The sequence below is a fragment of the Flavobacterium sp. TSSA_36 genome (assembly GCF_051547165.1).
GTDB lineage: Bacteria > Bacteroidota > Bacteroidia > Flavobacteriales > Flavobacteriaceae > Flavobacterium.
In genome coordinates, this window is the sequence record NZ_JBPTTP010000002.1 from 346,029 (window position 1) to 403,699 (window position 57,671).

At 34.9% G+C, this 57,671-nt stretch carries 35 protein-coding genes and 1 tRNA gene (1 of these 36 only partly in view); 35 read left to right on the forward strand and 1 reads right to left on the reverse strand.

What is annotated here, in order from left to right; genetic code table 11:
• The 29 genes from ACSVH7_RS05615 to ACSVH7_RS05755 form a co-directional block, all read left to right on the forward strand.
• Nucleotides 1-49: the end of an MFS transporter gene (locus ACSVH7_RS05615; RefSeq protein WP_438065711.1), read on the forward strand. Its footprint begins 1,280 nt before the window's first position; 49 of the gene's 1,329 nt are visible here — the last part of the coding sequence; its start codon lies beyond the left edge, outside the window; the stop codon is at nt 47-49.
• A gap of 9 nt (nt 50-58) precedes the next feature.
• The gene (locus ACSVH7_RS05620) at nt 59-1,654 is read left to right on the forward strand and encodes a glycoside hydrolase family 3 protein (RefSeq protein WP_438065712.1); all 1,596 of its coding nucleotides are present in this window, start codon (nt 59-61) and stop codon (nt 1,652-1,654) included.
• Nucleotides 1,655-2,060: 406 nt separating this feature from the next.
• Nucleotides 2,061-2,558, forward strand: coding sequence for a thiol peroxidase (tpx, locus tag ACSVH7_RS05625; RefSeq protein WP_438065713.1), 498 nt, complete (start codon nt 2,061-2,063; stop codon nt 2,556-2,558).
• 7 nt (nt 2,559-2,565) lie between these two features.
• Complete coding sequence (locus ACSVH7_RS05630; RefSeq protein WP_438065714.1) at nt 2,566-2,940, forward strand: diacylglycerol kinase family protein; 375 nt, start codon at nt 2,566-2,568, stop codon at nt 2,938-2,940.
• A gap of 17 nt (nt 2,941-2,957) precedes the next feature.
• Nucleotides 2,958-5,402, forward strand: a complete 2,445-nt coding sequence (locus tag ACSVH7_RS05635; RefSeq protein WP_438065715.1) for a DNA translocase FtsK 4TM domain-containing protein — start codon at nt 2,958-2,960, stop codon at nt 5,400-5,402.
• A 4-nt stretch (nt 5,403-5,406) separates the two neighbouring features.
• Nucleotides 5,407-6,108 (forward strand): LolA family protein, encoded by a 702-nt coding sequence (locus ACSVH7_RS05640; protein WP_438065716.1) that lies wholly within the window; start codon nt 5,407-5,409, stop codon nt 6,106-6,108.
• A 6-nt stretch (nt 6,109-6,114) separates the two neighbouring features.
• Nucleotides 6,115-7,563: an LptF/LptG family permease gene (locus ACSVH7_RS05645; protein ID WP_438065717.1), complete on the forward strand. Its 1,449-nt coding sequence runs from the start codon at nt 6,115-6,117 to the stop codon at nt 7,561-7,563.
• Between the two features lie 8 nt (nt 7,564-7,571).
• A complete protein-coding gene (gene ribB / locus ACSVH7_RS05650) occupies nt 7,572-8,705 on the forward strand; it encodes a 3,4-dihydroxy-2-butanone-4-phosphate synthase (protein ID WP_438065718.1) in 1,134 nt (377 codons plus the stop codon).
• 165 nt (nt 8,706-8,870) lie between these two features.
• A tRNA-Ser gene (locus ACSVH7_RS05655) sits at nt 8,871-8,955 on the forward strand.
• A 286-nt stretch (nt 8,956-9,241) separates the two neighbouring features.
• Nucleotides 9,242-10,489 carry a site-specific integrase gene (locus ACSVH7_RS05660; protein WP_438065719.1) on the forward strand — a complete coding sequence of 416 codons (1,248 nt, stop codon included), beginning with the start codon at nt 9,242-9,244 and terminating at the stop codon, nt 10,487-10,489.
• 222 nt (nt 10,490-10,711) lie between these two features.
• Nucleotides 10,712-12,151, forward strand: a complete 1,440-nt coding sequence (locus tag ACSVH7_RS05665; protein WP_438065720.1) for a hypothetical protein — start codon at nt 10,712-10,714, stop codon at nt 12,149-12,151.
• A 549-nt stretch (nt 12,152-12,700) separates the two neighbouring features.
• Nucleotides 12,701-12,988 carry a helix-turn-helix domain-containing protein gene (locus ACSVH7_RS05670; RefSeq protein WP_438065721.1) on the forward strand — a complete coding sequence of 96 codons (288 nt, stop codon included), beginning with the start codon at nt 12,701-12,703 and terminating at the stop codon, nt 12,986-12,988.
• Between the two features lie 101 nt (nt 12,989-13,089).
• Nucleotides 13,090-13,974: a transcriptional regulator gene (locus tag ACSVH7_RS05675; protein ID WP_438065722.1), complete on the forward strand. Its 885-nt coding sequence runs from the start codon at nt 13,090-13,092 to the stop codon at nt 13,972-13,974.
• Nucleotides 13,961-14,617: an ATPase gene (locus ACSVH7_RS05680; RefSeq protein WP_438065723.1), complete on the forward strand. Its 657-nt coding sequence runs from the start codon at nt 13,961-13,963 to the stop codon at nt 14,615-14,617. The genes ACSVH7_RS05675 and ACSVH7_RS05680 overlap by 14 nt, the downstream gene beginning before the upstream one ends.
• A 60-nt stretch (nt 14,618-14,677) precedes the next feature.
• Nucleotides 14,678-15,319 carry a hypothetical protein gene (locus ACSVH7_RS05685; RefSeq protein WP_438065724.1) on the forward strand — a complete coding sequence of 214 codons (642 nt, stop codon included), beginning with the start codon at nt 14,678-14,680 and terminating at the stop codon, nt 15,317-15,319.
• A 330-nt stretch (nt 15,320-15,649) separates the two neighbouring features.
• Nucleotides 15,650-17,614, forward strand: a complete 1,965-nt coding sequence (locus tag ACSVH7_RS05690) for a tetratricopeptide repeat protein (RefSeq protein WP_438065725.1) — start codon at nt 15,650-15,652, stop codon at nt 17,612-17,614.
• A 38-nt stretch (nt 17,615-17,652) separates the two neighbouring features.
• On the forward strand, nt 17,653-20,532 hold the full coding sequence (locus tag ACSVH7_RS05695; RefSeq protein WP_438065726.1) for a helicase-related protein: 2,880 nt from the start codon (nt 17,653-17,655) through the stop codon (nt 20,530-20,532).
• 8 nt (nt 20,533-20,540) lie between these two features.
• Nucleotides 20,541-25,421, forward strand: a complete 4,881-nt coding sequence (locus ACSVH7_RS05700) for a hypothetical protein (RefSeq protein ID WP_438065727.1) — start codon at nt 20,541-20,543, stop codon at nt 25,419-25,421.
• Nucleotides 25,360-30,828, forward strand: a complete 5,469-nt coding sequence (locus ACSVH7_RS05705; RefSeq protein ID WP_438065933.1) for a sacsin N-terminal ATP-binding-like domain-containing protein — start codon at nt 25,360-25,362, stop codon at nt 30,826-30,828. Before ACSVH7_RS05700 ends, ACSVH7_RS05705 begins: the two co-directional genes overlap by 62 nt.
• Nucleotides 30,829-30,831: 3 nt before the next feature.
• Nucleotides 30,832-32,604, forward strand: coding sequence for an AAA domain-containing protein (locus ACSVH7_RS05710; RefSeq protein ID WP_438065728.1), 1,773 nt, complete (start codon nt 30,832-30,834; stop codon nt 32,602-32,604).
• Between the two features lie 60 nt (nt 32,605-32,664).
• Nucleotides 32,665-34,386 (forward strand): AAA family ATPase, encoded by a 1,722-nt coding sequence (locus tag ACSVH7_RS05715; protein ID WP_438065729.1) that lies wholly within the window; start codon nt 32,665-32,667, stop codon nt 34,384-34,386.
• Between the two features lie 3 nt (nt 34,387-34,389).
• Entirely contained in the window at nt 34,390-35,796 is a 1,407-nt protein-coding gene (locus ACSVH7_RS05720) for a 5-methylcytosine restriction system specificity protein McrC (protein ID WP_438065730.1), read from the forward strand.
• Between the two features lie 300 nt (nt 35,797-36,096).
• Nucleotides 36,097-36,711, forward strand: a complete 615-nt coding sequence (locus tag ACSVH7_RS05725) for a DUF6088 family protein (protein WP_438065731.1) — start codon at nt 36,097-36,099, stop codon at nt 36,709-36,711.
• Between the two features lie 84 nt (nt 36,712-36,795).
• Nucleotides 36,796-37,791 carry a nucleotidyl transferase AbiEii/AbiGii toxin family protein gene (locus ACSVH7_RS05730; RefSeq protein WP_438065732.1) on the forward strand — a complete coding sequence of 332 codons (996 nt, stop codon included), beginning with the start codon at nt 36,796-36,798 and terminating at the stop codon, nt 37,789-37,791.
• A gap of 6 nt (nt 37,792-37,797) precedes the next feature.
• Nucleotides 37,798-44,124 carry a DEAD/DEAH box helicase gene (locus ACSVH7_RS05735; protein ID WP_438065733.1) on the forward strand — a complete coding sequence of 2,109 codons (6,327 nt, stop codon included), beginning with the start codon at nt 37,798-37,800 and terminating at the stop codon, nt 44,122-44,124.
• Nucleotides 44,121-46,214 (forward strand): UvrD-helicase domain-containing protein, encoded by a 2,094-nt coding sequence (locus ACSVH7_RS05740; RefSeq protein ID WP_438065734.1) that lies wholly within the window; start codon nt 44,121-44,123, stop codon nt 46,212-46,214. Before ACSVH7_RS05735 ends, ACSVH7_RS05740 begins: the two co-directional genes overlap by 4 nt.
• A 92-nt stretch (nt 46,215-46,306) precedes the next feature.
• Nucleotides 46,307-47,140, forward strand: a complete 834-nt coding sequence (locus ACSVH7_RS05745) for a hypothetical protein (protein WP_438065735.1) — start codon at nt 46,307-46,309, stop codon at nt 47,138-47,140.
• A 91-nt stretch (nt 47,141-47,231) separates the two neighbouring features.
• Nucleotides 47,232-48,350 (forward strand): HNH endonuclease, encoded by a 1,119-nt coding sequence (locus ACSVH7_RS05750; protein WP_438065736.1) that lies wholly within the window; start codon nt 47,232-47,234, stop codon nt 48,348-48,350.
• A 101-nt stretch (nt 48,351-48,451) separates the two neighbouring features.
• Nucleotides 48,452-49,204 (forward strand): hypothetical protein, encoded by a 753-nt coding sequence (locus tag ACSVH7_RS05755; RefSeq protein WP_438065737.1) that lies wholly within the window; start codon nt 48,452-48,454, stop codon nt 49,202-49,204.
• 570 nt (nt 49,205-49,774) lie between these two features.
• Here ACSVH7_RS05755 and ACSVH7_RS05760 read toward each other — a convergent pair.
• Complete coding sequence (locus ACSVH7_RS05760; RefSeq protein WP_438065738.1) at nt 49,775-50,545, reverse strand: XRE family transcriptional regulator; 771 nt, start codon at nt 50,543-50,545, stop codon at nt 49,775-49,777.
• 85 nt (nt 50,546-50,630) lie between these two features.
• Here ACSVH7_RS05760 and dinB point away from each other — a divergent pair, with 85 nt between their 5' ends.
• The 6 genes from dinB to ACSVH7_RS05790 all read left to right on the forward strand — a co-directional run bounded on the left by dinB (nt 50,631) and on the right by ACSVH7_RS05790 (nt 57,514).
• The gene (dinB, locus tag ACSVH7_RS05765; protein ID WP_438065739.1) at nt 50,631-51,818 is read left to right on the forward strand and encodes a DNA polymerase IV; all 1,188 of its coding nucleotides are present in this window, start codon (nt 50,631-50,633) and stop codon (nt 51,816-51,818) included.
• Between the two features lie 128 nt (nt 51,819-51,946).
• Nucleotides 51,947-55,000, forward strand: a complete 3,054-nt coding sequence (locus tag ACSVH7_RS05770; RefSeq protein ID WP_438065740.1) for a DNA polymerase III subunit alpha — start codon at nt 51,947-51,949, stop codon at nt 54,998-55,000.
• 5 nt (nt 55,001-55,005) lie between these two features.
• The gene (locus ACSVH7_RS05775; RefSeq protein WP_438065741.1) at nt 55,006-55,164 is read left to right on the forward strand and encodes a DUF4113 domain-containing protein; all 159 of its coding nucleotides are present in this window, start codon (nt 55,006-55,008) and stop codon (nt 55,162-55,164) included.
• A 240-nt stretch (nt 55,165-55,404) separates the two neighbouring features.
• Nucleotides 55,405-56,151, forward strand: a complete 747-nt coding sequence (locus ACSVH7_RS05780; RefSeq protein WP_438065742.1) for an SDR family NAD(P)-dependent oxidoreductase — start codon at nt 55,405-55,407, stop codon at nt 56,149-56,151.
• Between the two features lie 54 nt (nt 56,152-56,205).
• Entirely contained in the window at nt 56,206-56,703 is a 498-nt protein-coding gene (locus ACSVH7_RS05785) for a hypothetical protein (protein ID WP_438065743.1), read from the forward strand.
• A gap of 1 nt (nt 56,704) precedes the next feature.
• Nucleotides 56,705-57,514 carry a helix-turn-helix domain-containing protein gene (locus tag ACSVH7_RS05790; protein ID WP_438065744.1) on the forward strand — a complete coding sequence of 270 codons (810 nt, stop codon included), beginning with the start codon at nt 56,705-56,707 and terminating at the stop codon, nt 57,512-57,514.
• Nucleotides 57,515-57,671: the final 157 nt, after the last annotated feature.

Below are 57,671 nucleotides of genomic sequence, written 5' to 3' on the forward strand. Positions count from 1 at the left end.
TTTAATTTTTCCCTATCATTTCGGAAAAAAAGAAATAGAAAAAAACTAATACAACACCATGACAACTGAACAAAAAATAGGACAATTCTTCTTTCCTGCTGTCTTCATCAACGACAGTGAAGAAAATATTCAAGCAACAGAACGACTGATTCGTGATTACAATATAGGCGGATTAACCTTTTTTCATAGTAGAGCTAGTGCCGCTACGAACTATGAAAATAATAAAAAAATTGAATCTAACGACGATAGCTTTGAACGTCTCAAATCTTTAATCATTCGTTACCAAAAAGCAGCTCCTACCCCATTATTAATGAGTATTGATGCCGAATGGGGATTAGCCATGCGAGTAGAAAAAACCCCGCAATATCCATACGCGATTACTTTAGGAGCAATTCCGTTAGAGGATAAGTCTTTGGTTTACGACATTGGAAAGCAAATTGGGAAAGACCTAAAATTCGCTGGAATTCATTACAATTTATCCCCTTTAGCGGATATCAACAACGATCCAAACAATCCAGTAATTGGATATCGTTCTTTCGGTGAAAACAAAAACAAAGTAGCGATTTTTGCTCAAGAATACCTAAACGGCATGAGTGATGCTGGTATTCTAGGATGCTTAAAACATTTTCCCGGACACGGAAACACTAACGTGGATTCTCATTTAGGATTACCCGTTTTAAAAGAAAACTTAGAGGATTTAATGTCGAATGAATTGATTCCTTTTATTAAAGGAATTGAAAATAAGGTTGATTCAATAATGATTGGTCATCTAGCAGTGCCAGCACTAAATGGGGGCGCTAATACCTCGGCTACACTATCCAAAGCTATAATTGAAGATTTATTGCGATCAAAATTGGGATTCCAAGGGCTAATAATTTCCGATGCCCTAAATATGCATAGTGTATCGAAGTTGTATCCAACGAAAGGAATTTTAGAATGGGAAGCATTCAATGCCGGTAATGACGTGTTGTGTTTTGCAGAAAATGTACCCGAAGGCATTCAAGAAATAGCTAAAAGAGCTGATTTAGAACGAATAGACGCTAGTTTTAATCGAATTTGGCAATGCAAAATCAAAGCAGGAATTATTGAAGAAAATAAAAACAATTGTACTAATTTCGATTGGAAAACTACTCATGATTTAAATACAAAGTGTGCTGTAAAAGCAATTACTTTGGTAAAAAAAGACACCCCTAGTTCTATTTCGGATTTTATCAATAACAGCAATAAAGTTGCAAAAATAAGCGTATACAAAGACAGCAACAATGCCTTTTTCAATCTAATAAGCAACGCTTTAAAAGGAGATTCTTTTTCTATTCGTGTAAAGGATGAAAATTTAAAGGAGAAACTCAATACTTTGAATGCATATGATACTTTAGTTATTGCTTTATTTGTTCCTAAAGCAAAACCTCTGGCTAATTTTGAAATTGAAGATTCCATTATTTCATGGCTATCCCAAGTAGTCACCACCAAAAAAGTTATAGTTCATTTGTTTGGAAACCCTTATGCGCTACAAGTCATTCCAAACGTCATGGCTGCCAATACAATCGTAGTGGCTTACCAAGATCTTATAGCGTTTCAAGAAGTGGCCGCAGAAAAAATAATAGGAAACCAACCCTACGAAGGAACGCTTCCTGTTACCCTACTTTTAAATTAGAATTCAAAAAAAAAAAAAAAACGGACGAAGTTCACGCTTTCGTCCGTTTTTAATAAAGGTATTAAAAAAGTACCCATTTTTTGATTATTTACTTCAAAAAAACGGCTCTAAAATGGCTTCTTTTACCCCAATACAGACTAGTTACTCTATCCCTGATGGCAAAAAAAGCTAAAAACCCAATCAAAAAGCCATCATCTGCCCACAAGAAGCAACAACCGTAAGAGGCCTACTTTGAGAACTTCAGCGCTAAAACGCTTGCTAAACAAAAGGGCTACCCTACTATTTTTGATTAAAACAAGCTGAAAAACCACAAAATGAACGAGTTTGAAAGCGCCTAAATTGTAAAAAAAGGAAACTTAATTCTTAAAATATTTTCATACTTTTGGAACTCAAAAAACATAACGATATGGCAACAATTACATTAGGGGGAAACCCAATTCATACTTCAGGAAACCTTCCTCAAGTGGGTAGTAAATTAATTGATTTCAAACTTCTTAAAAATGATTTATCCGTGGCGAGTTTAGCAGACTTCGCTGGAAAAAAATTAGTATTAAATATTTTTCCAAGTATTGATACCGGAACATGTGCCACATCGGTTCGAAAATTCAATGAAAGTGCCAGTACTTTAGAGAACACCCTAGTATTATGTATTTCTAGAGATCTTCCTTTTGCTCAAAAGCGTTTTTGTGGTGCGGAAGGTCTAGAAAATGTAGTGAATTTGTCTGATTTTCAAGAAGGAAGTTTTGGAAAAGCGAATGGATTAGAAATTACAGATGGCCCATTAGCAGGGTTGCATTCGAGAGTGATTATCGTAACTGACGAAAATGGTGTAATTACCCATACCGAACAAGTGAACGAAATTGCTAACGAACCTAATTATGAAGCAGCCTTAGCTGTACTATAAGAGGTCTATGGAATTTCAAAAAGACAATACCTTCGTCACAGGTAGACTAAAAAGTGTGACTTATGCCTTTAAAGGCGCTGTAAAATTAATCCGTACAGAACACAGTATCATGGTACAATTTTCTATCGGTATAGCAGTAACTATTCTTGGCTTTTGGATGCACATTTCAGCTTCCGAATGGATGTTTCAAACCTTTGCTATCGGATTAGTCATGAGCGTGGAAGGATTGAACACTGCGGTAGAAAAAATTGCTGATTTTATTCATCCTAATTACAGCAAAAGAATAGGTTTTATCAAAGATATTGCGGCAGGATCCGTTTTCTTTGCGGCACTTACGGCGATTACAATCGGCTTACTCATTTATATCCCAAAATTTATTTAGGCATACTAAAAACAAGAATGGCAAAATCAAATAAAAAAAGCACTGCCGAATCTCCTAAGGATTCGGCTTTATCAAAATCGTTTTCTTGGGAATTATCGAAACAAAATAAGCTCATTATAGGAAGCATTTTACTCCTGTTTTCCATAGGTTTATTAGCCTCCTTCGTGTCTTTTTTTATTCATGGACAAGAAGATCAAAGCGCAATTGTCTTGATGACAGATCGCACCGAGTTGGTTCAAAATTGGCTAGGTAAAACAGGCGCTTTCCTTGCGGATACACTAATCTACAAGGGGTTTGGTATCGCAGCTTTTTTGTTTGTACGTTTGTTTTTTCTTACAGGATTGTTTTTGTTTTTAAACCTTAAATTAACAAGGTTAAAGAATATTTGGTTTTGGGACCTATTCCTAATGCTCATCCTATCGGTTATTTTTGGATTTTTCTCCACCTCTTTGCCTGAGTTAGGCGGAGTTGTAGGATACGAAATCAATCTTTTATTACAGGATTATTTGGGTAAAACTGGCACTTTATTGCTGCTTGTATTCGGCGTTTTAATGTATTTGATTTTTAAATTAAAAATATCCCCAGAAAAAATTCAAAATGTCTTTCAGGCAACTAAAGAAGAAATAAAGCAAGAAATAGCCACAAACCCGCTAGCAAAAGAAAGCGCAAATTCCTATAATTTAGAAGAATTTGCCATCGAGGAAGAAGAAAGCGATGATGGTATTCACCTAAAAAATACTGGGTCGCAATTTGAAATTAACAAAGAAGCCTTAAAACCTACCATCAGTAGTGCCTCAGAAATTAATTTAGAACCGCAAGCCAAAACACTAACAGTTGCTCCTATATCAAATGAAATCATTCCCACAAATGATGACGCTTTCGTGATAGAAAAAGCGGCAGAAGAAACTATTATTGAAGAAAACTTAGCGTCACGATTGGTGTCTGATTTTGGGTTATTTGATCCTACTTTAGACTTATCACATTATAAATACCCTACCATTGATTTATTAAAAGAGTATTCTACGGGCGGCATTACCATTAATCAAGAAGAATTAGAAGAAAACAAAAACAGAATTGTAGATACCTTACGCAATTACAAAATCGAAATTGCTCAAATTAAGGCTACCGTAGGACCGTCGGTGACCTTATATGAAATTGTACCTGAAGCAGGAATACGAATTTCTAAAATTAAGAGTTTGGAAGACGACATCGCCTTATCACTATCGGCATTAGGCATTCGAATCATTGCCCCAATTCCTGGCAAAGGAACCATTGGTATTGAGGTTCCAAACAAAAATCCAACAATGGTGTCTATGAAAAGTGTCATTGGTTCGGCTAAATTTCAAGAAGCTGAAATGGAATTACCAATTGCTTTAGGAAAAACCATTTCTAATGAAACTTTTGTAGTGGATTTAGCCAAAATGCCCCACTTATTGATGGCAGGAGCCACAGGTCAAGGAAAATCAGTCGGCTTGAATGCTGTTTTGACCTCTCTTTTGTACAAAAAACATCCCGCAGAAGTGAAATTTGTTTTGGTAGATCCGAAAAAAGTAGAATTGACTCTTTTTAATAAAATAGAAAGACACTATCTAGCCAAATTACCCGACACTGAGGACGCGATTATTACTGATAATGCCAAAGTGGTAGCGACTTTAAATTCACTTTGCGTTGAAATGGACAATCGCTATTCTTTACTGAAAGACGCCATGGTGCGCAATATTAAAGAATATAATGAAAAATTCAAATCAAGAAAGCTAAATCCAGAGTTAGGACATCGTTTCCTACCGTATATTGTTCTAGTTGTCGATGAGTTTGCCGACTTAATTATGACAGCAGGTAAAGAAGTGGAAGTTCCTATTGCCCGTTTAGCCCAATTAGCTCGTGCCATTGGAATACATTTGATTATCGCTACTCAAAGACCTTCAGTGAATGTCATTACAGGTTTAATCAAAGCCAACTTCCCAGCTCGTATCGCATTTAGAGTAACCTCAAAAATTGATTCTAGAACGATTTTAGATACCCAAGGAGCGGATCAATTAATTGGTCGTGGAGATTTATTGTACACCAACGGAAACGATGTGGTTAGGGTACAATGTGCTTTCATAGATACACCAGAAGTAGAAAAAATAACAGAATTTATAGGCGCTCAAAAAGCGTATGCAACCGCTTATTTACTTCCAGAATTTATTGGGGAAGAAAGTGGCATTAATCTTGATATAGATGTTTCTGAAAGGGACCCGTTATTTAGAGAGGCTGCCGAAATTATTGTGAATGCACAACAAGGCTCAGCTTCCTTATTACAAAGAAAACTTAAATTAGGTTACAACAGAGCTGGCAGATTAATTGATCAATTGGAAGCCGCCGGAATTGTTGGCGCGTTTGAAGGTAGTAAAGCTAGAAGCGTAAACATCCCTGACTTGAGTGCCTTAGATCAATTTTTCAACAACGAACAAAACAATTAAAAACATGTTACTTAGTCCAAAAAATTCCACTAAAAAAGAAACACAAACCAAGGCAAGATCACTTGTAAGCTATCTTTTACTCACCTGCATAGCACTATTCCATGTCGTTTCTTTGCAAGCCCAAGATAAAAAAGCCAAAGATTTACTAGACCAAGTAACGGCAAAAGTAAAAAGCTACAACAATATAGTGATTGACTTCAAATATAGTCTTCAAAATTCTAAAGAAAATATTAATCAAGATAGCAAAGGGAATGTTACCCTAAAAGGAAATATGTATGTTTTGAATTTTATGGGAGTAACCAAAATATTTGATGGAAAAAAAAGCTACACTATCGTTCCTGAAGATGAAGAAATCACCGTTTCAAAAGTAAATGAAAATGATGATAATGCCATTACGCCTTCAAAAATGCTGACGTTTTTTAACTCAGGATACAAATACACTATGGACATCGTTCAAAATGTAAAAGGACGCAAAATTCAATACATTAAATTAATTCCAACCAGCGCAAAAGACCAAAGAAAAGAAATACTCTTAGGGATTGATAGCCAAACCAAACACATCTATAATGTAATCGAGATCGGTAAAAAAGGAACCAAAACTACCCTTACCGTGAATTCTTTTAAAACAAATCAACCTTTATCAAAAAATCAATTTACCTTTGCGGCGAGTAAATACCCCAATTACTACATCAATAAATTAGATTAAACATAGGTGAAGATTCTTGACAAATATTTATTAAAATCCTTTTTGGTTACATTTACTACGGTTTTTGTAATCCTTTTTTTCATCTTTATTCTGCAAACCGTTTGGCTATTCATTACAGAACTAGCCGGTAAAGATTTAGATTTCATAATGATCCTAAAATTTTTACTGTTCTCCATGCCAAGGATTATTCCATTGGTACTCCCGCTTTCTGTTTTACTAGCTTCCATCATGACTTTTGGAAGTTTTTCCGAAAATTACGAATTAGCAGCCATGAAATCTTCTGGAATTTCATTGCAACGTTGTTTTCGAACATTAATCGTTTTCATAACGCTATTAAGCTTTGTTGCCTTTATGTTCGCCAATAATGTCATTCCGTATGCAGAATACAAATTCATGAGTTTTAGAAGAAATATTGCCCAAGTAAAACCCGCTTTGGCTATAGCCGAAGGACAATTCAACACGGTGGGGATTTATAATATTAAAGTCAATAAGAAATCAGGTGAAAAAGGAAATTTTTTAACTGGAGTTACCATACACAAAAAATCAATGATGGGCGATGGAAACAAAACAGTGATCAAAGCTAAAACAGGGGAATTGATAAGTAATGAAGCCTCCAACTTGCTACAATTGGTTTTAAAAGACGGTTATTATTACGAAGACGTGACTCCAAAAAAATACGAAGATCGCGAGAAAATGCCTTTTGTAAAGAGCGCCTTTAAAAGAGACATCATCAACATAGACTTATCCAAATTAAACACTCCAACTATCGAGGAAACTAAGGACGCCAATACCAAAGGAATGCTGGATGTTGCCGAATTGAGATACACCATCGATTCTTTGTCAAAAAACAAAAAAACAGAGCTAAAATCGTTTATTGAAAACATCAACCAAAAAACAGTCACTCCATTTACTTCAGTAGCCGTCCCTGCCACGGATACCGTGAAAAAAAACAAGAAAAAAATCAGTACCGATATTTTAGCGCCATTTACTAACGATGAAAAATCGACTATTTATAAAAATGCGCTCGCCAGTACACAAAGTACTATTGCTACAATTGACGGATCTCTGTATGATTTTAAAATGAAACAAAAAAACATCAATAGCCACGAGTTTGTCATCTATGAAAAATTCGTAATTGCGTTTGCTTGTTTTTTAATGTTCTTCATCGGAGCACCATTAGGCGCGATCATTCGAAAAGGAGGCATTGGACTTCCAATTGTTTTTGCCGTATTAATTTTTATCACGTTTCATTTTATCAATACTTTTGGGAAAAGAATTTCTCAAGAAGACGGACTCACCCCTTTTGTTGGGGCTTGGATGTCCTCATTTATATTAACTCCTTTAGCTATTTTACTCACCTATCGAGCCATAAATGACATCGGTATTATTAATATAGATCGCATAACAGCACCTTTTCAAAAATTGTTTAAAAAAATATTTCCCTCAAAAAAATAACTCCACCTATGGTAGCAGATAAAATACAACTGAATACAATTGAAGAAGCAATTGAAGATATTCGTCAAGGAAAAGTAATTATTGTGGTTGACGATGAAGATCGCGAAAACGAAGGGGATTTTTTAGCAGCAGCCGAAAAGGTAACCCCCGAAATGATTAATTTCATGGCTACTCACGGTCGTGGATTAATTTGCGCTCCTTTAACCGAAAGTCGTTGTAAAGAATTAGGATTACACGTGATGGTGAGCAATAATACAGATCCGATGGAAACCGCATTTACTGTTTCGGTGGATTTAAGAGGAAATGGAGTAACTACAGGTATTTCAGCATCCGATAGAGCCAAAACCATACTTTCGTTAGTAGACGCCAACACCAAACCTCACGATTTAGCAAGACCAGGACATATTTTCCCCCTCATCGCCAAACAAGGCGGCGTTCTAAGACGCACAGGACATACCGAAGCAGCCATTGATTTTGCACGCCTAGCAGGCTTCAAATCAGCAGGTGTGATTGTAGAAATTATGAACGATGACGGGACCATGGCACGTTTACCGCAATTAGTTAAAGTAGCCAAGAAATTCGATTTAAAACTAGTTTCCATCGAAGCATTAGTGGCTTACAGAATGCAACACGATAGTCTTATTGTCAAAAAAGAAGATTTCGATATTCAAACTCGTTTTGGTACCTTCCGCTTGAGAGCCTACCAACAAACGACAAACAAGCAAGTGCATATCGCCTTAACCAAAGGAACATGGAATTCAGGAGAATCTATTTTAACTAGAATCAACTCCTCACAAGTCAACAATGATTTGTTAGGCACTTTAACTAATAATGCCGACAAACAATTAGATGATATGTTTACAATCATCAATACCGAAGGTAAAGGAGCCGTTATTTTTGTAAACCAAGACATGCAAGCCATAAATTTATTGAGTCGCATTGCTGAATTAAAAGAGTTACAAGACAACGGAGAAATGAAAGCTCCAAAAATCAAAATTGACAGTAAGGATTTTGGAATAGGGGCACAAATTTTGCACGATTTAGATATTTCTAAAATTCGTTTGGTTACCAATACCGCTCAAGGAAAACGCGTAGGGATGATCGGTTACGGTCTTGAAATCACCGAATATGTAAATTATTAAAAGTACACTCGCTTTTTTTATTTTTTTTTATTTCCTAAACAATAGAAAATGAAACACTTAAAAAAAACACCAAAAAAGGTTGCTATTTTTTTTCAAAATACGCTTGCACAACCAAAAAAGAGTCTTATATTTGCACTCGCAATCACGAAATGATCGCGACTTACTGGAGAAATGGCAGAGCGGTCGAATGCGGCAGTCTTGAAAACTGTTGACTGTAACAGGTCCGGGGGTTCGAATCCCTCTTTCTCCGCGAAATAACCTTCAAAAGGTAACAAAACCCTGAAAATCTTATGATTTTCGGGGTTTTTTCTTTAATGAAATACTCAAAATATTCATTCTTTAACAAATTTCAAGGTGCAAAATCGAGACCCTAAAAAAAATCAAAACTGGGGTCTCGCTAAACGAATACCTATTTGACACAACCAACTGAATTTACTAGGGGGTTGCAACAGGTTAGTAACCGTATCATTTTTTAAACATCTTGCAATTAGACAAACCTTAAGTTAACTTGATTGTATAATTTAAAGGTTACCAAAATGACTACAAAAACAACATTGCATTTCTATGCAAAATCAACCAAGAGCAATTCACAAGGGCTTTTCCCTATTTATGTGAGATTGACTATAGAAGGAAAACGTCTAGAGTACAGTACTAAAAAGTTTATTGATCCATCTAAATGGTCATCGACTGCAAGCAAAATGAAGGGCAATTCAGAGGAAGCTCGTTCAATAAATAGTATTATTGATTTAATCAGAAGCAGAGTAAATGAAATCCAATACGAACTATTAAAGGATGGAATCATTATAAGCCTAGAAGAATTTAAAAAAAGGCTCCTAGGCACAACCGAGAGACCTCGTACCCTCCTCCCCATCTTCCAAAACCACAACGACAAAATAAAGGCTTTGATTGGCAAAGAATATGCTCCAGGCACCTTGCAACGCTACGAAACCTCTTTGAAGCATACGAAAGACTTTTTGCAATGGAAGTATAAAGTTTCCGATATCGAAATCAACAAAATTGACCATGCTTTTATAACAGAGTATGAATTTTATTTGAGAAGCGTTCGCAATTGTGCGAATAACACCGCCGTTAAATACATCAAGAACTTCAATAAAATCATAAAGATTTGTTTGGCTAACCATTGGCTCGAGCGCAATCCCTTTGCCAATTATAAATCCAAAGTCCAAGAAGTGGAGCGCGTGTATCTTTCAGAAGAAGAAATTCAGGATATTATCCAAAAGGATTTTGGAAACGACAGACTTTCTTTAGTTCGGGATATTTTCATTTTTAGCTGCTTTACTGGTTTGGCATACATTGATGTCAAGAACCTGACCAAGGCACATATAACCTTAGGGATTGATGGCGAGCAATGGATTTTTACCCATCGTCAAAAAACCGAATCTGCTTCCAAAATTCCGATTTTACCAGTAACACAAATGATCATTGACAAGTACGGGAATCACCCACAATCCAGTAACGAAGATCGTTTACTTCCTATTTTCAGTAACCAGAAGATGAACGCCTATCTAAAAGAAATCGCAACAGTATGCAAAATCAATAAAGAACTCACTTTTCACATTGCACGACATACTTTTGCAACGACAGTTACACTTACAAACGGGGTTCCAATCGAATCAGTAAGTAAGATGCTAGGACACAAAAATTTAAAAACGACGCAGCACTACGCTAAAGTTTTGGACAAAAAAGTAAGTGAAGATATGAAAATTCTAAAAGGTAAATTCTCAAACATCATCAGTAACAGCAACTTAAAATCCGCAAACTAACCATTGTTAAATTGATAAATATTATTCAACATATTAACAGATAAAGACATATATTGCAACACCATTTGGTACTAATTATCCATAATTAGTACCAAATATTTAAAATACCCAAAACAATTTACCCTAAAAATTAGTCTTAGTATATCAACTAAAATATTTTTTAGCTCTTTTATGAAAATAGCCAATTTGCTTGAATGTTATGATATAGTTTTTCGTCAAACAATGACTACTAGCATTTCAAAAGAAACCCTTTTTGAAGAATTAAAACCATTTGAAAATATATCATATCGTCTTTATGAAATTAAAATTGATAAAAATAATAGTGAGGAGAAGGTAAAGCTACACAGAACCATTCATTCTTTGCATCCAGAGGTGAAGTCTTGTGACATGAAATCGATCTTCCATTTTAAAGAATACGTGGACCACATCCCACATTTAAATTCAATTATCAATTTTACAGGCGAAACGATCTACTTAGCCAAACACTGGACTGATTCCAACACCTTTTATGTGTGTGAAAAATGCGCTATTAATGAAATCCCTAATAGAGAAAGAATCTTGTTATACACGCATCAATATTTGATAAAAGAAAACGTAAACATCAAACGCGCCATCAAGGAGAAAGTCTTCAAATGTAAATCTAATAGTAAAATACAGCATTTCATTCAAAAAATTCAATTGGCTCTTGAATGTCAATTGCATCAATTAATCAAACACATTGCACCCAAAAACAAAAAGGAACTTTACGAATATTCCAATAAGTACAATAAAATAGACGCCTATAAATCACAGTTTTTCCACTTAGAAAAACTATTAGTTTTTTTAGAAAATGAATATGCAGACTACCTGAATGACAAGCTAATGGTGCCTTATCGTACGATTCTAAAAGATGAAGTGGAATTAACCGCTAAAATACAGTGGGTCCGCAATAACTTACTCGCAATGGTCATGGATAAGGAATTATTGCAACTCCTTTTTGATCCAATTGTAAAGTTAAGCAACCTCCATTTAAAAGACAAAATCAGTTATTACCAATACAATTATGCCAAAAATTATGTAGTAGAATTAGCCAACTGTCTTGCAACGACCTCAGATGATTATTCACAATTCGAATGGTGTAATTGGTTAATGATGAGGCGTGTCAATACTTTTCAATGTTTTGATTTCATTACAGCTCTATTAAAAAAAGAGTTTTTGAATTGCGTTTCTGAAACCGAAAAATTGAATAGCATGTTTGAGCACTTGAGAACTTTTAATCAATTTAAAACAAATCAAGGGACTTGCTACCAAGAGAATCTCCCTGAAATTCACGTCCAAATTTACACTTGGTTAGAGGAAGAAATAGCCTTTTTATCTCGAAAAAAAGAACTCACCAAAATGATTGAAAATCAAACTGATCTTATAGGCTTTCCCGACAAGATTCACGTAGATTTTTCGGTAGCGCAATTAGCGTGTTTTGTCGATTTGCTAATAAAAGCAGGAATCATTAAAAACAACAACAGAAAAGAAGTGTTACAAGTGGTAGCTCAAACAGTCAAAACAGATATGACCGAAACAATTTCTGTGGATAGCCTTCGATCTAAATGTTACAACATTGAAACCAGTACATCCGAAGCAGTCGCCAAAAAAATTGAAAAAATACTAGAACTTACGAAGGGCTAATATTTCTTTTAAAATGCGATAGCTAAAGCCTCGCATAGCAAGCAAATCTTCATCAGAAATAGTCAAAACTTCTGATAAAGTCTGAAGGTGATTCAACTTTAAAAAAATCAATAACTCCGTACTGGGTTTAAATTCTGATGAGGTTTCCATAAAACAATTGACTACACAAATGGATATAAACAAGCTGCGTGGGACATCTATTATCAGCCACAGAGGTACCGCCAAGCACCCACAGCACACGATTAACAGAGCCCACGCATTGCGTAGGCGAACAGTTAATTCGTGAGCTGATTTAGAATTGTTTGGCGGTTTTCTGTGGCTCTACTTAACTTTCGCTATATGTATTGAGTATTTTGTTCTCAATTTTGTATTGTGTCACAAATTTAAACAAATACCTCAATTTCAAAACAATTTAGTGGCTTTTTAAAATATCTAACTTTTTTTTCACTGTATTTGCTGACTTTCTTAGGGGTTGCAACCCCCATGTAACTGTTTTGACATTTCCCAATTCTTTCTATTTGCCATTATTAATTTTAATTTTTTAAACGTATGGCAATCGAAGTACTAACCAAAGACGACTTAAACCAATTTAAAAACGAACTCTTTGCTGAAATCTCACTATTAGTGATGGCACCCCACAAAACCAAACAAAAATGGCTCAAATCCAAAGAAGTTTTGGAACTGCTAACCATTTCGCCTGGAACCCTACAAAACCTTAGAATTAACGGCACCCTCTCTTTTACCAAAATTGGAGGAACTATCTATTACGATCAAGAAGACATCAATAAAATTCTAGAGCGAAATAAAAAAGCTGCTAAACTGACTCTGTTCAAATAATCAAACGCTTTAACAAAACAGTTTAAAATGGTCTTTACTCTTATTTCTTACTACTTAATACTTAATACTTGACACTTAATACTTGATACTATCCTCTCCTTATGAACTACATCAAACACCTCTCCGGTTTCTTCCAAAAAATCATCTATGATACCGACCTCAACCCAACCCATGTAAGTCTATACATGGCGCTATTTCAAACGTGGAATATCAACCGTTTTCAAAATCCAATTAGCATTACTCGTAATGAAATGATGCGCATAAGTAAAATCTATTCCAAAGCTACCTACCACAAATGCATCAACGATTTACATGCGAAAGAGTACATTATTTACGAGCCTTCTCACAATCCTTTCAAGGGCAGTTTAATCCATGTCAACACCTTAGAAACTGACTTACCACAACCAAGTAAGAAAAAACAAAGAAAGTCAAAAAATGAACCACCTACTGAACATCTTAGTGAACATCCTATTGAACAAGTAGTGAACAAGCACAAGGCAAGTAACTTACCAACTCCTAGACAAGCGCTGGTATCTTATATAAACAATAAAAACAATACAAACATTTCAAATAGTATAAACGAGAGCACACATGAAAAAAAAATGAAAACGGAAAATGATTTTGAAAAAATAGAAACGCTAATCGCCGTAGACAAAAAGAAAAAAAAGTTGCGCGAAAAAAAAGAAAGTACATCAAATGTCATCCCGAGCGGAGTCGAGGGACGAATCCCGCCACAGCTTGAGGAAGTAAAAAAATATTTCTGTTCGCAACAAACGGATGAAATCGAAGGCGAACGCTTTTTCAATCACTTCCAAAGCAACGGTTGGCTCGTGGGAGGCAAATCCAAAATGTACAATTGGCAAGCTGCGGCTAACAATTGGATCTTGAACTTACAATCTTTCAAACCCGTGCAATTCGCCTTTTCAACTCCTGTTCCGGGAAATTTAAAAACATCAAATCAAAAGCAATACGATGAACCCTTATAGCGAAATTCAGAAAACATTTGAAATCAAAAATGGCATCAAAATGTACAACTTTGAGAAATGTCTTCGGGCGTTACAAACCCTTGGCAACTATCATTTTGGCAATCGTTTCAAAATCTACGAAGAAGACCTACCAGTAATTCGAAAATTGGTAATTTATGCCATTCGCGATACAGCGACAATGATCCAATTGGATATTAATCCAAACAAAGCATTGCTTTTGTCGGGTCCAGTCGGTTGCGGCAAAACATCGATGATGTTTTTACTGAATTACTTTTGCCCACCACAATCCAGTTACAAAATAAAACCATGCAGAGAAGTCGCGTTTGAATTTGCCAAAAAAGGCTACGAAGCCCTAATCCCCTATACCCAAAAAGAGCACAAGCAAATCAAACTCAGCACCTATTGTTTTGACGATTTAGGAACCGAAAAACAAATCAAACACTTCGGCAATGAATGCAACGTAATGGCCGAAATCATCCTAAGTCGTTACGACTCGTTCATTCATGAAAAATCCCTCACCCATGTCACAACCAACCTCTCCGCATCAGAACTCGAAGCCTACTACGGCGACCGCGTCCGCTCTAGAATGCGACAAATGTTTAATTTGATAGCATTCGACGTTCAGTCTAAAGATAAACGCTAATCCCGTACGGACAGGTCGCGACCTGTCCTATCGCTTACTTCACTGCTCAATTCTCACAACATGAAAAAAATAAAAACCTTCTGGAATTGGTTCCAAGACAACCAGCAAACCATCTATAATTTACAAACCGAAACATCCAAAAACCGCCAATACATCAACTTTTGGTTGACCAAACACTTGAACTATTACAGCACAGGCATAGACTTCGTTATTTCCTTTCCAAAGAAACCAAATACAGTAGCTACACTAACCATCACCGCCAATGGCGATCCTGACTATTTCAAAGCAGTAACAGACCTCATCGACCAAGCACCAAAGATCAAGAACTGGACATTCGAAGCCTTCATCCAACCCACAAAAGACCTTGAACTATTTTCAGAGGGACGCGATCATCCCTTCATTTTTCAAGACATCACCATCAAGGCCAGCCAAGCCAGATTCCTGCCTCTAGATTGCAACGAAACCTGCGATAAATTTAACATTATCGTGTACCTCAAAAACTACAACATACACTGCAACACCCACAATTGGAAGGAGGCGCTTTACATCATCATAGAATCCATTTTTGGTGAAAAATTCACCTTCAAACACCTCAACTTCGTACAACTTGCCCAATACCCTGACGACGATTCCGAACTCATAGAACTCTATCTTTTAGAAAACTATATCGCCCTTTTTCGCTCAGAATATGGGAAAGAATAAAAATACCAAGTATTCAAAATCCATTCCCCCCGTACGGACAGCTCGCGAGCTGTCCTCTTTCGCGAGCTGTCCTTTTTTATGAGCTGTCCTTTTTTATGAGCTGTCCATTTTTATGAGCTGTCCTTTTTTACTCCTTTTTTCAAAAATGAGGAAAACCGTAAGGAAACACCAAATACTAAATTTATTTTAGCGGTTTTTGTAGTAAAGTATTGTTACGTAATGGGTAACATAGTTAGCATAAAAAATCACGGAACACGTTCATTTTTTGAATAGGTTATTTATTCAGAATTAAGTACTTTTATCACTTTTCACAATAGCAATTCAAATTAGATGCAAATCATTCATCCCATAAACACCTTCTTTTTTACCCTTTTTCCTAGCTTAGAAAAAAGGAATGAGGAAGAAATCACAACTTCATTAAAAAAATATTACACCTATGGTCCTTTCGTACCTAAAGTAACAATTCAAGACCAAGTGATTTATGTTGAGGTGGATACGATGGCTATTGTAACTCAGGAAGCTGACTTCAATCAAGCCGTAAGTCTTTGTGAAAAAAGAGATTTTCAAGCCGCTACGACTGTACTTAAAAAATTGATCCTACGTAATCCTTCCAACTCCGAATACCACAGAATACTTGGGCAAGCCCTCTCAGAACAAGGAAAACAAGACGAAGCTATTAATGCTTTGATTGATGCCTTGCGTTGGGATGCCAAAAACGGATGGGCGCTATTGATGATGGGAAACATTTTTGCCCGTTTCAAAAAAGATACCACAACCGCTTTAAAATATTACGACCAAGCTATTTTGGCCAACAAAGTAGATCACTATACCTTGTCCAATATTGCTTATTTGTTGCTTCAAGAGAACAAATTGGAACAAGCCAAAAAATACGCTAACGAAGCGTTGCAAATCCAACCCAACTATCCCAATGCTTTATTTATTTTGGGATTGATGGCCGAGAGAGAAAACGCAAGTCATACAGCGTTCGAATATGCAATTTTGGCTGTAAAACAAGCAGCACCTACAGACCCATTATACCAAAATGCTTTACAACAAGCAATCGAATGGGCAAGGTCTCTTTCTGAAGATTTCGAAGGCGAAAAAGCCATGGTAGCATATCGCAGCCAACTAGAAGCCGAAGGCGGTACAGAAATTGAAATTGAAAAAGACGACAACATAGCCGTAGTAGCCAAAATGGAATTTGCCGAACGCTATAACCGCAAGCATCATTTGGTGAAGTACAAAAGCAATTACCCCGCAGTTGCGCATTTGGTAATGCACGAAATGGTACACTTAGATTTTGTGATTCAAGCCCGTAAAGTCAACCATAACCAATTGTTTTTATCGACGCAACAAAACAAGAATACCTTTCTTGAAGGCATGCAACCAGCTATTAAAAAGCTTAAAAACAAAGGACTACCACAAGAAAACATCCAAAAATTTACCGAAGGCGTGTTCAACGGTTTGAACTTACAAACCTTCAACACCCCTATCGACCTGTTCATTGAGGAGTTTCTATTCAAGAAATATGAAAAACTAAGACCTTACCAATTTTTATCGTTGAACCGTTTGATGCAAGACGCCATTGCTTCGGTAACTGACAAAATGATTTTGGAAATCGTTCCAGCTGATATTGTATCCAAAAGCAAAATTTATTCCTTAGTGAATGCGCTACAATTTCAAGACTTGTACGGCATAAACCTCATCGATAAATTCCAAGCTTCAGAAGCCGAATTGGAACAGGCACAATACTTTTTCAAGGAATTTAATGATCTCAAAAACAAACGCCAGCCGGCAGAAGAATACCTTTTGGTCAAACAATGGGCCAAAGCCTTGGATTTAAACAACAACTTCGAACTAGAAAACGAAAAACAATACGAAGCCAAATCCAACATAGATACCTTTCTGAGCCAATTAGAAAAAGACCCCTTCGGATTGGAAACTCCCGAAGATCCCTTGCAGCAAAAAGAAATGGAACTCTTTCAGCAAAACCAACAAGCCGAAGGCACTAACAGCGCCGTAGTAATGTACATCGTTAGCGCCTTACAGTTTTTCAAAAACAAAAGCCAAGACCAAATCAAAACCATAGCTTTCGAAATTGCGATGCTCGGCACCATGGGCATCGACCCCAACAAAAAAGACTACATCATCGGAAACATCCCAGAAAAACGATTCTCAGGCACGCAAGTGTTGGCTTACTATTATACATCATGGAGATTAGCAATTCCAGAGCACTTAGCTGAATTGGGATTGGATTATGGGAAGGAGTTTGAGATGGCTATGAAGCTTGCTTAATTGAAAAATAAATTGAATACAATAGAAATTTTACCTTCATGATTTCACAGAAAAATACACTAAAATTTAATCTTACCATTGGTCAGCGATTTTCTACAAGAGGCGAAGATTTTATCATTACAGCCACAAACACCAATCATGATGGACATCAACTAATAGACGCTGAAGGCATCAGCGAATTGGTAAAAGGAAAAAGATTTTCTTTTGACACCAATTTAGATACCGACATAAAACCAATCGACCCCAATTTCACGACACTTATTCCAGATACGGACAGTGGTTACAGAAAAACAAAATTATTCCTGGAAACCCAAATTCGTAATTCTGCTATATTTTCAGATAAAATAACAATTGCTACTAAAGCCGCTATTAATGCTGCCGAATATCAATTAACCCCAACCTTAAAAGCGCTTCAATTACCAAGACCTCGTTTATTAATTGCAGATGGTGTTGGATTGGGGAAAACAATCGAAGTGGGTATATTTCTTGCTGAAATGATAAAAAGAGGTAAAGGGAAACGAATCATGGTATTGGCACCAAAATCTATATTGGCACAATTCCAACAAGAGTTATGGAATCGTTTTGCTATTCCTTTAGTCCGTTTAGATTCTGATGGAATTGCGAAAATTAAATCACAGCTCCCAGCCAATAAAAATCCATTCGAATACTACGATAAAACCATTATTTCAATTGACACCCTAAAACAAAATGCTAAGTTCCGTCATTATTTGGAAAAATCAAGATGGGATGTAGTGGTTATTGACGAATGTCATACCGTGGCTAATGATAGAAGCCAAAAGGGAGATTTGGCGCAATTCATTGCAAAAAAATGTGAATCATTGATTCTTACTTCTGCGACACCACACAATGGTAAAAAAGAAAACTTTGCCAACCTCATCAATATGATTGAACCAACTGCCATTCCAAAAAATGGAGAGTACGATAAAAGTCACGTGGAGCCATACTATGTGCGACGATTCAAAAATGATATTGCAGACGAAACCGTGAGAGCCAACTTTCAGGAACGAAAAATTGTCCGCGCCTCTGCTTCATTAAGTGCTGATGAAAATGATTTTTTACAATACCAACAAGAACTTAAATTTCTGGCTATTGAGAAAATAAAAGAAGGGAATGAACAAAAATCCAAAAACGACTTTCTGTTTTCTATAGGATTATTCAAGGGGTTTATGTCATCGCCTTTGGCTGCTTTAGAAAGTGTAAAACGAAGATTGGAAAAAGTCAAAGTGAAGAACAGTTCCGATGATAGTTTTGAGGAAAACGTAGAAATTTTGGAAACCTTAAAAACTAAAATTGAAAAAATTATATCTGCCAAATCGGATACCAAATACAAAAAGCTAAAAGAAACGATCCTTGATTTAGGATGGTCGGGCAGAAAACAGGACGACCGTTACGTAATTTTTGCAGAACGCATCAAAACTTTAGAATATTTGAGAGACAATCTTAAAAATGATTTCAAAATTACCGATGAGGCTATTGCCTATTTTCACGGTGGCCTTTCGGATAGTGAACAGCAAAATATCGTGGAAGATTTTGGAAAACAAGATAGTGCCGTAAAAATTCTATTATGCTCTGATTCAGGCTCTCAAGGAGTTAACTTACATTATTTCTGTAACCGAATGTTCAATTATGACATCCCTTGGTCCTTGATTACTCTGGAACAGCGAAATGGTCGTATTGATCGTTATGGGCAAAAGAAAACACCATTCATTCATTACATTATTGCCGAATCAGATATTGAAGGATTGAAAACCGATTTACACATTGTAGATCGTTTGACCAAAAAAGAAGAAGAAGTCTATAAAACATTAGGAGATGCAGGTTCGGTAATGAAATTGTACGATACCGATAAAGAAGAAAAGTTCATAGAACAGGCTTTCTTAACTCAAAATGAAAGTTTCTTGGATAGTTCCACCAAAGCTATGGATGATTTCGATTTCTCTACGCTTTTCAACAACGAGGATGATAAAACGGAGGTTTTGGTAACTGATAATCCTTATGAACAACCAACTTCAATCTACTCTTCCGATTTTAAATACTACGAAGCTTTATTCGAGCAATTAGCCTCTGCAAAACAATTACAGCATAAGGATATTACAGTGGAGGAAGATTACATTGAAATCGTAAACACCAAAGACCTAAACCAAATCTTATTCGATTTACCCCCAGAATCTAAACCAGCTATTGGTAGTTTATACAAATTATCATTGGATAAAGATTTAGTCCAAAAATCCATTGAAGATGCCCGAAAGAAAAAAGGGGCTTGGGCAGAATTCCAAGTACTCTATGATTTGCATCCTGTGGTGCGCTACTATATGACCAAATTAGAAGCCAGCGTGGACAAAGATGTGGCATTGGTGGCTAAATCAAAAATTTTTCCTGCTCAAACCGCTTGGTACATTTTTCAAGGGCAAATTGCCAATAATCTTGGGCAACCGGTATTGTCCGATTTTTATGTGGTTGGTTTGAATAATGATGGTACAATTCATAGAAAAACACTCGATTTAAATAAATTCATCGCGGAATTTAAACTAACGGAAAAGTTGTTTACAGAAACAATTACAGAGGAAGAAATAACCAATTTACAATCCATACTTCCAGATGCGGTTGACTGGGCCAAAAGCCATATGCAAGAAGAACAACAGTTACTTGAAGACGCAATGGAAAAAAAAATGGCAGCTTACCAAACAAAAATTGAAAATTGGCATACTGCAGCTATTGAGCAACTTGAATTCGATTTCAATGAAAAAAACACAGGTAATTATTGGGCTAAAATGAAAGACAACAAACAACGTGAAATCGAAACAATATTGAGTAGTTCTAGTCAATATTTTCAAGACTTAACTTCTCTCCAGGGGGAAGCTTATTTAAAAGTAGTAGCTGTATTCTATAATTCATAATCAGACCAATGCTAAAGTTTCTAAAAAATACCGGCGATTATTTCTCTACCAATTATTTTGATGAAGATTTCACTTCCAAAGTGTTGTCTAAAACGGGTTATGCCGCCGAAGACATCAAAGAATTCAATAAAAAAATTACACCTTTAAAAGACCGTTTCTTCCGATTCAAACAATTGTTTATTGAGGGAAAACTACGTATCAAAGATAAAATTGAAGAAACCCATAAGTTTCATTCTTTCCTTCTCAATGTGTTGGGCTATGATGGCGACCATCCGCAATACAAAAATTTATTCCATTTAACCGAAAAGGAAGTGATTCCGGTGCGTCATATTTTATACCGTGGAGACCAACCTCATGTGATGATAATGGAAATGCAAGCGCTAATCCGTGAAGACGATACGGAACCCGATGGCTTGTTTGAACAACAATACAACGTTGCCGAAGAAGAATTGTCTAATCCACCCCAACGCTACCACCGCAGTCAATGGGATAAGGTTTTCAGTATCCCTACTGGTGTTTCTATTTCTCCAGTTATTGTTCATGAAGCAATATCATTTCTTTTTGGTTTAGAGCAGTGTAACCGTCCGAAATTCATTATGCTTTTAGCTGGTAATATAATATTCTTACTAGAACATGAAAAGTTCTTGCGTGGTAGTTACCTCGAAATTAACTTAGAAGAACTATTCAACGAAGCCACAGCCAACCGAAATGCCAATTACTACGCCCTGTTTTATTTCCTTTTGGGAAAAGAAACCTTGGCACCAGATAGCAATATGATTTTGCTGGACCAATTAGACGAAGACAGCCACAAAAGTGCCTACGAAGTTACCAAAGACCTGAAAGAAGGGATTATCAATGCCGTCGAAGCTTTGGCGAATGAAGCAATATGGTACCACCACAATAAAGCACAAATCAAGGAAAATCTAGACGAGACCGACGATACTTTCGAACAGGAAATCAAAGACGACTGTTTGCGAATCATCTATCGACTACTCTTTATTTTCTATGCCGAAAGCCGGGAAGATTTAGATATTTTACCAAGCAATGACCCTATTTACAACAAAGGCTATTCGCTGGAAATGTTGCGTGAACTCGAACAAGTGCCTTTGTATTCCGAAAGCAGTATCAATGGCTATTTCTTTCACGAATCCTTAAGCAAATTATTCTATGTGTTGAGTTCAGGTTATAGAGAACAGGAAAACGGTAACAACAAAAGTTTCCGTGTGCGTCATATCGACTCGCCTATTTTTGACAACCGCAAATTGTATCATTTGCACAAAGTAAAATTCCGTAATAAAACCTGGCAAGATATCATTTGTCAATTGTCACTTTCCCGACAACAAAAAAACAAAACTCGTGGACGTATTTCGTATGCCAACTTAGGAATTAACCAATTGGGTAGCGTGTACGAAAGTTTACTGGCCTTTCGTGGGTTTTATGCCGAGCAAGATTATATCGAAGTTCACAAAGCAGGAAAACCGAATGAAGGAACCTATATGGTGCCGCGTTCCCGTCGAGATGATTTCAAAGAAAAAGAAATTCTAAAAGACAGCAAAGAGCAAGACATCATTACTAAAAAAGGAACTTTTGTCTATCGCCTGAGTGGTCGTGACCGCCAAAAATCAGCTTCCTATTATACGCCCGAAGTCTTGACTAAGTGTACCGTAAAATACACCCTAAAACCCATCTTGGAAAAGTTGGAAAAAGGCGAAATGAAAGCAGTCGAACTACTGGAACTAAAACTATTGGAACCAGCAATGGGTGCCGCTGCCTTTCACAACGAAATGATCAATCAGGTAGCCGATGCCTATTTGAACTACCGCCAAAAAGAACTCCGCGATAGTGGCAAAAACGAATGGCGTGTGGCTCCGGACAAATACCTCGAAGAACTGCAACGCGTGAAAGCCTACATCGCTACCAACAATACCTACGGTGTCGATTTAAACCCTACGGCTATTGAGTTGGGTAAACTCTCTTTGTGGCTCAACGTGATTCATAAAGATATGGAAACCCCCTTCTTTAGCAACCGTTTGGCAGTAGGAAATGCCGTGGTGGGTGCTTGGTTGAAAGTTTACAATGCCAAAGATCTAATGGTAGATTTAGACAAAAATGGTACAGTAGCTACAAAACAATCCAAAAAAGAATGGTGGGACAAAGCCCCTCGCTTATTAGAATTCAAGCCATCTCTTGATTACGATAAAATAAAACACAACCGCAAGCAGGACGAGATTTACCATTTCTTGTTGCCCGATAAAAATATGTTGGCCTCCGCAGGGATTAAAATGCTGAAAGCGGAATTTGAAAACGAAAACAAAGCAGTGACCAACTGGAAAAAAGAATGGTGCAAGCCACTCTCCAAAACCGAAGTAGAAAAACTAAAAACCATTAGCACCAAAATAGACGAACTGCTCACGGACTATTACAAATTTCAACGCTCCATAAACCAGGCTACGGCTACCAAACAACATATTTTTGGCGTACCCGTTCAACAAATTACGGCTGAGATGCGCAGCTATGACGAAAAGGAACGTTTAGCCGACCAACGCAACCGTCACAACGCCCCCTATTTCAAACTAAAAATGGTGATGGACTATTGGTGTAGTTTGTGGTTTTGGGATGTGCGCGAAGCAGCCGCCATACCCAACCGCAGACAATACTGGCAAGACATTGAAGAAATCCTCAAGCTTGATGTCAACAAAGCTTTGGATGGAATTGAAAATAGAAAAGGCCAACAAAATATATTTGACACTACTGTACAATTAAGTATGGCGCTGGAGCCAGGAACCTCAGCTGCCGAAAACCAAGCTTTTACCGATGTAGTGGTGGACAGCACCCAACAACAAGACTTGTTTGACAAAAACCAACGATTAGTTTTAGTAAGCCAGCTCGCCAAACAATACTTTTTCTTTCACCCGCAACTGGAGTTTCTGGAAGTGTTTTGGGAACGTGGTGGGTTTGATTTGATTGCAGGAAACCCGCCTTGGCTGAAAATTACCTTTGAAGAAAAAGGCATTATCTCCGAGAAATTTCCTGAGGTGGATATTCGTAGCGTAACCGCACCACAAATACGCACGATGCAAAGCGAATACTTTAGCATAGAAACCCAAAAAGAAGCCTACATTAATGAAAATATAGGTACAGAATGTGCCAGTGTTTTTTTGAATGCCTACCAAAACTATCCTTTATTGAAAGGACAACAAACCAATTTGTACAAATGCATTTTAGAAAATGGGTTTAATATGTTAGCCAAACAAGGCTATATGGGATTAATTCATCCGGAAACGGTTTATGATGACCCTAACGGGCAACCTTTAAGAGAAGAGATTTATCCGAGATTAAGGTATCATTTTCAGTATAAAAATGAATTAGTCCTTTTTGCTGAAATTGATCATCATAATATTTACAGTTCAAATATATATAGTGGATTAAAATTAGATATTGATTTTAAATCAATAAATAATTTATTTCATCCATCAACTGTTGATGGATGTTTCATTCCAAATCAATCAGGAGTTGCCACTGGTATAAAAACTAAAGATGAAGCAAATGGAAAATATGTTTGGAATATCAAACCACACTCAGACAGGCTAGTTCACTTTACAGAAAAAGAATTAAAAGTACTTGCTCAAACATTTGAAAATTCAGAGGATGGAAAAATAGCAAAATTAGTATCTATACATTCCTCATCTATCATTAGTGTATTAGAAAAACTAAGCAATTTTCAGTCTTCCGTTAATGATTACGAAAGTAAAATTACTATGTGTTGGGATGAAACAAATGATGTAAATGGTGGAACTATACAAAGAGAAACTCAATTTCCGGATATAAATAACTATGAAATGATTTTTAGTGGTCCACATATTTTTGTTTCAAACCCATTATATAAAACACCTACAGAAACTTGTACATTAAATTCAGATTATGACATAATTGATTTTAATTTAATAAAAGAAAACTTTACCGCTAGAACCAATTATATTCCAGACAATAACAAACAACTTTTTCCAAAATTAATAAAAGGTTTCAATACTGGAAAAAAAGACGAATTTGATAATGACATTTATGATAATTGGATTGAGTATTATAAAATAGGTTTCCGAAAAATGTTAAGCCAAACCGGAGAAAGAACGCTATCTAGTGCTTTATTACCCCAAAAAACAAGTCATACCAATGGCGTAATTTCAATAATTTTTAAAGAAAGAAAAAAATTAATTGAATTAATTGGATTAACATCTTCAATTACACTTGACTTTTTTATGAAAACGATTGGAGCATCAAACCTCACTGATAGTAGACTTTCCGCTTTTCCCTTAGGCATCGAAGAAAAATACAAATCGCAATTATTCAACCGCACCTTGCAGCTCAATTGCTTAAACAAACATTATGCAACATTATGGCAGGACAACTGGCAAGAAAGTTTTACTCAAGATAATTGGAGTAAAAATGACAGCCGTTTAAAACCGTTTGATACACTTACTGAAGAATGGCAATGGAGTACGCCGTTGCGCAACTGGTTCGAGCGTCGGCAAGCCTTGGTAGAAATAGATGTCATTACCGCTATGGCATTGGGCTTAACGCTAGAGGAGTTAAGCTTAATTTACAACGTACAATTCCCGGTACTGCAACAAAACGAAGACGACACTTGGTACGATACCAAAGGAAATATTGTATTTACGTGTAGTAAAGGCTTAACAGGTGTTGGGTTAGACCGCCCGGTTTGGAACACCATCAAAGAAATGAAAGCCGGCGAAACTTACGAACACACCATTGAAAAAAGCGAATTGTACAAAGGTCAAAAAATGACGTATTTCGCGCCTTTTGATAAATGTGACAGGGTTGAAGATTATAAAGTGGCTTGGGAGCATTTTGAGGGGATTTTTAAAAGTTAAAATAAAAATGATAGCAAGAGAAGAAGCGATAGCAACATTAAAAAGAGTGTGGAGAACAGATCATTTCAAGTTCGTAGGACAATTTGTTATTCCAAAAAAGGAGAATGGGAAATATTTTAATCCCAATAAAGGTGCATTTCAAAATTTTTCGGTGAATGATAGAGAAATTTTTTATCCAAAAACTGCAGAACTTAAATATGATAGAAAGGTAACTTTCAAGGGCAATGTAATTCCTGGGCTAGAGGACGGTAAATTTTATGATATAGAACTAGAATTGGCAGATGATGAAAAGAGAATGGTAAACCCTTTTGCCTTAAAAATTAAAAATGTACTAATAAGAAAAGAAGAACATATCGCTCCTAAAGATTTTATCCAGCAATGGTTTTACAAAAAAGGGCATACTCCTGGTGATGCCGCGACTATTGCCGGTCAATTAACCTTAAATGAATTAGAATTATACACACATACCAAACGTTTTATTTTTGAATTAATTCAAAATGCGGATGATATGCCAGACGGAAGTAAACCAGTGAATATTGAAATTAATTTACTTCAAAACCATTTACTATTTCTACATAACGGAAAATTTTTTGATAGAGAAGATGTAACCGCCATTTCAGATGCAGCTAAGAGCACTAAATCAAAGGGGCTTACTCAAACCGGTTATAAAGGAATTGGCTTCAAATCTGTGTTTACTGATTCTACTAGAGTATATATCAAATCAGGGGACTATTTTTTTAAATTCGATAAATTAGAACCTATTTATAAAGATTTCTACGGTTTATATAAAGGCTATTCAGACAGTTTGACTCCAAAAGCAAAAAAAGAATTCGAAACGGAGTACAAAGGAAGTGAAAAGGAATACACAAATATAGATAGAATTCCGTGGCAGATAAAACCAATCTGGGTAGAACAAAACAATATCAATAATGAATTAAAATCTTCAAACTTTATTACTAATAATCAAGTTGCCATTGCTTTAGAAATAGGGGAAAATATTTTACGCCAAAAGGATTACAATGGTATGATTTTAGGCCTTTTAAAAGAACCCCGTTTTTTGCTTTTTCTACGTAAGACAAAAAAATTTAAATACATTAGTAACAATAAGGATAGTCAACAAATTGTTGATATCGCAATAAAGGAAGAATATAACAACCTAGGAATTTATAGCAATGAGGAGCTAATTGCATCTTATATCAAACACGAGTTTGAAATAAACATTAACAACGAAGACTTTGCTAAAACAGGTTTAAATTTTCAAAAAAGAGAAATTGAAGGTGGTAAAATTGAGTTTTTCAATGAAGAAGGTAATAAGCTTGATAATATTCCCGAAAAACTCGGTAGACTGGATAAAACTATAATTTCATTATCAGCTAAGGTTGACAAAAATCAAGTTGAAAGGTTAGATAAGGACGATTCAATCCTTTTTAACTACTTACCAACTTCTGACCAAAGATTTGGATTTCCTTTCTTAGTCAATGCTGATTTTGTAAGCAAAACGGATCGAGAATTTATTCAAATTGAGAATAAATGGAATCACTATATTTTTTACCATTTAGGAAGAATTTGTATCGAATGGATTGCTAAACTTGGAGAAACAAAGTATGTGGTAAATGATAAGCTTGTGTTTTCTTATGCTAAATCCTATTTAAATCTTTTACCTGAAAATTTACTCGACGAAGAAAATGAGGAATTGGCCTCAATAAACATTGCTTTCAACAAAGGCCTAAAAGATGCCCTTTCGTCGACAAGTTTCATTATTGATGCTAAAGGAACTTTAAAAAAATGTAATGAAATTATTATTGATGACACTTGCATTTCGGAAATATTTGGAAAACAATTTTTTACTCAAGTTTCTAAATCAAAAAAAGAACTTCCCCATATTGCAATAAATAAATCAAGCCTAAAAAAGAAATATTTAAATATTGAATGTTATAAACCTGATTTATTGGAGGAAGCACTACAGGAGGAAAAAAATCTAGTATATTTAAAAACCATATTACAAAAAGCAGATGATGATAAATATTTAAGATTTCTAAAATGGTTAGACAGCTACTGTAAAAAAAATGATTCAGATTCAGATTGGATTCTAGCATTACCATTTATTAGAATTGGTAATGAAGTGTTATCATTAAATGAAGCATTGAATGTTGCCGATTTTATTTTTAAAACAAGTAAAACGAAAAGCATTGAAAGTTTATTGGTAAATATAGGGTTTAAACTTTCGGAATTTTATTGCAATGCCGATGATTACAAGCATATTTATACGGCTATGTTAACTCAGGATTCCTACTTAAAAACGGATGTAAAATTATACGAGCATATTGCAGCAGCAAAACAAGTAGACAAACTAACGGCAACTGAAAAAAACACTTTATTAACTTTTTTCGAAACGCTGGATGAGGTAGGGAAAGCAAAATACGCAAAATCCTTATCGTTATTCAAATCTAAAAAAGCTAATAGTGCATTAAAACCATTGGCTAGTTTACTATCAAATACCTGCGAAAACCTACCACTATGGCTGTCAGATTTTGTAATCGACTCAGATGAAGAAAATGCCTTATCGGAAGTTTTCAGAAAGAAACTGTTAAAACAAGGGGATATTTTAGAAAAAATATTTTGCAACCTGGCTACTTTCAATGAAATTAGTGCAGCCCTTACTACCGAAAACATTGAAGGTTTTTACGATTACATTTTAAACCGCTACAAAGAAAAACCCGAAGAACGCATAATAGATTTTTCACAAATCCCTTGGGCATTCATTCCAGGATCTAGTTCCTTTGTTTTGCCTACAACGATCTATTGGCCGGATAGCATGACAAAATTATCCCCAGATAGCTATACAAATGTCAAAACAATAATCGAAACTGTATCTGTTGAAATTTTACCGCATTATGCTGCTTTGCAATTAAAAGCACCTTTTGCTTTGGGGAGTAAAGAAATAAACATAGCTACTGTTTTTAATAAAACCGCTATTTTTGATGTCCTGCCTATAAATTATTTTCTGGATTGGTTACAATCGGAAGGAAATAACACCTTTTTCACAAATTTTTCCATCACCAAAACAGAGGAGCAATACTCTATGGCACCTTCTGGAGGAGGAACACAATACTACTCAGATAATCAGGATTTAGTGAGTTTTATTGAAGCTTCAGACTTAAACACGCAGCTGCAATTGCTACCAAAAGAGGTTTACACAGCAGATAGAAAAAAATTAGGTTTATTAGAAGCTAATGATTTACTAAAATATGGATTAGAAAATGGGCTGGCAACACCAGCTTTTGCCAAGTTTATATTACAAGCAAAGGATGCTGATTTAAGTTTACAATATTTGTCAGTAATAGAATCTGTTAGTATTGACACTAGCAAAACTTATGATTCAGAATCCGACGAATTTAAAATACTCAAACTGGCAATTCTAAGTGTGATTAATGATGACGTGAAACTCAAATCATTTCGTGAAAAAATAGTAATTGATAATCACCCATTATTTGAAAGAGCGATATCCGAAGATATTTACTTTCATGATAAAAAAATTGGCCTTAAAACAAAACTATCCGAAATACTGCCAAAGTATAAAGACAAAGCATTCCCCATCTCGGAACTTGCAGCACAGTTTGTTGATTTCAATGATAATAAAAATTTAATTGCTCTTTTTAAATCGGAAGGCAGGACCCCAAAAAAAATTCTAAAGGAATTAAATGAACTAAAACCGGAATATTACAATCCTGCCCAAACTTTCTTCCTTTCGTTTTACCAGTCACAACACCCTGATGAAGAGATTCTAACAGACAAAGTTTTATTCATTAAAAACGAAGAGACAAATTCGGAACTTTTCAATCAACAAACACAAGAATTTCTAGATATCTGTTTAAAAGAAAATAATTTTAAAGATTTCGTAGATCAAGCCATTATCCCGGGTTTTACCCCAACACTTTATATTCTTGAAGAAGAATATGCTATAGATTCAGAAAAAGTACCGATTTGGTTAAGTAACTGGATTGGGAAAGAAATTGATGGGGATAAAAATACGTTTTTACAATTATTGGGGGTTAATAGTGCTGAATCGCCAGTGGTATTGTTTAGAAAAGCAATAAAAGAAGCGCAATTAGAGCCAATGAATATAAACAGAGAGTTAATTAAAACCGATGTACCCCTAATAAACACGTTGACTTGGCTATCAGAGCAACAAACAAAAAATGATTTAAACCTTAAAAAGATAGTTTTACAGCCTCTTTACAATAAATTGGAAAACAGAAAAATACCAGTTATCGACTTACTTTTCCCGTCTCTAACCGAATTAAATGTTGATAATTACACTTTACTTAAGTTGGAAGATAATGAAATTCCTCATTTAGTCCATGAAGGTTGGGGAGAATACAAGCAAGATATCTTTTCGAGTTTGATCGCCGAAAATAAAATTACAGATGAGGTAGTTCCTAAAACATACCGTGCGGCTTGGAAAATAATCGAACAGAAGTATGTTAGGGAAGCAAATGTTACCAAAATCATTAATAATTCCTATGCCTTTGAAGAAGATTACTATCTGGAATGGGTACTTAAAGCACGCTATAAAATAGCTATTTATAAGGGATATCAACTCCCGTATGAAATAAAGTATAATGGCATAGTCATAAAATCAATTTCTGAGGGTTATGCAGCTCATATCAATAATGAATATTATCTCGCAGAAAGCAAAAAAGAATTTATTTTGAGCTACTTGGAAGGTGTGCTTCCAGACAATATTTTAAATTCTTTAAAACTCGCAAAAGGAAATTTTGCCGAAACTGAAAAGAAAAAAGAAACCGAAGTAGAATATACCGACGAAGAAACTGAGGCACTGAAAAGACTTTTTGGCGATGAAATACCAAAGGATTTTCATAAAGATATAAATATAGCTGCGCTAATTTCAGCACTTATTTATCTGGCAAAAAAAGGTTTTGATGTTACAGAAGCGGAAGAAAACCTAAAAACATCTCACGAATATTCGCAACTTAGTCCTGTATATTCTCCAGATAAAACTAAGAAGTATACCGTAATGGGTCGTTCTGCAAAAACAGGTTTATTATATCTTACCGCAACGGCATGGGATAGACTAGACGCTGATGACATCATGTTATTTGTTAACACTGGTAAAAGAGAACTAAATCATTACTTATTTCAAAACAAACACGAACTTTTAAAAGTTAGTAATACTAAATTTCAGGTTTTTAGAGTTGAGGCAGAATCCAATGCTTTACATACCGACGCTATATTGAATGGTACTTTCGACAAAAGCAAAATTTGGCTAATTTTCAAAATGAAAGACATTAGAGAATATAACTCTATATTTAATGGCGATATAAAAAGAAATGAAGAGAACCCTGATTACAATAATGTTAATACCTCTGAAGACTCTGATTACTAAATAATGAAGATAACACAAGAAAAACATAGTGCATTTTATGATCATCAGATAAAAGCACAAGAGGACGAGTGGCGTAAATATGCAGATACTGCAATGAATATTTTGATTCAGGAAAAAAAAGTATTCATAGGCCGGATATGGGGTGTGCAAGAAAACCAAGGGAATGTAATTTTACGCTTTAGAGAAAGAGAAGTTCCTCGTATGAAACAACCCTATTTTTTAGGCCTTGTGGGGGCAGAGGCATCTTCAAACCCTATGGAATGGAATTTCTCGTACAAAACATTTCGAGAATCACTGCAACCTAGATACTTTAATGGTATTAAAGCAGATATTTACACGGTTACTTATTGGAAAACGGAAGATAATTGGTCCTATGTTATAGTTTCAGGTTTTGAATTAGGTTTGTTAAATATTTTAAAAGAAAATTATTTAATAAAGAAAATTCATCCATTAATTGTGGTCGCAGAGACTGACCCTCCGGTTGAATATTTAATCAAATTGAAAGAATATGTGCAGAAACAGAATGATGATGCAATTTTAAACTTAGAATTAGACGTTGCTGAGGAAATTTGGCAACCCACAAATCTGGATAATGCCAATAACATTACTGCGCAAGTAATAAAATTAGTAAACAAACAGAGAACAACGCTAATCCAAGGACCTCCAGGTACAGGAAAATCCTATCTAGCTGCCGAAGTCTGTGATTATTACTTGAAAGAGGGTAAATCAATTTGTATTACAGCATTAACGAATAAAGCATTAATGGAAATAGCTTTAAAAAAAGGCCTAAATAATGCATTAAATCAAGGAAAAGTTTACAAGACCAATATGACGGCTGAGGAACATAAAGTACTGCCTATATTAAAAACAGTAGAAACATTTTCACCAAATCGTGGGGAACTACTTCTGTCAACATATTACAAACTAGCACAAAAACAGGCTGAAATCATTGAAAATTCTAAACGTTTTGATGTAATGATAATCGAAGAGGCTTCGCAAGCTTTTTTGGCTACTATAAGTATGTTTAGCTCCATTGCTTCTAAAGTGATAATAATTGGAGACCATAAACAGCTGACTCCTATTGCATTGAAAATGGAAGAAGCAAAAACAATATTCCCAAAAATAGAGGGAATAGTGAATGGGCTACAAACTGTTGCTTTTAACAACAGTGATCTTTCATACCGTTTAACAAAAACCAGAAGATTAACAACTGATGCTGCTCGATTAACCGGATTCTATTATGATAATAATCTGAAAAGTATCGCCGAAAGCGAAAACAAAACCAATCTTGATTCTACGTTAAAATCGTTATTCCATCATAATGGTGGAGTTTCTATTGCAAAACTTTCTCCTTCTAGAACGGGGTTTACGGAAGATGATGTTTTCAAATTCATTTGTAAACTATCTAGAGACTTGTTAAACAACAACCCTACTATTGAAATAGCGCTCCTAACACCTTACAAGGATGTCGAATCAAGTTTGTATTCCCATTATAGTAAAACATCAAATGATTACAAGAAGATTACAATTAGCACAGTTCATAAAATTCAAGGATTAACATCAGATGTAACAATAATCTATTTACCCCTTAATCTGCCTGCATTTGATTTGAATCAAAATCTATTCAATGTTGCAACCAGCCGTGCCACAAAAGGAACGCTTATAATTACTTATGAGCATATAGATTTAGTCAGTAATATAACAGTAGAAACAAAACAGTTTATTAAAAATTGTAAGGATGTGAGCGACGAGTTTAAAAAATATTTTTTATCCTAGAATAAAGGATTCTTGAAAAGAGTGAAATAATCTTTTGATTTTAATAGTAAAAACAATAAAATGAACACACAAACCAATAAATTGCAACTACACTTCGACTATTATATCAAACATAATCAGCCAAAAGAAAATGGTTGGTATCCCGACTTGTCTAAATATATTGAATTATTGCAAAAAATTAGGACTTCATTACTGTCAGAAAGTACTTTTACTTCATTGTCACCAGAGGAACAAAATGCTAAAGTTTGTGAAATCTTTATGTCCTGTTCAAATAGTGAAATCAATACTATTGAGGAGTTTCTGGAACGTTATTTTTTCAAACAAGCAAATGGCATTGGTGATGTAAAACAAGGTGTTATTTGGGACACTACAGACAATCCTGATAAAACAACAATAAAATCAAATGCTTCCTCTGAATTGATTTTCAATATTCTGACATCTCAAGACGAACTAGTTGCAGATAATTTTGTGAGACAATTATTAAAAGCAGGTAGAGAAACTGATGCTGTAAGGTTTAGATTTTTGAGAACTTTATTTCCTGATAAATTTGCAGCACCAGATGCTCCAAATAAGTTAGATCGTCTGTGCAATATTTTAAAGTCAAAACTCGATATTGATATTACTGGTAATAATTTCGATAGACATAAAAATATTTGTATACTTATAAATACTCCAGATGCTGCTTTAAGACAAATGTTCACTTGGGAAATCTATTATATGTTGGAAAATGAAATCAACATTAAGAAAGCCATTGTTTATTATGGCGCACCTGGAACCGGAAAAACATTTAAATCATTTGAAACGGCAAGACAGTTTATCGATTTACATCGCATAAAAGTAAGCAGGTCGATTGATAATAATTCCCACCAAATTCAAACGGTTCAATTTCATCCTAGTTTTTCTTATGAGGATTTTTTCGAAGGAATTAGACCAACAATTGATGGAAATTTACGACTCTTTAATGGCTCTTTCAAGCAGTTCTGTAAAGATTCTGGAACATTAGAAATTAGGCTTTATGAAAATAAAGAGTTTATAGAAAATGAACAATTCAGAAATCTAAAATATGACTTTTCGCAAATAAAGATTAATGAATTAAATGATGTTCAAAAAGAAATTTTAGGTTGTAAAGATGAAAATTTAGCAGTAGGTCTAACAATTCTTGACTGGATAGAACCAGCCTTCTTTATTATTGATGAAATTAATAGGGCTGAATTATCTAAAGTTTTTGGTGAGTTAATGCTTAGCATGGAATATCGTGGATATAATGGAAAAATAAGAACGCAATATGCTCATTTATGTAAAGATGCAAATGACGAAAGTGCCTTTTATTGGGAAAATGGGAAAAACTGGTTTTTTGTTCCTCAAAACATTTTCATAATTGGAACAATGAATAATATAGATCGATCAGTTGATGCTTTTGACTTTGCTTTGCGAAGAAGATTCATGTGGGAAGAAGTACATCCAAATTATTATGCAATTTCATTACTTGAATCTAAAGGCTGGAAATCAGATGAATGTAAACTATTTTCAGACTCTTTGTGGTCTCTTAACCAAAGTATTGAAAATGATTCAATCTTAGATAAAAATTATAGAATTGGTCAGTCTTATATTTTAGAATTAAGCAAATTAAACAAAGATCGTTTTGATACTGTAACTAAAGCCAAAGAGTTTATTTGGAATAATTTCATTTACTCTCTTCTTGAAGAATACCTTCGAGGCTTAGGTGATGATAAAAAAGCCCAAGAAAAGATCTCGAAGTTCAAAAATGATTTTGGAGTATAAATAATGAAAGCTTCATATTTTTTTAAAGAGGAAATAAAGGATAATAATTACCAAGGGGTACTTATTAGAGATAGATTATTATTGGAAGAGGATTTCAATTGTAATACTTATGCAAGACCAAATAAACCAAACCTTAGAAAGGAAGGCATTGAAGATTTCCTGAGAAAAATAAAGGACAACATCCAAAGTATAGACATTTCAAAAGCTACAAAACATTTATTGTTAGAAGATCTAGAATTCGATGCAAATACAGACCAGAAAATTATTGAAATTGTGGGAAGTACATTCGAAAATCTAAGCATAAAAACATCAAATATTGTAGGTTCATTTTACTTCAAAGGAAATCAGCTCAATATAAACTGCCGTTTTGGAAATTCGTTTTTGCAATACATGATTGCCAACACCAGCGGTTTTATTGAGTTAGAAAGATTTGGCGGTTTAAATAATGACATTGGATTAGGCGAATGGATATTAATCATTTATTGGAAAATGCAATTAAAAAAGGCATTTTCCCATGGTCTTTATAAAACATACATACAAAAAAAAGAAAGTATAAATACTATCAAAGGCAGTATTGATATTAATGCTTATATCGCTGAACATTATTTTAATGGCAAGACAACTTGTTTATATAAAGAGCATAGTTATGAAAACCATATCAATTTAACCATTAAAAAGGCCATTGCCAAAATAGGTAAATCTAAATACGATGGCATGCTTAATGACATGCTTAATATTAAAAGTACATTTGATGGAATACATTTTAAAAATGGTAAAACAAATGAAAGCGACAAGAAAGTTAAAAATCCTTTTTATAAAAAATACAATGAGGTTTACGACCTTTCACAAAGAATTATAAATGATGAATTTTTAAGTTTTGGTGACCCTGAATCTGAGTTCTCAGCTTTTATTTTCGATATATCGCTATTGTTTGAACATCATATTCGTAAAGTTATTAAAAACTCCATAGTGCTTCTTCCAAAGAATAAGAATGAATTTGAAATACCCAATGGCATTACCACTAACAAAATATTTCCTGATGTAATTATTGACTACGGTAATAATAAAATTGGAATTTATGATGTCAAGTATAAGCATTTTCAAACTAAAGGGAAAGAAAAGGGAGTTCAAAGAGAAGACAAGTTTCAGCTAATAACTTATTTAGCTTATTACAGCAGTAAATATGAAGTAATCGATAGTGGTTTTATTTACCCCTGTAGAGATGAAGAATTTTATGATTTGACAAATGCGGTGAAAGAAGTACAATTCATAAAAGTTGGTAAAACAAATAATATCCCTTTTAATATTAGATTTTATAAAGTGAGCGAGGACTTGAATTTTCAATATAATTTTGATATTGAATTTGGAAAACAATTTTTAGTCGAGAGCAATTCAATAACCAAAGACTAAACATCTTCTTCGTCACAAATAGTCACAATATTTGCGACAAAACAAGATACTTACTAAATATATTTATACATGTGAGGTTATTTAATAAAAAAAAACAACGTTATAATTTGTAGAATTATTCATGTGCAAAAGACATTAAAAATAATTCCACTTAAAATTTTATTTTGTCGCAAGTTCATCCTAAATGTGCGACAATTAATTTTGCGTAAAGCTATATATAATAAGAGATTGTTTCCTTTATAATTGTTTATTCCTAAAACATATTTCGTCACAAATATTTACTATATTTGTGACAATCTCATGAAAAAAGAACCACAAAATATAGAACAAAAAGTATTCAATAAAATGAAAAGAGCCAAACCTGGCACTTTATTTTTTATTGAACAATTTAGCAAATTAGCAGAACAAACCGCTATTCGCAAGGCACTTCAACGCCTAAAAGAAAACGAAAAAATAGTGCGCGTGGCACAAGGTATTTATGTAATCCCAAAAGAAAGCGAACTCGTAGGCAAAATAATACCCGGTGCCGAAGAAGTAATCGCTGCCATTGCCAAAAAAGACCGATTCCGAATAGTGCCTACAGGCATACAAGCACAACATTTGTTGGGATTGAGCACACAAGTACCTATGAGATTGGTCTATCTTACGGATGGTGCCCCAAGAACGATACATATTGGGAAACAAACCATTAACTTAAAAAAAACAATACCCAAAAATCTGATTGCCAAAGGAGAAATTAGTGGTTTGGTAATTCAGGCCTTAAAAACCATTGGAAAAGACAAACTAGAGAAAAAAAGCGAAACGATTATCTTGGAGCAATTAAAAAACGAAAAACCAGAAAACATCCTTCACGATAGCAAACTAGCTCCAGCCTGGATAGCTTCTATTCTAAAAAAAGCAATCCCAACCAAATGAAACGCCCGCGACAATTATTATTGACACACAAGAATAGGATTATAGGCGTTCCATCTTCCAATAAAAAGCAAATAGTATAATCGGATGAAAACATTTCTACAACTCGATAAAGAGGAGAAAACAGTAATTTTTGAACAAATCAGAACCAAAACAGGACTTCCCATTCAAGCCATTGAAAAGGATTGGTGGGTAACACAAACATTGGGATTAATTTTCACAATGGATTGTGCGCCTAACATTGTTTTTAAAGGTGGTACCTCATTAAGCAAAGCTTGGAATGTTATCGAGCGTTTCTCCGAAGATATCGACTTGGCACTCGATAGACGATATTTGGGTTTTGATACCGAAATGAGCAAATCACAAGTGGGTAAATTGCGAAAAGCGTCTTTTCAATTCATCTCTACTATTTTCTTCTCCCAACTACAAGAGCAATTTGAAAAAGCAGGTTTCTCCGATTTGAAAATACAATTGGCGGAAGTGAAAGACACCGACCAAGACCCGTTAATTATCGAAATTTATTATCCAGAAGTCAGTCCAACATCCGACTATTTAAAACCACGTATTTTAGTCGAAATAGGCAGTCGCTCCTTACGAGAACCTTGTTCACCCAGAATATTTTCTTCATTGGTAGGAGAACACTATCCCGACCAATCCTTTGCCGACAAACCCATTACGGTAGCAACCGTAAATCCGGAACGTACCTTTCTGGAAAAAGTATTTCTATTGCACGAAGAATTTCAAAAACCAGCAGCTAAAATCCGTACGGATAGATTGAGCCGACATCTGTATGACCTAGAAAAAGTAATGGATACGCCTTATTTTCAAACAGCAATAACCGATGATGTTTTGTATCAAGGAATTGTGAATCATAGAAGCGCTATCACACCCATTAGAGGTATTAATTATGCCAATCATACGCCATCAAAAATCAGCATTATTCCACCAGCAAGCATCCTAAAGGAATGGAAAAAAGATTACGAAATAATGCAAGAGAATATGATTTACGGCAACTCGCTTTCATTCGAAAAACTGATGGAAAGAATTGCAGCGATTCAACAACAAATAAATGCCAAAAAATAACAAATTATGTTACCACTACAACAAGCTTACGAAGTAAAACATTCGATACTAGAATACCTTAGAGCCACCTTTAGCTTTAAGGACAAAGTGGTATACAAAGCCTTTTATGATTTTATCACACAAGAAGAAGAAGGGATTTTCAAAGGTCCCTATGTGTCGATAAAATTACCTTTTGTCACGGCCAATAGTGAAGATATAATCCCGTTGGAGATAACACCCAATTACCCTCCTTATGACCACCAATATAAGTCGTTCAAAAGGCTGAATACTACAAATAATAACATCCCAAAATCCACATTAATAACCACGGGAACATCTTCGGGTAAAACAGAATGTTTTTTATATCCTATTCTCGATTTTTGCCACAAAAACAACCACCGTCCCGGAATAAAAGTGGTTATTTTATATCCAATGAATGCCTTGGCTACGGATCAGGCAAAACGTTTGGCAGAAGCCATTTATAAAGACCCCTTACTGAAAGGGAAAATTACAGCAGGTTTATTTATTGGAGAAGGGAAAGACAAAGCCAAATACCCGACGGATATGGGAAAAGACCATATCATCGAAAATAGAGATAGTATTTTAGACAGCCCTCCAGATATTCTATTGACAAACTTCAAAATGTTGGATTATGCGTTGATGCGAGCCAAATTTCACAACCTTTGGAGCTACAACTTGGAAGACCCTTCCCTATTGCAATTCTTGGTATTGGATGAATTACATACTTATGATGGCGCACAAGGAACAGATGTGGCCAATTTGATAAGACGTTTAAAACTAAAATTAGATATTCCCAAAGGACAAATATGCGCCGTTGGTACATCGGCAACCATTGGTTCAGGAGAAGAATCTAAAAAATTACTTTGTGAATATGCCGAGAAAGTTTTTGGCGAAGAGTTCAACGAAGAGGCAATTGTTACCGAAAACAGACTTACAGTAGATGCTTTTTTTGATGTAGAGGATGAAAACTTGGAACGATTTATACCTCGTCAAATTGGTCTTTTGGAAAGTAGATTGCAGGAAGATGAAACCTACGAAAACTACATCAATCGTCAAAAAAGACTATGGCAGATTCCCGAAACTATTGATACTCTTGCATTAGGAAAGGAACTGAAGAAACTCAAAATTGTAAAAGATTTAATAGCGCTTACCAGTACAAACATCAAATCATTACATCAATTATTACACGAGCTCTCCGATAGAAATTCAGAATTCAAAACCCTGCCTGAATGGGATGAAGCCAATGAGTTAAACCCGCGCGAAGAAGTGGTAAATTCAATTGTGGCTTTAATAAGTGCTGCCAAAACAGGAAAAGAAAAGTTCCCCCTCCTATTTATTCAAATACAAATTTGGATACGAGAACTTAGCGGTGTGTTGAGAGAAATGAGTGAAACACCTAAATTTTCTTGGAAAGATAAAGTAGCAGGCGAAAACGACCCAAAAGCATTACCAGCTTATTTTTGTAGGGATTGTGGTTCTAGTGGTTGGTTGGGAATTAAAGATGATAATAAAAATCATTTTGATGCCGATCCTCAAAAAGTGTACGAATACTATTTTGAGAACCATAAAAACATCTATTTCATCAATACAACCAATCACAAACATATTGAGGAATACGAACCAACCAATACCATAAACGATTATATAGGAACCAAAACATTACAACTGCAAGAAAAAGAAGGAACCAATACCTTCAAGATTCAAGCAGTTAGAAAAGTAAACGAAACCAGAGCAAAACACATTTGTCCTGAATGCAATTCCGAAAATACACTAAGTATTATTGGTACTAAGATAGCCACATTATCTTCCATTACGGTAAGCCAAGTATTGTCTTCAGACCTTGACCCCAGAGAGGACAAGTACCGTAAAATATTAGCGTTTACCAATAGTGTGCAAGACGCGGCTCACCAAGCTGGTTTTGTGGAAGCAAGAAATTATCGTTTCACTTTTCGTTCCTCACTTCAAAAAGTGATAAATGAGCTGGGCAGACCCGTAACTTTAGAAGAACTGCAAAAAGAATTTATCAGCTATTGGAAAACGAATTCAGATGAAACCAATCAAAATAACGAATTAGCCTATTATTATCGTTTTTTCCCTGAAGATTACATCGGTAAAATTGATTTAGATAAAGATTATCGCATAGGCAATCAATTTACAGCCGATTTCAAAAAAGAATTTGATGAACGAATACGTTGGGAAATTGTTTCCGAGTACGGATACAATGCCGTAATTGGACGAACGCTTGAAAAATCGGGTGCTTCAGCAGTAAAATTTGATGAAGAAAAAATCAAATTTATTTTTGCAATACTCCAAGATTGGTTAAGCCAAAACAATTTAATAACCATAACCGAAACCGACTTACTACCATTTATCAATGGAATTTTGCATCGTATAAGAATTCGTGGTGGAGTGAATCACGAATATTTAAATAAATCCAGAACGGGAAGATTAACTAGATTTGACCTGAACTGGTACAAAGACAACAGACATTTCTTGAATAAAATGTTTGGAAGTAGATCAAGATTTCCAAAAGTAATTAGTGCAAGTAAACAATCAGGAGAAATTATTGATACTACTTTTACCAATACAAACAATTGGTACAGAAGTTATTTTATAAAATCCTTCCCAATGGCATCAGCCCATCAAGGGATCATTAATGACTTTTACAGTCGATTGTTGGAAAGCTTGGAAGAAGTAAAAATCTTGGATAAAGTAGTAGTAGAAGGCAATAATAATTATGCTATTCTTGCCAACGCCATTATAATAGAAAACAAGGTTCAAAAACACGTATGCAACAACTGTGGCTCTTTTTTAAATGTAGCCGCTTCGGATACCTCAACAAGGCATACCAGATGCTTAGATTATACCTGTGTAAATGGTGTTTATGAACCGGATACAAAACAAAAACCAAATTATTATCAGTTAGTCTACAATCGAAATCGTTCGCCTAGAATTTATTCAGCCGAACATACCGGAATTTTAGAACGAAAAGACCGCGAGAACAAAGAAATTGATTTCAAAGAACGACCTAATTTCAATTCCCTAAATACTATTGTAGCCACCTCCACTTTGGAGATGGGTATTGATATAGGAACATTAAATACCGCAATCAATAATGCCGTACCACCACTAACATCCAATTTCTTGCAAAGAGTGGGACGTGCTGGGCGTTCTTCTGGAACGGCTATGATAGCCACTTTTGCCCAAAGCAAAGCACACGATCTTTTTTATTTTGAAGAGCCCTCTGATATGATGGAAGGTGAAATAGCGACACCCGGTTGTTATCTTGAAGCCAAAGAAATTCTATACAGACACTTTTTAGCTTTTTGTTTAGACAATTGGGCTACAGCAGATCCTAAAAACAATACCATACCCGGAAAAATTATTGCATTACGATTGTCTAATACGGACCTTAACGCTGCCGAATTTATTATCAACCGAATTATTTCATACATTAAATCGAATGAACTGATTTTAGTAAATCGATTTATCGATTTTTATAAACCAGACCTCAATAAAGAAAGCCACGTTTTAGAAGAACTAAAATTATTTTTAGCAGAAGATGCTTTCTACGAACGAATAAAAAGAGTCTTCAAAAAAGTAAAAGAAGAACTAATCAGCATTCAAAAGAAGAGAAAGGAGATTGATGAAATCATCAAGAAAAACAATTTACCGGAAACCGATGAGGAGAGAAAAAATTTAGAAGGAGATAAAAAAGCACTATCAGGATTACGAAAAATAATAGAAAAAAGGGCAATATTAGAACATTTAACCAATGTTGGTTTATTGCCTAACTATGCTTTTCCAGAAACAGGCGTTACTTTAAATGCTTGGGTAAATGCAAACAAACCTAAAGTGAGTACTAACATACCAACAAACAAACAGTTTGAGATCATCAGGTCTTCCAATGTAGCCATTAGAGAATTAGCACCTGACAATATGTTTTATTCACAGGGTTATAAACTAGCCATTTCAGGATTAAATACATTCGATTGGAAAGATGCTGATGTTTTAATTAAAAAACGTTTTTGTTCCAATTGTGACCACATAGAAAATAATGCGACCACTACGGAGACGAATTGTCCCAAATGTGGTGACAACTCTTGGTCTTCAGCAAAAAACCAACATACTTTTGTGAAAATAACTGGCGTAAAATCAATCAATACCCGAGAAAACGCAGCATTAGACGATAGTAGCGATGACAGAGATGTAATTACATATAGAATTTCTAAACATATAAAATTCGATTACAATACCTTTCAAGGTGCTTGGGGAATGAAAAATATTCCTTTCGGAATAGAATATGTAAAAAATGTAGATATAACAGAAGTTAATTTAGGATTGTCATCCGTTACAGATGCCAATAAAATCACAATCAATAATTTGGAAGACGTTCCAAATCACGGCTTTGTAACCTGCAAACATTGTGGCAAAAGCAGCTCAACACCACACAAAGCAAAAAATAAAGAGACTAATAATTTCAAATTCCATTACGGATATTGCAAAAACAAAGACTATGATTACCAGGGTAAAACCGATGATGTCTTTGAAGAAGTTTTCTTATTTAGAGAAATAAAAACAGAGGCCCTTAAAGTATTATTGCCTGTTCAAGATTTGGAAAGCGAAGCCCAAGTAAATATGTTTAAAGCAGGGTTAGAATTGGGATTAAAAAAATATTACAAAGGGAATCCGCAACACCTCAATATAGTAAACTATTCCGAATTCAATAAGCAAAACAGCCGATTTGATAAATACTTGGTCATACTCGATAACATTCCGGGCGGTACAGGATATTTAGAAAAACTGTTCAATCCGTCTGAGTTTACTGAAGTAATTAAAAAAGCTTATGAAGCAATTCAAGAATGTAATTGCCAACATAACGGAAAAGATGGTTGTTATAGGTGCATTTATACCTACTCCAATCAATACATCCAAGAAGATTTAAGCAGAAATAAAGCAGAAATTTTATTCAAAAAAATTGTAGATAATTCCAATGGATGGGAACCCTATTCCTCAGGTTTAGGTTCATTGTCAGGTAATGGTCAAATTGAAGAAAGTGAACTAGAAGATCGCTTTATCAGAAGCTTACGAAATTATTGTGCTAAAAATGCAGAACAAGGATTCATTTTCGAAAGTTATGTAGAAGATGCAATCATAAATTATAAATTAAAAACAGTCAACGGGGATTATACTTTTTACTATGTCATAAGACCCCAATTGGAACTAGGACCCGCGGAAAACGTGAAATACAAAACACGTTCAGATTTTTACATTTCATTAACCAGCGCCGAGAAAGATGGCATTAACTTAAATGATCACAAAATTAATAGCGTAAAGAATATTGCAGTATATCTCGATGGATATACCTACCACGCTACTAAAGAAAATTGTCGTTTTTATAATGATTTGCAAAAACGGAATGCAATAGTAGAATCGGGTGATAAGATTACTTGGTCACTTTCGTGGTCAGATATTGAAAAATTCGATGCTATTGAAAAAGAAAGCGATCAAGCTTCAAAACAATTTAAAAAAGATGCCTTAGCAGTAGATAGCGTCAAATACAGGTCAACCATTGAATTGTACAAAAAAATACCCTATTGGAATACCTTCAATAGTGATTTTATGCAAACAAAAAACGCAATGGACCGATTATGCTGGCTGTTGTCTAATCCACTGCAAGAGCAATTTACCAAACAAAAAATAGGGTTAGCGTTAGCAATACAACAAACCCAATTTGCAATGCCCTCAATGGAAGAAAAAGAACTAATTACTGTTTTAAACAAACCATCTGTTGCTGCTAATCTAACAGCACAGGCTACAAATAAAAACCAAGGATTTTTTTACAACCTTCCAGACATTCAGTTAAATTATGATTTTGCAAGTCTAGCTTTTGGAATTCGATTAATTGATTTATCCATAAAAGCAGCTTGTAGCGTAACCGAATTGCAAGAAAATCTTGAAAAACAAAATTGGGAGCTTTTTTGGCAACTTTATAATTTAATTCAAGAAGAGTGCATATTGGTAAATGAAACTATTGATAGTACTATTTTACCAACTAATACGGATGAAATAATAGATAAATACGATTGTCTAAAATACCACGAAGAGGAATTGCATCACATTGTGAAACAATTGATAGACAACACTATTCCCTTTAATGAAGAGGGTGGATTTTATATAGAATACGAAGGCGTTTATGCAGAAGCTATGCTCGGCTTTGAAAACCAAAAAATAGTAATACAACCACTTTCTGAAGAAGACAAAAATATTTTTAAAAAGGCTGGTTACCGAGAAATAAGAACTAATGAATTTAATATAAATCAGATTATATGATGAAGCTTTTCATTCACGATAAATGCATGGAGCAATTATTTGAATTGCCGAGATCCATTCAAAAAAAAGTATTGGAATTTCAAAGAAAATTTAGAGAAAACTCTAAATCCGAAGCAATACATTTGGAACCGATAATATCTTTTAAAGACCAACAATTAAGAACGGCTAGAATTGATGGTAAATATAGAGCAATTGTAAAAGTGCCTACTACGGGCAATAATTACTATTTACTTTGGGTAGACAATCATGATGAAGCAATGGATTGGGCCAAAAACAAAGTGTTTTATTGGAATGATAATACCGATACAGCTCAAATTTTTACTGCCCCTGAAGAGGAATTGGTAAGTAACATACAAAATAATGAATTGCACAAACCACATTTATTTGAGTCTTTTTCAAACGAACAGCTAGAACAAATTGGTGTACCATCGCTATCTTTAAGTTTAGTTCGTAGTCTAAAAGATCTAAATGAATTAGGTGAAAGTGAAAAATATATCCCATCCGATGCTTTTGAAAATCTATTTTACCTAACCGAAGGGCTTAATATTGAACTGTTAATAGCTGAAATTAACGAGGGTAAGTCAAAGGCTATAGAACAAGAGGCAAAAGCGAACAGTATCAACAACAAGCGAAGTTTTGTTGAGGTAGATGATGATTTAATGTCTGAAATCATAAACGGAGATTTAAGCAAATGGCAAATTTACCTTCACCCATCACAACGTAAATTAGTGGAACCTGATTTCAAAGGTTCTGTTAGAGTTACGGGCGGTGCAGGTACAGGAAAAACAGTGGTAGCACTGCACAGATTGAAAAAGTTGTCTTCAATTCTACTCGATGGAGATGATAGAAAAATAGTGTTTACGACTTTTACCAATGCTTTAACACAAAACTTGACGGCGCTAGCAGATAAATTAAATATTGACAAAAGCAAAATAGTCATCACTAATATTGATACCCTTGTACGTGATTTAGCAAAAGAATACAATTTGGCAGATAAAAATGTTAGAATATTAGATTTCTACAATTCAAAATCCAGTTACGAGCTTTGGGATGATTTCTTGGAACAAAATTTAACCGAATTTGATACATTATTTCTAACTGCTGAATATCAAAACGTAATCCTTTTTAATGACATTAAAAATTTGGAAGATTATCTAAAAGCCAGCAGAATAGGTCGCGGAAAACCCATTTCCCGTAAAGTAAAAATGGACGTTTGGGAATTGGTCGAAAAATACAACAAGAAAAAGAAAGAAGAGAATTATGTTGACAGGGCAGAATTATTTAATTCAGTAACAAACCACTTAAAATCACTTCCATTACGACCTTTCAAAAATGTGATTACGGATGAGGTACAGGATTTATCCAATGTCGAACTTAGGTTCCTTAGAGCTTTAGTGGAAGAAAAAGTAAATGATTTATTTTTGGTTGGTGATCCCTATCAGAAGATTTATGCAAGAAAAATTAATTTCACTGCTGCGGGAATTTCAATAAGAGGAAACCGAAGTAAACAGCTAAAAATAAATTATAGAACTTCAGAAGAAATAAAACGCTTGGCAGTTACTGCTGTTCAGGGTATCAACTATGATGATTTTGATGGAGAAACCGAAAAATTAAACGGCTATTTATCCTTATTTCACGGAGAATTACCAACGTACGAAGTTTATAAAACAAAATCGGAAGAAATAAATGCTATTCTCATCCATATCGAAGACTTAAAAGAAAGAGGATTTAAGCTCAATGATATTGCATTGGCTTTTAGAACCAAAGAGGCGCTAAAAGAAGTAAAAAGGGCATTACATAAAAGTAAAATTCCTTTTAGTGATAATGCAACCGTAGGAAACAGTAATTCAGGAGTTACACTTTCAACATTCCACGGTTTAAAAGGACTGGAGTTTAAGGCGGTAATACTTTGCGATGTAAACAACAGAACAGTACCATTGATAATCCAAAAAATGGACACCATGGAAAAAAATGAAAAAGAAGACTACCTAAATAGTGAAAAATCACTGTTATATGTAGCTATGACGAGAGCCATAAGCGTTTTGAAAATTGTTGGAACCGGGATAAAATCGGAATTAATAAACATTTAATTTCACCATTAATCTACCAAAATTACGAATAATTCAACCCGTAGAATTGATAATACTTAATTAGGGATAAAAAAACAATACGACAACAGACTATGATAAAGAGGAACTATTATTCAGTTAGGACAGGAAAAATATCGCCTGACCAACAAGTTAATTTTGAGGTTCTGAAAAAGTTGTTTTCGGTCACATACAACAAATTAAATGCTGACGGATATTTTCAAAAATATTTCGGAATTAACTGCGAAGACGGATACATTCCTGGAGAATTGGGCGAGGATATAGAAGCAATGATATTTGTAAATTTGAGAAAAGATAACCTATATCCAATTTGCCAAAACTTACCCAATTACACCGAAGAAGACTTTTTTGACATAATTGAGTTTCTTCACGACCACTGCTCAAAAGGACTTAATGGACATTACCACTACTGGAACAACTGTGGCTATCATTATGAAGAATTTAGTGATGTTGAAGGTCAGAAACAATACAGAGAACTACTAAACCCGATCTTACGAGAATACAAAGACGGTTTTGAAATTTCGGAAAGTGGAGAAATTTTAATCTTATCAGACAATGGTCTTTCAAAATTATTTGAAGCGGACATTCCAACAAATGAAAAAGAAAACGTTTCTAATAAAATAAACGCTGCAATTCTAAAATTCAGACGACACAAATCCACGCTTGACGACAGAAGAGATGCAATTAGGGAACTTGCAGATGTTTTAGAATTTGTTAGACCAGCAATTAAGGAACATTTAAACAAAAAAGACGAGAATGATATTTTTAATATCGCTAATAATTTCGGTATTAGACACCATAACAAAGACCAACAGACAGAGTATGACAAAGCAATTTGGTATAGTTGGATTTTCTATTACTACTTGGCGACATTACACGCTGTTTTACGAATGACAAACAAGAAATGAATATAAAAACTAGTTATTACAACAATCTAACTATCATTTAATTTATGTAAGCTATTTTAAAACGCACACTCTTTTTTAAACATTTACTAGAATGAGTAAAACAACATTTGACATTATAACTAGAACTGCAATTTGGTCTGCATATAAAAATATTTGTTTTTATTGTAGTCAACCATTAGATTGGGGAGATTTGCATATTGACCATATTATTCCTGAATCTTTTTTAAAGAAAGAAAAAGAATTTGAAAAAATTAAACAAGAAATAGAAATCGATGCTGATTTTAATTTAAATGAATTGTATAATCTTGTTCCATCACATAGCAAATGTAATCATAGAAAAAATGAAAGTGTTTTCTCAAAATCTACAACATTATTTTATCTTTCAATCACTTATAAAAAAGTAACACAAATTAATCTTGAAATTGAAAAATTAAAAAGAAATAAAAACAAAGGATTAATTCTATCTAAATTACAATCTGCACTTTCTACAAATACTATTGATGCTAAGGATTTAAAAAAAATCCTAATTGAAATAGAAAAAAACAATTGGAATATTAAAGAAATTAAATTACCGATTGGAGTAGAATTTATAGATGAGATTTATGATACTTTTTACTTAAATACTGACTTTTCTAAATTATTTGACAATAAATTATTGATACATAATGATGAGGAGTCATTGGAGTTAGTAAATGACGAGAATAAAAAAATAAATGTTTCAACTTTGAACGAATGGAAAAAAGCGACTAAAGAAGGCTATTATCCTCTTACTACTTATGCAATAAAATCATCTTCAACTTTTACGTTCTTCGAAGAATTTATTGAAGCTTTAGAAAAAGCAAAAATGCCGAAAGTATCGTTTATTAATGATCCTTGGATAGAAATTGATATGTTAGATTATTTATCACCAAATATACTTTTGGATATTGAAGGAGAATTAACTGTACATATTGAAAATGGTTTATCAATAGGGGATTTGGTTAAACAAGGGATTGTTAAAATTAACTCTCCATATATTTATAAGATCTGTTTAGAGTTTGGAGGATTTGAAACCTCATTAATAGAGCAATTTAGAGCTGATTTTAATGACGATGGTATTGAAGATATTTTTGTGCGAGGTTGGACAAGAGCAATTGAAGGCACAATGGGTTTTGGATTTACTACAATTCTAAAAAAATTGTCTGAAAAACATCTAATTGAAAAAGAATAATAGTTTACTAGAACTAGGCAAATTTTTAGATAAATAATGACAACTTTGTTGAATTTAAAGCAATTGTATTAAAATTATTCTCCAAATAAAAACCCAAAAAAATGATTGAATTCTTGAGAAATAAGTACATAATAATTTTTGAGATTATAGTACTAATATTGTCAATAATATGGTTTTGGAATAGTAGGGAAATTGAACCTATAATAACTTTTATAGGATCTATATCATTTTTAATAGCATCGCTTGGTAAATTGAGAAATAAAAATAAAAATGAAGTAATTGAAAGGCCTGATCAAAAAATTCTACATCAAAACTTTCTTTACGATTACATTCCTGGTGAAGTAGGTATATCGAAAATTATTGAAGATTTTGGTCAACCTCGCAAAATAACACTAGAAACTTTGGATTCTGAGAATTTGTGTAATGAAATAATAGAATATTATGTATATGAATATAAATTTTCAAATGCTATAGTTTTATTTAGTACAGATACCGAACTTGGAAATATAATTGCAATAACCCTATTACCATATTGCGATGAAAAATATCCCATAATTTGTCGTTATTCTTTTGTTGAAAATGAAGAAAATATGGATATAGCTGAATTTAAAAAGAGCATTATTACACATATGCGAAATTTTGAAAATAAAATGTATTCAAATTGGTGTTACAGCGCAATTACATCTCGATATGCAGACTATCGACCTATAATGTATTTGTATTTCACTTACATCAATTACAATTACTTCGAAGAAGCTGATGATCTATATCTTGAAAAAATAGAAAGTATATGCGTTTCAACCTCCAGTGAAATACATCCTATAATCCATTTTGATAAAGTACTATTTAGTTAGAATGATCAAACAATTGGTTCAATATGGCTTACTTGTTTTGTTTTTTAAAGAATTGTTTTTTATTCTAGATTACCAGACAAAATTAAATTTAACAAAGTTAATATTTTGTAAAGTCAATTTTTCTCTTCCAAACCCTTAGCGCCTTCCCGTCTTCGCGATAAAAACCCCGCTAGCGCGGATTTGTAATCCGTGCCCACTAATGCAAAAAAAGGCATTATCCCAGATTCCGCATTAGAAATCTACTACAACTAAATTACTTCACCATTTTATATTTTTTAGCGGAGTTCAGTGAATGAATTTCTTCTTCAAAACCAATAACTTACTCCCATTTTTAAATTCAAAATACAAAAGTATTAGCTCATTGGGTTATATTTAAATAGGTATTCGCTGAACGTTGTTTCCTTCTTCAAAAATAGTCCGTGAGCCCTTGCTTTTATTGAATAATTCAGTTTCGCTACGAAGTCTAATGCGGATTCTGGGATTATTTCAATTATAATTAGAATATAGAACGCAAAATCAAATGAATACTCCCCGTACGGACACGTCGCGACCTGTCCCCTTTCTCCCCCCCTAGATATTCCTCTGCTCCTTAATCTCCTTCACCTCCCTTTTCACCTCCATCAAAATCGCTTTCAAACTATCAATTTCGGTAACCGCTTCTTTCTTATCCGTGCGACCGATATTACATTCAAACTCCCATATTTCAAGGATTTCTGAAAACTTAACTTCAAAATTGGGATAAAAGCGGTTATCTGATTCCAAGACAAAAGCATTCTTTTTGTTTTTATTCAAACGTTTATAGACCATTCCTTGATTTTTGGTAATCAAAATATAGGTTTTCCCATCTTGTACTTCCCCTAGTTTTTCAACATAGCGCCCCACAATAATAGAACCCTCCTCGTGCGGTGGCATCGAATCCCCTTCAACTGGGAATCCTCGATGTTTCCCTGGCCCCAAAAAGGGTAATGAGATTTGCTGCAAACTTTCAATATATTCGGGGTCAGCATAGCCATTCAAATAACCCGCTTTTACTTTTTGCGTGACTACCTCGATGACATTCTCCCCTATGGCATCCACTTGTATGGGCAAAATAAGGCGGTTATTTTCCAATTTAATCAAATCCTGAAGGTCAATTTTACGTACATCAACGGCCAATAACAAATCAATACTGATATGATAATGATGCGCGATTTTCTTCAGTATATCATAAGGAGCTTCCGAGGTGCCATCTTCATATTTCACATACCGCCCTCTGGTAATGCCCAACTGCTCCGCTAATTTTTCTTGCGAGATTTGATGCTTAATTCGCAACGCCCTGATATTGTCTGAAAATAACGACATAATAATTTTGTTACAATTTGTAACAACAAATATACAAAAAATTGTTACTATCTGTACTAATTTTGTTCCCTATAAAATCATCAAAATGACTAGGGCAATTGTACATCTCGACATGAATACTTTTTTCGTTTCCTGCGAAAGAATTACGAACTCACAATTAGAAGGCATACCGCTAATCATAGGAGGTGGTGACCGTGGAGTGGTTGCCTCTTGTTCCTATGAAGCACGTCGTTTTGGGGTGCGTTCAGCCATGCCTATTCAAATGGCATTAAAACTTTGTCCACAAGCCAAGGTGATGAAAGGCGACATGGAATTGTATTCCAAATTTTCACATACCATTACCGAAATCATTCAAGAAAAAGCGCCAGTAGTAGAGAAAGCAAGTATCGATGAATTCTATTTAGACATCACCGGAATGGATAAATTTTATGGCAGTTACAAATGGACCGACGAACTCGCCAAAACCATTACCAAAGAAACGGGTTTACCCCTAACTTTTGCTTTATCAATCAACAAAACAGTGTCAAAAATTGGGACAGGTGAAGGAAAACAAAAACAAAATCTAGAGATACCCGAGCACTTGGTAAAACCCTTTCTAAATCCCTTATCCATACAGAAAATACCGATGGTAGGCGACGTCACCTTTAGGTTGTTATCCCGCATTGGAATTCGAACCATCCAAACCCTCTCGGAAATGCCTGCGGAAGTGCTGCAGCAAATGATTGGTAAAAACGGACTTGATATTTGGAAAAAAGCCAATGGAATAGACAACACGCCCGTAGAACCCTACACCGAGAGAAAATCAATCTCAACCGAACATACATTTTCGCAAGACACAATAGACATTATCAAACTAAAAGCAATCCTAATGGGAATGGTTGAAAAACTGGCGTTTCAACTGCGTTCAGAACAATGGTTAACCTCAACAATTGTAGTTAAAATCCGCTATGCCAATTTTGATACCGAAACCAAGCAATGCAAAATTGCCTACACTTCAGCCGACCATATCCTCAACAAACACGTAATGGAACTATTTGACAAAGTGTACCAAAGACGCATGCGCTTGCGATTAATAGGCATCCGCTTTAGCGGTCTCGTACGAGGCACCTACCAAATCAACCTATTCGAAGACACCCTAGAAATGTTAGCCCTCTATGAAGCTATGGACAAAATGAAAACCCGCTACGGTTTTGATGCCGTAATGCGTTGCGCAGGAGCCTCCTTCAAACCCAACACCAAAGATCTAATTCTAAAAAGACCCAAAAGACCCTAAACAATTCAACAACTTTAAACCTTTAAACAACCTTAAACAACCCTATAAAATTTAACAATTCAACGATTAAACGATTAAACAGCAACCGATTAAACAACCTTAAACCCTCAAACAAAACAACAAAAAAAATGTACCTCAACTGCCACTCCTTCCACTCCCTCCGTTACGGCACCATTCCCCTTAATGACCTCATCAAGCAGGCCGTAACTTGTGGGGTACAAGCGATGGCACTTACAGATATCAATACGGTAACAGGAATCTATGATTTTATAAAAGGCTGTGATGAGGTAGCAATCAAACCGCTTGTAGGGATTGAATTCCATTCAGAAAACAAAATGCGGTACATCGGTTTAGCCAAAAACGCCAGTGGTTTGGCAGAGATGAATAGGTTTTTAACGACTCATAATTTCAGCGGCGAACCACTACCAAAACAAGCACCACATTTCGAGCAAGTTTTTATCATTTATACTATAGAAAATGCACCACTAACACTTCAGGAGAATGAATTTATAGGCATTCGCCCAGAAGAGCTACCTAAACTTTTTGCATCGGAACTCAAAAGCAAAATAGCCAAAATGGTCGTTTGGCAACCCGTGACGTTCAGAACCAAAAAAGAATTCAATCTGCATAAAATTTTAAGAGCCATTGATTCCAATAGCATATTGTCGAAACTTACGGAAGCTGACTATTGTAAAACAACGGAAGTGCTCAAACCAGTAGAAGAGCTTTTGGCGCAGTATGCAGACTACCCACAAATCATTGCCAATACAACACAACTAATAGAACAATGCAATTTTAAATTTGATTGCAATACCCCTAAAAACAAAAAATACTACACCAACAATCGTGAAAGCGACATCGCATTACTAACATCATTGGCGCAACAAGGGATGCTATGGCGCTATGGTAAAAAAAATATAGAAGCAAAAGCAAGAGTTGAAAAAGAACTCAAAGTCATTGACCAATTAGAATTCAGTGGCTACTTTTTAATCACTTGGGACATTATTCGCTACAGCAACAGCCGTGGTTTCATGCACATTGGTCGGGGAAGCGGGGCCAATAGCATCATAGCCTATTGCTTAGGCATTACTGATATTTGTCCACTAGAACTCGACTTATACTTTGAACGGTTTCTAAATGAAAACCGCAAAAGCCCACCTGATTTTGATATTGATTGGAGTTGGAAAGAACGCGATGTAATCCTGGAATACATCTTCAATCGCTATGGCAAAGAAAATGTCGCTTTTTGTGGCACCAATGTCGAATTCAAATACCGCTCTATTTTCAGAGAAGTCGGTAAAGTATTTGGTCTTCCTAAAGAAGAATTAGACCTACTAGCCAAAAACCCAATGAAATTGCACGACAAGAACAGCATAGTCAAGCTCGTACAAGAATATGGAATGATGCTAGAAAAATACCCCAATCAACGCAGCATGCATTCCTGCGGAATCTTAATATCGGAAGAACCTATTACGAATTACACCCCACTGGAAATGCCACCAAAAGGGTTTCCTATCGTCCTTTTTGACATGCACGTAGCTGAAGATATTGGTTTTGAAAAATTCGATATCTTAAGCCAACGCGGTATTGGACACATTGACGATACAGTCAAACTCATTGAACAAAACAGAGGAATTCGGGTAAACATCCGCGATACTTCCATTTCAAAAAATGAAGCCGTAGCCAATACGTATTTAGCAGAAGGCAAAACCATTGGCTGTTTCTATATCGAAAGTCCTGCAATGCGAGGCCTATTAAGAAGACTCAAATGCAACAATTACAAAACATTAGTAGCGGCTTCTTCGATCATTCGCCCTGGTGTAGCCAAATCGGGTATGATGAAAGAATATATTTTTCGCCATAACAACCCCTCCCAATTTGAGTACTTCCATGACGTTTTCAAGGAGCAATTAGGCGAAACCTACGGCATCATGGTGTACCAAGAAGATGTAATCAAGATAGCCTTACATTATGGCGGTTTACCCGCTGCCGATGGAGACATATTGCGTAGAGCGATGTCGGGCAAAGGACGTTCTGTAGAAGCCTTGCGAAAAGTAAAAGAAAATTTCTTTGCCTCCTGCTTGCAAAAAGGACACCCTCCTACCCTCAGCGAGGAAATCTACCGCCAAATAGAATCTTTTGCAGGCTACTCGTTTTGCAAAGCGCATTCCGCTTCCTATGCTGTAGAAAGCTATCAAAGTCTGTACTTAAAAGTCTATTATCCTATAGAATTTATGGTCGCGGTAATCAACAACCAAGGCGGTTTTTACAGAACCGAAGTCTATGTCCACGAAGCGCGAATGGCTGGCGCAACCGTACACAATCCTTGTGTCAACAAAAGCACTTTCGAAACGACCCTTTATGGTAAAGATGTCTATTTAGGCTTCATGCACCTTCTTAGTTTGGACAGCAAAATGTCACTTTTCATTCAGTCAGACAGAGAAAAAAACGGCCCTTTTAGTTCTTTAGAAGACTTTATCAATCGCATTCCAATGGGAATTGAAAGCATAAAAACACTAATATTCATAGGTGCTTTTCGCTTTACCAATCAAACAAAAAACCAGCTTTTAGTAATTGCAAGTCTGTTGCTCAATAACTTAAAACCAGAGAATAAAAATGTAATGCTACTACAAGAACCCGTTAAAGAATTCAAACTTCCCAATTTAGAACGCTCCTTATTAGAAGACGCTTTTGACGAAATTGAATTGCTCAGCTTTCCCGTTTCTTGTACAATTTTCGAGTTGCTCCAAACAAAATATCGTGGGGACGTAATGGCAAAAGAGTTACTACTACACCACAAAAAGCAAGTCAAAATGCTGGCCTACCTCATCTCGAGAAAGCAAGTCCCAACTGTAAAAGGAACGATGTATTTCGGCACTTGGATAGACAACGAAGGCATTTATTTTGATACCGTACATTTTCCAGACAACCTACTACAATACCCCTTTCAAGGCGGAGGCTGCTATTTGTTGCTAGGAATAGTTGAGGTAGATTATCATTTTCCAACCCTTACCATTTCGAAAATGGCCAAAATGCCCTTTGTTCCCGACCCACGCTACATAGATGCAAAAAACCAATACAAAACCCAACAACAAATCAAAGAAGATGTAAGCAGCACCCAACGTGCCCCTTACCCACAAGCCCATGAAATCAACCTCCCCCACCACCGAATGACCTCATAAACACAATGCTGTACGGACAGGTCGCGACCTGTCCTATCCCCTTAAGCACCAACAAAATCAAATTCGACCGCCAATCCCTCGACCGCCAATGGAAAATCAAGCAGGAAAAACACTCCCCTTGCTACACCACCAGAATTAACGATATTATTAGTATAAATGTGTAATAATGCACTAAAAGTTGTATATATTTGATAATAACAAGAAGCACAACAATAGGTCCCTAAGCACCCCATTTGTGGTGTATAATGGAAGTTTGCTGCTTGTATATAGCAGTTAATTGTGATTTAATCAACCGTACTAAAAACCTCAAAGTCAACAATATTGAACCTTATAGATAACTAAAACAAATACCGCCATCGTACTTTTGCTTTGTAATTCATTCATAACATTTAAAAACATCTAAAATGAACAAAACAGTAATTATCACAGGTGGCACTACAGGAATTGGCAAAGCGACAGCCATTCATTTCGCAAAAAATGGTTTCAATGTAGTAGTAACAAGTCGTAACGCAGACAAAGAAACATCAGTAATCGCAGATTTTAAAGAAAATGGAATTGATGTGACTTTTTTTCCGTTGGACGTAACGCAGGAAAAACAAGTAGAATCAGTAATTCAAGAAACAGTTAAGAAATTCGGCAAATTAGATTCTATAGTAAACAACTCAGGAATTTCTTTAGGAAACGCTATTTTAGCAGATACAAAAAGTGAGGAATTAAAACAAATGCTTGACACAAATGTAATGGGCGTTTATTATGGAATGAAATACGCCATAATTGAAATGTTGAAAACAGGTGGCGGAACAATTGTAAATTTAGCATCAATTGCAGGGCTGAATGGTTTGTATGCTACCGCACAATACAATGCTTCCAAACACGCAGTAGTTGGTTTAACAAAAGGTGCGGCAATAGATTATGCACAACAAGGAATTCGCATAAACGCAGTTGCACCAGGAGCTATTAAAACAGATATATTGAAAAACGCTATCGCTTCAGGAACTTATGATGTTTCAAGTATCGAAGCTATTCATCCAATGAACCGATTAGGCGAAGTAGAAGATATTGCTAAAGCAATTTACTTTTTAGCTTCTGATGAAAACACGTTTATGACAGGAACTATTTTAAATATTGACGGTGGCTACAACGCAAAATAATCATATTATAAGGGATTGTTAGTAAACTGACAATCCTTATTTAAAAAGGTAATTATGGTAAAAAATACTCTAATTTGGTATAATGGAGAAATTTTTGAGGCTAAATTTATTTTAGGCTTCGGAGTTTTCACGCTTATTTGTTCCCTGCTTTTTTACTTTTTAGGAAATACACCCAAATCAAAATCTTTGCTTGTTCCAATGTTGATTATTAGTTTATTTTTTATAGCAACAGGAGCAAATATGATTTACTCCAATAGAACTAAAATTCAGGAAATAGAAACCAAATACAACGAAAATCCAAAGGAATTTGTTGATAATGAAATTAAGCGAGTCGAAGATTTTCAATATCTTTATCCGCTATCAATCGGCATTAGTTTGGTGTGCTTTATCGTTGCAATCGGTTTATTGTATTTTTCAAAAAACATCCATCTTCAAGCCATCGCAATTGCTTTGCTGTTTTTTGGAAGTGCAATTGCAGTTATCGACTATTTTTCAAAAGAAAGAGCGACAATTTATTATGAAAAATTAATAAGCTTCAAATTTGAAATTTGAAATGATACAAGACAGAACAAAAATAAATATATTATTTTCCTGCACAGGTGAAGCTAAAAAAGATTATGAACCTTTTGTTCAAGATTTTGCTTTGTCATATATTTTGAATGGAAAAATGATAATCAACGACGGAAGAGACGTAACAGAAATTAACAAAGGTGAAATTGCATTTATTTCAAAGAATCAATTAGTAAAAACGATAAAAACGCCCCAAGACAATAAACCGTTTATGGGGATAAGTTTTTTTTTACCCAAAGAAACACTTTACAATTATGCCAAACAAAATAACATTTTACCAAAAGGACAATACACAGGAAAACCCAATTTTATATTTCCTTACGACCCTTTTTTAAAAGGTTTTTTTGATTCGATTGTTCCGTATTTTGAAAATCCTGATGTACTTACAGAAAATTTGGCAACAATCAAAACCAACGAAGTAATAGAACTTTTGCTTAATAAAATACAAATGCAAAATATTCTTTTCTCTTTTCAGGACGATTTCAAAATTGATTTGGAAGCCTATATGAGCAGAAATTATATGCACAATATTCCATTAGAACAATTTGCAAAATTAACAGGACGAAGTTTATCTACTTTTAAAAGAGATTTTCGAGAAACATTTCAAGAAACACCAAACAAGTGGCTCATTAAAAAACGGCTTGAATTAGCTTATTTTTTAATTACCAAACAAAACAAAAAACCAGTTGATGTTTATTATGATGTTGGTTTTGTAAGTTTTGCTCATTTTTCACGGACATTTAAAACAGAATTTGGGGTAAACCCATCTGAAATAGAAAAAAACCACAGTTAATCGAGTAGATCACTCCGCTAGAAACTAACGGAGTGCGCCTCTCAATTTAGCGAAGCGATATCATGAAATCCCTATAAAAATAAACAACGTATTTCATACACCACCGAACGTAAGGATCAGGTATTCGGCGGATCGTCCCGAAAACATTTGGGATGAT

What these genes read in the sequence shown, in the direction of transcription:
- dinB (WP_438065739.1), top strand. Translation starts at nt 50,631, where the DNA reads ATGACTAGGGCAATTGTACATCTCGACATGAATACTTTTTTCGTTTCC.
- ACSVH7_RS05715 (WP_438065729.1), top strand. Translation starts at nt 32,665, where the DNA reads ATGAACACACAAACCAATAAATTGCAACTACACTTCGACTATTATATC.
- ACSVH7_RS05710 (WP_438065728.1), top strand. Translation starts at nt 30,832, where the DNA reads ATGAAGATAACACAAGAAAAACATAGTGCATTTTATGATCATCAGATA.
- ACSVH7_RS05675 (WP_438065722.1), top strand. Translation starts at nt 13,090, where the DNA reads ATGAACTACATCAAACACCTCTCCGGTTTCTTCCAAAAAATCATCTAT.
- ACSVH7_RS05735 (WP_438065733.1), top strand. Translation starts at nt 37,798, where the DNA reads ATGTTACCACTACAACAAGCTTACGAAGTAAAACATTCGATACTAGAA.
- ACSVH7_RS05745 (WP_438065735.1), top strand. Translation starts at nt 46,307, where the DNA reads ATGATAAAGAGGAACTATTATTCAGTTAGGACAGGAAAAATATCGCCT.
- ACSVH7_RS05725 (WP_438065731.1), top strand. Translation starts at nt 36,097, where the DNA reads ATGAAAAAAGAACCACAAAATATAGAACAAAAAGTATTCAATAAAATG.
- ACSVH7_RS05700 (WP_438065727.1), top strand. Translation starts at nt 20,541, where the DNA reads ATGCTAAAGTTTCTAAAAAATACCGGCGATTATTTCTCTACCAATTAT.
- ACSVH7_RS05740 (WP_438065734.1), top strand. Translation starts at nt 44,121, where the DNA reads ATGATGAAGCTTTTCATTCACGATAAATGCATGGAGCAATTATTTGAA.
- ACSVH7_RS05730 (WP_438065732.1), top strand. Translation starts at nt 36,796, where the DNA reads ATGAAAACATTTCTACAACTCGATAAAGAGGAGAAAACAGTAATTTTT.
- ACSVH7_RS05720 (WP_438065730.1), top strand. Translation starts at nt 34,390, where the DNA reads ATGAAAGCTTCATATTTTTTTAAAGAGGAAATAAAGGATAATAATTAC.
- ACSVH7_RS05785 (WP_438065743.1), top strand. Translation starts at nt 56,206, where the DNA reads ATGGTAAAAAATACTCTAATTTGGTATAATGGAGAAATTTTTGAGGCT.
- tpx (WP_438065713.1), top strand. Translation starts at nt 2,061, where the DNA reads ATGGCAACAATTACATTAGGGGGAAACCCAATTCATACTTCAGGAAAC.
- ACSVH7_RS05665 (WP_438065720.1), top strand. Translation starts at nt 10,712, where the DNA reads ATGACTACTAGCATTTCAAAAGAAACCCTTTTTGAAGAATTAAAACCA.
- ACSVH7_RS05790 (WP_438065744.1), top strand. Translation starts at nt 56,705, where the DNA reads ATGATACAAGACAGAACAAAAATAAATATATTATTTTCCTGCACAGGT.
- ACSVH7_RS05770 (WP_438065740.1), top strand. Translation starts at nt 51,947, where the DNA reads ATGTACCTCAACTGCCACTCCTTCCACTCCCTCCGTTACGGCACCATT.
- ACSVH7_RS05780 (WP_438065742.1), top strand. Translation starts at nt 55,405, where the DNA reads ATGAACAAAACAGTAATTATCACAGGTGGCACTACAGGAATTGGCAAA.
- ACSVH7_RS05690 (WP_438065725.1), top strand. Translation starts at nt 15,650, where the DNA reads ATGCAAATCATTCATCCCATAAACACCTTCTTTTTTACCCTTTTTCCT.
- ACSVH7_RS05635 (WP_438065715.1), top strand. Translation starts at nt 2,958, where the DNA reads ATGGCAAAATCAAATAAAAAAAGCACTGCCGAATCTCCTAAGGATTCG.
- ACSVH7_RS05750 (WP_438065736.1), top strand. Translation starts at nt 47,232, where the DNA reads ATGAGTAAAACAACATTTGACATTATAACTAGAACTGCAATTTGGTCT.
- ACSVH7_RS05640 (WP_438065716.1), top strand. Translation starts at nt 5,407, where the DNA reads ATGTTACTTAGTCCAAAAAATTCCACTAAAAAAGAAACACAAACCAAG.
- ACSVH7_RS05680 (WP_438065723.1), top strand. Translation starts at nt 13,961, where the DNA reads ATGAACCCTTATAGCGAAATTCAGAAAACATTTGAAATCAAAAATGGC.
- ACSVH7_RS05760 (WP_438065738.1), bottom strand. Translation starts at nt 50,545, where the DNA reads ATGTCGTTATTTTCAGACAATATCAGGGCGTTGCGAATTAAGCATCAA.
- ACSVH7_RS05620 (WP_438065712.1), top strand. Translation starts at nt 59, where the DNA reads ATGACAACTGAACAAAAAATAGGACAATTCTTCTTTCCTGCTGTCTTC.
- ACSVH7_RS05775 (WP_438065741.1), top strand. Translation starts at nt 55,006, where the DNA reads ATGCTGTACGGACAGGTCGCGACCTGTCCTATCCCCTTAAGCACCAAC.
- ACSVH7_RS05755 (WP_438065737.1), top strand. Translation starts at nt 48,452, where the DNA reads ATGATTGAATTCTTGAGAAATAAGTACATAATAATTTTTGAGATTATA.
- ribB (WP_438065718.1), top strand. Translation starts at nt 7,572, where the DNA reads ATGGTAGCAGATAAAATACAACTGAATACAATTGAAGAAGCAATTGAA.
- ACSVH7_RS05685 (WP_438065724.1), top strand. Translation starts at nt 14,678, where the DNA reads ATGAAAAAAATAAAAACCTTCTGGAATTGGTTCCAAGACAACCAGCAA.
- ACSVH7_RS05630 (WP_438065714.1), top strand. Translation starts at nt 2,566, where the DNA reads ATGGAATTTCAAAAAGACAATACCTTCGTCACAGGTAGACTAAAAAGT.
- ACSVH7_RS05670 (WP_438065721.1), top strand. Translation starts at nt 12,701, where the DNA reads ATGGCAATCGAAGTACTAACCAAAGACGACTTAAACCAATTTAAAAAC.
- ACSVH7_RS05660 (WP_438065719.1), top strand. Translation starts at nt 9,242, where the DNA reads ATGACTACAAAAACAACATTGCATTTCTATGCAAAATCAACCAAGAGC.
- ACSVH7_RS05695 (WP_438065726.1), top strand. Translation starts at nt 17,653, where the DNA reads ATGATTTCACAGAAAAATACACTAAAATTTAATCTTACCATTGGTCAG.